The organism is Mucilaginibacter sp. P5_A4 (genome assembly GCF_056400605.1).
Genome location: NZ_JBFUKX010000007.1, coordinates 1 through 55,681, shown reverse-complemented (window position 1 = coordinate 55,681; position 55,681 = coordinate 1). Strand labels below are relative to the sequence as shown.

The window sequence follows — 55,681 nt, the reverse complement described above, 5'->3', positions numbered from 1 at the left end:
TCGTATTTTCCTGCGCTGCGACCCTTAAAAAAAGGCAAAGCAAACCCAGGAAGTTCAAAAAATGCTTCATAAACAATCAATTAAAAACCGTTAAAAAATCATGAAAGGCTAAACGGCCTTGTCCCCTTTACGCCCGCAGACTACGCACTTATCTGAGTCCCCCGAATTCCTTAAAGCCTCAATCGATTCTACCAGGAATACCAAATGGTCAAACAACAAACTTAGCCCGTTATCCTGCGCTTCAGTAGACGGGGTCTCTTCACCCCGGTGGAGCGTATGCCATATGAATGCGTCCCATAATAACTCCTTTACCATCTCTGTTGTGTATAAACAAAAAAATACTCTGACTTTCTGGTCAGGTGTTCGTACAGCAAAATCTTTCAAATCGACAACAATAGCGCTCATAAAAATTGGGCATTTCAATTCCACCCACCCTTAAACAAAGGCAGCTGACATACAATAACAAATGATAAATTGGGATTAAAGGGAACAAACGGCGGCCAAAGCTTAACTATTAACTAAAGGGCCGCTGTTTGTTAAGATCATTCAGGATTCTTGATTATGTTTTGAAGCTGGGTTTTAATTGAATATATTGGTTGCGCAATCAGGATCAGGTGGAATTGTATCGAACGGCTGCGATTGGTCAAAAACGGGATTGACATGTTGCAAATTAAAATCAGAACACGCTCAATGGCATAATCCAAATAACGAGCATGAATTATGCTTGATGAAATTAATTGAGGTTTTGATTTTAGGACGTCGGCAGCTTTCATATTTCCATTAAAAGTAAACGGGTTATAAGCTGAGTACACGGAAAAATATGGCGTGGAACTCAACTTACTGTCTTAGAGGCCCTGAGAAGCCTTGACACGAGTAAGTGAGCCCACGCCAATAGCACGGGCATTTCACTTATCGCCTTGTGTCAATTGAAATTTCTCAGGTTTCTAAGACAAGACATTAAGCGAATGCTTCATAATTTTTTGAAGTAATTCGCAAAAATATTAATACTTATATTATTTTAATTCATAAAACTAAGTTAAATAGTTTTTTTGAAATAACATAGTTATAACTATGTATTTTTTTAAAATTTATGATATTTCTTAGTCTTCGCGATGGAGGAATTATCAGAGATTGAAAAATTCATTATAAAAAGGGTTAAAGAGATAAGAATTGAAAAAAAAATGTCTCAAAAAAACCTTTCTCTTTCTATGGGTTTTTCAGAAGGATTTGTAGGCAATATCGAAAATCCCAATCTTCCTGAAAAATATAATATTAAACATCTTAATCTATTAGCAAAAGCCCTTGGATGTTCGCCTAAGGATTTTATGCCTGAAAAGTCATTTTAGTTTCTGGTAATATTGTCTATATTTTGATGATATAATTGAAAAATGCAAATTAACAATCATTGGTCTAATGCGCACGAAACAGCATGGTCAAGCACGCCGGAATGTCCGGTCATATTGCTGGATAACTTCTATAGGGATTTTGATGCTAACATAAACATTAGGTACACCTCCAAAATGGCCCCGGAATCTTAACCCTAAATCTTTGATGTTCCATAAAATAATCCAATGTTAATTTGATTTCGGCCGATTATGCCAAGATTCTAATTGAAGCAAAAAATGTTTAAAAATCTTTGAACTATCAGTATATTTTATGTGCAAATGATTCCATCCATTTTCTTCCAAAAAAAGTTGGTTTGTCATTGATCTTTCTAGATCAGCATTTTTAGGGTCATCGGCTTTACAATACAAAAGTATATAGGGCTTTCCAGTTAGTTTAAATTGTTGGAATGCATATTGATGTTCGTTAATTATATAGTGACGGGTCTTTTCACCATACAGGCTGATAAACACATCGCATTCCCTGATTGATAATTGTATATTTAAATTCGATATCTCGATAGAAGTAGACGAAGTTAAATGATCATTAGCAGATTTGACTTGCAGGAATATGCCATGCTCCTCAAGTACCTTATTTTCACGATTGATTAACTTTAAAAAGTCTCTTTCCTCTTTTCTCAAATCGTAAGAAGTTGATAAAAATATTTTAACAACTTGCGTAATTTCGGTTCCTAAAATGACTTTGCGCATCAAATCCTCAATCCGAGATTGCGGATTTTCCAAAAAGAAGTTTGCTCCGATTGGATTTAACCCATTTTTAAGTATTGATTTTATAGATTCATTTATTGGCAGAACCGGGACACCCACGATTCCTTTATATTTGATTTTTCGGAAACAAATATGACGCTGGAGATTTTTATTGATCAGCTATTTAAATATTTAGGCACAACCGTCAGGGAAACCGAGCCTTTACGGATTCAAAAGAAATTATTAGTTCTGATTGCAAAGAAAATTACGTCCGCGTCCCAGTTTTTCATTATAAGGAATGCCTATCAATTTATCCATTCTTCAGAGTATTCCAGTTTTTTAGAATTTAATTGAATGTTTTAGTGATGGTTTTAGCGAATCCGAACGGCATAAATGTATTTTCTTTTTTGTAGAACAACGGATCAGCAAAAGGTATGAATATTTTTTTTATGTCTTAATTAATATCATTATATTTGGGATAGTTCCGCTATTTCGTCCTATTATAAGTATTGACTCCTTTTTGAACTACATAATTTTTGTCTGGTTGGTTATTTAACAAAATCAAGAATATGGGTATCTTAAATTTTTTTTTGAGATCTAAAGAGCAACATCTGTTTGACGAAAGAAAGATGGCCGCAAAAAAGAAATACTTTGAAAATCCCTTTGATTTAGATAATTGTATAAATTATGCGTCGCTTCTATTCGAGCCTATAGCCCACAAACTCGAGGCTGATTTACCAGTTACAAAAGACGATGCGAAGGATATGGTAAACGCGTTGGATATTTTAGAATGTATTGAAAAGGTAGCAAATGATCTTCAAAAAGAAAAGATTTATGCCATGACTGCTTTAGCCTCTGTTGTTGCAGGAAAAATGGATGCATTTAATTGGCTTACAAGTCAAGTAGATAAATTGAAGCGGAAAAAATAGGCTCCTGAATCTATATTTCATGCGTTACGACAATAATTTTTGACATCCTGTATTTAAATTTCACCACTAATACATTGTTGCTAATCGAATGTTATTGGATTTTAGATAATTTACTGTAATACAAAAAGAATGTGACAGAAGGACTGCGATACCCCTAACTATAGCCTCAAGAAAATCGTAGCAGTTGATGCTCACTGCGAGCTCACCAAACAATTCTAACTGATTCTTTAAAAATGCTATTAGTTTCCTAAATCAATAATACGAATAAGTATAATACACATAATCTTTGGAAGCAAGCAAATAACAAAGGTATTCTATGAGCCTATGAACAATTAAGTCAATAGTTGAGCGCATTGCACCTAAGTCAAACTATCATTCACTAGAATTTTCCAATAAAATATCTACAGGACCATGGCATACAAGCTATAGTCTTCAGTTTTCCAAATCAATAAAACAGATCGGCCACGTTAAGAAAAAAGCTCAATCTACCTTTGTAAAGGTCTGTAAATCCGAATCGAAGACGAGTTTAAAATCTTCCGTATAACTAGCATGCCCGAACCTTCGCGCATCAATATGTCCCGGCGATATCGGCACTGCGATGTCGGTTTCAGAAGCGGCTATTAATCCCCTTTCCTGCATGTAGGAGCTGAGTTCTCCGGCACCCTGAACATTTCCCTGCAAAATATATGCGTTCCACAATAAAGGATAAAATATATAGCCAAATTCTCCATTTAATAAGTCTTTATTAATCCTTTCGTATACAAGTTCATAACGTGCTAATTGGATGTAAGCATAACACTGGATGAAATAAGACTCTTCCAAGTAATAAGCATTATCAATAGCGATCCCGATCGCCTCAAGCACCTCCTCAAACTGCCGCATCAAAAGACGATAATAGGCTGTGCAGTAATGAAAATGCATTTGTTCGTACAAAAGTTGCCGTAGCTCCTCCAACAGAACCAGAATTTCGGGATAGGAGCGCCTTTCCATGTAGATCTCGATCTGAAACCACCTAGGGCTGACTTGGTCCCTACCATTTATTTGAATCACATTCCGGTAACACTCCAGTGCACGATCCAAATCCCCTAGTCGCCGGTAAATAGTTGCCAAACCAGTCAGATATTGTGGATTGTGACCGAAGGCCTGATATAAATTTCTGGCACTCAAGTAATCCATCAATGCATTTTCATGATCCCCATTTTGACTGCGCATGGCACCTCGGCCATAGTAATAATTACCTACAAAAGGATTCAATGCGATGGCCTGGCTCAGCAATGCGATGGCCTTGGATTTATCTTTTGGATAGATCAATTGCCCTAGATCCCCATAATCTCGGGAAGTAAGACAATCAGCAAATACCGGCTCTTTCAATATAAACTCTTCCCCTGGATCAAAAAAGGAAGTATAATCTAATATTGTGCAGCCAAAATGAGAAACGGCTTCCAAATAGATCTCCAACATATCCAGCCAAGTTGACAATATATTGATAGCTTCCGGTTCCAGTTGCTGACGAATATCCAATTGTCGATTTTTAAGCATATTTTCCAAAGCCGACATAATTCCCGTTTCGTTCCCCACCGTGATAAAATGTTCTAGCCGCGGTATAGCGACGCCTTTAACTCCCTGTAATTCTTCTAAAGAAATATGTGCATCTTCGAGGGTTTTGATCGAAACGCCATTTCTTTTAATTTCATCATATAATACTAGCAATAAGGCATCTTCATAGACTGTTTTTTTATTCAGCTTTTTAGCGATATATTTTACCTCCTGCATAAAGGTGAACAGTGAGAAAATATGATCATCTCGAAAATCGGTCACCCTGGCAATGACTTTGTGCGCTAAACGCATGGACGCATAAATCGGCCTTTCCCCGACATGGTAATACAATGATATAGCCAAATAATAAAAGATCAAGTAAACCCCCGTGCTGCCATCATCCTTGCCGGATTTATCAAACGCCCAGGAAACCCTATTCCTGACTGCCGGACTATATTGAAGCACACTTGCTGTAGCCGATGCATACAATAATCTATACTGGTCATTACTAGCTTTCGCTTCTGTTAACAGCAGCAACACTGATGACCATTCTTTTTTTAAAAAAAACTGCTGCTCAAATAATAAATGATAGTTATCTCCCTGGTTTAAAAACCGAGCAGTAAGGTATTCCTGAATTTGCGGGTATATAAATCTATAACTATCATCGTCTTCATCTGTCAACAAGCCAAGATCCGTACGGAAAGTCTTGATGATATCATCAGGATTGATCCCTCTTTCAGGCATTCGCAAGTTCAAGTGCTTACTGATCAACAAAAATAGACTTTGCCGGTTGATCAGCAGATGGCCGGTACAAAAGGAATGGTAAGCTAGCTCATACAGTATATTATATGCTTCTTCCGAGGACATCCGGTTCCTGAGGAATTCACTATTATAAGAATGGAGCCATTTTTCTACCAGAAAACTTACAAAGGTGCTGAACAGAGCATTTTTTGAGGTCGACAACTTTTTTAGCAGCCGATAGTTAAAAACGAGGAGGGAAAGTAATAAAGGATTACTAGCCACTTGTGGCAATGGTTTTTTCCTGATAACAACATTGGCAATCTCTTGGGAAAGCAATTTGCCACCCATAGCTATCACACGGTCGTCTGCCCAATCCTTAGCTGGATTATCAGTTTGGTTACGCGAACTGAATGTGAAATTATAAAGCTCATCAAGCTTAGCTAAAAAATCATTTTTAGTATCCTCGACGAATGACCGCGATAAAAAATCGTCCACCATTTCCTTGTTAAAAGGAAGCAATTCCAAATGCTTCAGCCCAAAGTCCGAAAACCGGTAATCCTTGCTGCGGCTGGTGAGGATCAGCTTGGTTTGGAACAGCTTTTTAAAATCCTCGATCTGCGTATTAATGAAATATTTTTCATCGTCCCTAACATAAATTTCGTCCAGACCGTCCAAGAGCAGTAAAGCCAAGCCGTTCTTTAAAATAAAACGAGCAAACCCTCTTGGAAAACCATAACTCACTATATCTCGGATCAAATAATCCTGAAGCGTATAGGAGGGGTCCATCTTACAAAAGGCCTTAAAAGCATTTAGGGAAACAAACACCGGTATAGCTTTGATAGCCAACTCGCCCGTCTTCCACAGGATGAACTTTAAAAAAGCCGTCTTGCCGGAGCCAGGTGCACCTTGCAAATACAGTTCCCGGGTTTCGCCTAATAATTTATTTAGCATTACATCAGCCCGATCCAGTTGCATAATGTCACCACTGGTGACATCTTTCAATTGCGGCAGGATATAAAAGTCCTCCAAACGGACAGCAGATTCCATACCCGCAGCTTCAAACACGCCGAATTTGCCCTTCAGCGTCTGAAAATACTGATTAGCAAGATCGACGAATTCCCGATCGTTCAATTCATTGTCATGTTCTGTTTTAAAGACTTCATGACTGGCGACCAGGTACATGACACCGTTGTTGATAAAGTTACCATTAATTTGCCCAACCGTGACCAGTTTCTCAACAGCACCGGAAACCGAAATATTTACATCGGCCATATCCTGTTAACTGACATTGAAATCCCCATTAACCGTATGAACTGTGATCGCCTTGTCGACCTTTTTATGAAAATTTTGAGTAACTGTAAGCTGATTATTTCCAGGCAAGTCTTTTATCAGGGCAATCAGTTCCGCCTTAAAATCGGAATCATTTGCCAATTGCGCCTCCAGGTGCTCCTGCAGTTGCTGTTGTTCCTTAGCCGAAGGATTGATCGCCATGGCCTTGACTTTTTCCTGAATTTCAGGACCTCCCTTTTTTAGAAACAATGCGGCGATCTTTTTTTTCAAAGCATCTGTTGCACCAGATGTCAAACTATCGACAGCACCAGTAGCCATATCTTTGAGGTAAGGTAATGCAGCGCTTAATGCGGATGTAGCGAGAGCGGCGATTTCTATCATGATTTTATGGTTAGATTATTAGGGATTGCTATGTATTAAACTAATTTACAAATGATTAATCTAAATTTACAGCTTTTCTTCAGATAAAAATAAATGTATCACATAACACTCCAGACAAGTTTGGTCTGTCCATCCCCACTTTATAATACCTTGAAAGTTTTCATGTCTAACATTAAACATCTTTTTAAACCAAATAAACTAAAACCCGGATATCTCGTTTACTAAGCATTATCACAAGTTGTGATAACCTCCTTAAGTGCTTGCAATGCTTTATTGAACAATTATGTGTTTGAATCTTTGACTTTATAAATCGAAAAAATTAAATCCAAGATCAACAATCAGGATAAAAATATCGACATAGTATTTCGATACCTAGATGAGTTGATTGACAGAAAGGTAGAACCGCAAGAACGAACACGAATCGGCCATAAACCTGATAACTTATAGACAGAATCATTAGTTTAGTTATATGTGGCGCAATCCATTAGCATCGTAATGGATAATTCCGTCAAATCGCTTGCCGAACTATTTTAAGAAATCTGCTTTTTGTTTAAAAGCAAGGGCGACTACATAACTCGCTTTTTTTTGCGGTAAAAGGTTCAGGCGGCGTCATGGTATTTTCTACTCCGGGGCCGAAATTTAGATTCCTCCATTCCATACCTCCATTCCTTCATTTCTTCCTGTGCCATTAAGCAATCTTCCTAAAAAAGGTAAAAAAATTGGCTCGTCACCTCGCAATACTTTTTATTGGATATCAAGATAATCGAGATGCCCCAGTATTTATTTTTCACACCGCCCTAAATGGTTGTGAAAACCTCTTCTCGATCCTCCCAACCTTTGTTCCAGGCAATCGCAAATACTCGAAAGCTTGTAACGAATGGAATTAAAACAGCTGGTTTCCTTACTCAAAATTACTGCCGGTGAAGGTGCTGAAAAAGCACTCTCGCCGGTAAGCCAATTACCGGGGGGCATCTGCAAATCACAAGCCTACCGAACTTACGGCCGCACGAATGTCGACCGCTGGCTGAGCGAAGGCCTCCTGGAACTTTCCAATCGAAAATTGAACCGGGCCAACCTGGAGGCCATCGCGGCAGCCAGTAACCGGGTATCCTATCTGCCAGTGGCAGATAGATAATTCCGCCTTGGCGGAACCGCTCTTTGACATCAGGGGATGAGGCATTATCCTGTTAGCAACAGGAAATTTGGCGAAGGTGAGATCATATCAAAATACCGAAAGCGCCTTGGCAGCTGAGAGGCCGGTTTGTAGAAACCGACGCAGGTAGTCCCGAACGTATACCAACCGGCAGAAGCGAATTAACCTCGGGCCCGATACCCGCTGCCGGTTCCAATAATTCCAATATGGAAATCTCAACTTTTGATTTACAGGCTCTGGTTCGCGCATCTTCCGAACTGGGAGCGATCATCACACTGGTCAAAACAGGTAAACTAAAGCCTTACCTCAAAAAGAACGAAGCATACCGGTTGTATGGCCGCAGGAATGTCGAACACTGGATAGATGATGCCCTGGTCACTCCACGAAAGGACGGGGACCACTCGGCCTGCTGGCGAATCGACCGTATCGAGATCGAGACCATCGCCAAAGCCAGCCTTTTGCTGCTACACCTCTAATTAAATATACATGAATAACCTCTTAACAGCCAAAGAGATTAAGGATAATCTGTCTTTGGTGAATTTGCTGGCCCGGATGGGCTTTCACCCTAACCGGAAATCCGGCAAGGAGCATTATTACATTAGCATGCTCCGTGACCCTGAACGTACACCCTCCTTTTGTGTTGACGATAATCTGGGCGTTTGGTTCGATGCCGGTATAGGCAAAGGTGGTAACATTATCGACTTTGGTCTCACTTACTGGAAGCACCTTTCTTTTCCCGAAGTACTGGCTAAAATCCAGGAACTTTGCGACGGTACGGTCATCATCAATCCAACTGATAACAATGCCACACGGCGAAGGCATGCAATTAAACTCCCTTATTACAAGGTTGCCGAAATTAAAGAGTTGGGCAACAACCCCGCCATTACCGACTACCTCAATGAAAGGGGCATCTGGGAAACTGCACAAGGCCGCATGAAGGAAGTGTACTATTATGCCGAAGACGAAAAGAAACTGCGTAAAAGCTTTTTCGCAGCCGGGTGGCAAAACGAAACAGGTAGCTGGGAGGTACGCAATAAATATTTCAAGGGTTGCGTTGGCAACAAGGCCATGACCAATATTCTGGGTGATAGTGATCGCTTGGTCATTTTTGAAGGATATATCGATTATCTCAGCTGGCTCACTGAACATGCGCAGGCTACGGCCACGATATTGGTCTTAAATACCATGTCCTTTATCCAGGCGGCGATCAGCATTGCTAATGATTATGAGAACATCGACCTTTATTTCGACCGAGACAAAACCGGTTATGAGGCAGCCCTCCGGTTTAAAGATACATTACCCCGCGCGATCGACCGCTCACATATTTATGATCGTCATAATGATTATAACGACCGCATTAAAGCCGCAATTAAAGCCAGGCAGCAACCTGAAGTAAATATTTTCGAAAATGTATTTTCGAGGTAATAGGGAGGTAACTGCATTGCATCTCCTGCAGCAAGCCGTCCGAACAACGATTTCGCTTATCGAGGTACAAAGTTCCCTTTTGGTTTTTCCCCTTGCAAGATGTGTTCGTGTCCGACAAAAACTCGTTCCTCGTAATTTGTCAGCCACTCACGATCTTGCCCTGGACGCCGGTTCCGTTCAATCGTCACGCGCCGGACAGCCGGCACAGTTCCTCATTCACTCCACCGGCAACCAGGGAGTATCGGGAACTCGCAACTCGTTCGCTCTTATGGCAAAAATACTACGGTCAAAAGGACGGCCGATAAAAGAGCAAGGTAAAAGGATCAGAAAGATAGATGCAAGGTTTACGCAGGATGAATATGACACCATCCTGGAGTTGGAAAAGACACTGGGCATCCGCAAAACGGATTTGGTGCGTACCCGCCTTTTGCAGGATGCCCGGTTGACTATCGTCAATGCCAAGGAGCTGATCGGGTTTTTAGATAGCATCGGGGCAGAAATGGGCAGGTGCGGGAACAACATCAACCAGTTGGCTAAATATGCCAATATCCTGAAGAAAAAGGGCATGCTTTCGCCGATGGTTAGCGAAAGGTTCAACATCCTGTTTGAGCAATACATCACAAATCAAAAACAACTGGAAATTTCTTTACGGCGGATCATCAGGATGGCGGGCAAGTAATTTGTTTGGTGGAAACTTGTTCTTTGCGAACAAATTCGCCGGGAACAAGGTCACAACGCGCAGGTTCAATCAGAATTTGTGCACAAGGAACTTGTTCTCTACGAAATAGTTTGATGAGCACTTGTTCACACTGATTTTATTCGGGCCGAACTTGTTCATAGCGAATTTGATTTGAGAGAACTTATTCGCATTTATTAAAGTTCTGGCCGCACCCGTTCGTAAAGAACATGTTCCCGATGAACAATGAACCTGTTCACACTGCGCCTTTATGATCGTCAAATTTCTTTATACCCGTGGGCCGAACGGTCATTTCCCTGCTGTGGCTTACAATACCGGCAAGATGGACCGGAACAAAGGCGAACTGACGAAGGTGGCGAACTTCGGTCCACTGCAAGGCCTGGAACTTATGCGGCCGCAGGATTACAAGAACTATCTCAAAATGGTATCGGCAACAAACAAGGCCGTTAAAAAGCCGCAATTGCATGTGGCCATTTCAGCCGGGGGCAGGTCATACAATAAACAGGAATTGACCGAAATAGCGACCCAATGGCTGGAAAGGATGGGCTACGACAAACAGCCGTACCTTATCATCTTTCATAAGGATACTTTGAACAACCACGTACACATCGTAAGTACCCGCGTCGATAAGCAAGGCAAAAAGATCCGTGACAGCTATGAACAGATCAAAGGCCAGGAGCAAATGAATATCGTGATGGGGCTTGATGAAAAGCACAATGCAAAGGCTGATGTCGCTAACGCGCTGGTTTACCAATTCGCTACCAAGGCTCAGTTCATGATGATTTTGGAGAGCCGGGGATATACGTTGAAAGAGCAGGACGGCAAATTGCTGGTGATCAAATTCGGTAAAAGACAAGGGGAAGTTAATGTTTCGGCTATCGAGGAACGACTTAAAAATCAGGCACCGGATGAACAAAGGATTATACAGCTAAAGGCCTGGTTTCATAAATATGCGGCGAGATATGATACGGCTATAGCTAAAAAACATGGCGTTTACACGTCTTTGTTCGCGGCCTGTCTGAAAGAAAAGTTCGGCATCGACCTGTTGTTTCATGCTTCCGGCGATAAGCCACCCTATGGATATTCCGTCATCGACCATGCAGGCAAAAATGTTTTCAAAGGCGGTGAGATCATGCCTTTAAAAGAGTTATTAGCGATTCAGCCTACTGGCGGTCATCCCGAAGAAAAACCGGATATCCGTTACGAAGTCAACCCCGAACAGCTGGATTATTATGCTGCGATCTTAAAGGCCGCGCTTTATAACTACCCCGACCTTACACAAGGTTTACAGCACCAGGGGCTGGTTATCATCAGAAACGGCGAAAGCCTGATACTCTATGATTTATCAGCTGGGGCATCTATGGACACGACAGATCTCCTGGATAAAAGGGATCGTCAGGTTCTGGTCGAACACTTCAGCCAGGAACAGGAAACGGATGAGGAAATCTACCGGCAGCACCTGCGAACCCCTGAAATTAATTTGGCATCAGACGTCGATGACGAAGCCATACTCGGTATGAAACGCCGCCGAAAGAAAAAAGCAAGAACTAATCTCCGCTGACAATTAAAACAAATCTTATGGTCATTATTATCGGGAACCAGAAAGGCGGTGCCGGAAAGAGCACGCTCACGCTTTTGCTGGCCAATTATCTCACGCAAAATAAAAAGTGCAAAGTCACCGTGCTGGATATGGATTACCAGCAGTCGATTTCCCAAAAATTCGAGAAAGCTAAAATACTGGAGAACGCTGAGCCTTACGAGGTATTGGCATTTGGGCTGTCAGACTTTCCAATGATGGCGGACACCATCCGGGATAATCCAAAGGACATTGTGCTGATCGACCTGCCGGGCAAATTGGATGATGATGGTTTGATAGGTGTCTTTAAAGCAGCACAAGTAGCGATTTGTCCATTTGCCTATGATGAGTTCAGCTTTGATTCAACGATCCCTTTTGCTTTGGTATTGAAGAAGATTAACCCGCAGGTGCATTTATTATTTGTACCCAACCGCATCAAGGCCAATGTCAAGTACGAGATCAAGGCGGATGTGAATGAACAGCTGAACCAATTAGGCCACGTAACTGAAGCGATTGCCGACCGTATCGATTTTCAGCGCACCAATACTTTCCAGACGCCGCTAAACGTGCAGGCGCTTTTGCTGCCGGTTTTCGACCGGGTTTTTAAAGACTTTATTCAACCTTATTTATGAGCGAGATCAAAACGCTGGCCGACCAGTTAAGGAGTAAGGTGGCCAAACCGGATACGCCGGAAAAGCCGGTAAAAGTGGTTAAACCCAAATCAGCAAAGCCGCCGGACATCCCGGAGATCGTTTCATTGATGCGCGATCTCGATGTCAGTGCCAACAAAACGCTGATCCATGCCCGTGTGGATGCGCAAACTGCGCAAATGATCCATCATCTGAAGATCGCCACCGGCATAGAGGTGACGCGCCTGATCTGCTTTTCTATAAGGCAGCTATTCGAGCAGAACCCCGAACTCAAATCATTAATCAAAGCACACTTAGCCAACTTCGAGCTATGAACCCAAAAATCCTTCGCCAGCAGCGCGACCCGGCCTTCAATGAAATACTGGACCGTATCAGGGCCTATGATAACAGCGACCATAATAGCGTCGTGCATATCCGGCTGGATGAATATACGGTCGTGATCCTGAACCAGCTCAAGCTGGCCACCGGAATCGACATCACCAAAGTAATGGCTTTTGCCATCAGCGAATTGTTGAAACAGCACCCGGAACTGCGGCTGGCAATCGACCAATTCTTAAAACAACTCAAAACATGAACTGGACACATTTTTTACTTTGGCTGGCTGGCGGCTATGGCCTTTATTATTTGATCGTCATCCTGACCGACCTGGCGCGCAGCAAACGGCAGGACGTGGCCAGCGGAAATCCGCATGAACTGACTTTTTCCGAACAGGTCACGCCGGTTCAGCTGACGGCCCAGGCTGTACAGCCGCCAAAATCCCCCAACAAAAATGAAGTGATCGGTTCCGGTGGGGTGCCGATCACCGACCTCTTTCGCCTGGCCAAACAGGAAGCCATCATCTATACACGTTCTGTCAGCTTTTAATATGAAAGCCAATTTATTAACTTTTTGTTGTTGCCTGCTTGCATTGGGCGCAACCGCGCAACCTGGCATTTCGGAAATGCAGCAGGCGCAGCAAAATTTAAGATCGACTTTCTTTTCCGCGATGGACTGTTCGCTGGTGCTTGCCGCCGTGTTTGGCATTATCGGCGCGGTGCGTATTTACCATAACTGGCAAATGGGGCACCCGCGCATCGATGAGCAGGTGGCCGCCTGGTTCTTTGCCGCCTTTTTCATGGTACTGGCAGGTGCCTTCCTGCGCGGCGTGTTTGGCCTGTAAGTTCTTTAATACCCCTCCATAACCCCGGCGGTTCCCTGATAATTCGGGGGCCGCCTTTTTTATTTCATTCAAATTTTAATACCCCTATAATGAACAAAATTAGAAAAATGTGGGCCACAGCCGTGGTCCTTGCCCTGGGCACGGCATCCGCCTTTGCCCAGAACGGTGTTACCGGCCTGAACTCTGCTACCACCTCCTTAAAAACCTATGTCGCCCCGGTGACCAATGTCACGCTGGTCATTGGCGGTATCGTCGGTATTGTCGGCGCTATCCGCGTCTACTCAAAATGGAACAGTGGAGACCAGGACATCAATAAGGAGTTGATGGGTTGGGGAGGAAGTTGTGTTTTCCTTGTGGTTTCAGCAGTTGTGATCAAAGCCTTCTTTGGCCTCACCTAATGGCCAGGCAATTCCAGGTATACAAGGGGCTGCAAAGGCCCCTCGTATACCGTGGGTTTAAAGGCAAGTATATCTATTGGGGTGTCGGCTCTTTGCTGGCCGGCCTGGTACTGGGCGCATTAACAATGGCGCTGGTCAATATGTGGCTGGGCCTGATCGTCCTGATCGCCGCCGTTGCAAGCGGGCTTGTCTTTATCGCCTCCAAACAGAAACAAGGCCTCCATATCAAAGCCCGCCCGACGGGCATATTCATTCACCAGGTCAACTTCAAAAATCTCTCCCGTTATGGCCGGAAAACAAGTCTTTAATATTCCCTATATCGGTATCGACCATTATAATGGTATCGATATTTTAGTCGGTGCAGGCGGCGAATGTTCGGTGGTTATTCAAATCACTAACCCAGTTACCCGCTTCTCGGCTGCCTCTGCGGCTTACGATGAGTTCCACGCGCTGATGATCAACGTGGTCAAGATCATGGGCGATGGGTATTTACTGCAAAAATCAGATGTGATTAGTAAGGAAGAATACCCGCTCAAAGATGGCGGCGAGTATTTGCAGCAGAAATACAATGAACATTTTGCCGGGCGGGAATATATCAAGGTCAATACCTATATCACACTGACCCGCCAGGTACGCAAGGGCGCTTTTTATGTTTTTGATAAAAAGGCGCTGCGGGATTTCAGCCAGCAGTTGGACAAAGTCATGGACATTTTGGTTGCCGCAAAGACGGCACCCGTGATCCTGATAGAGCAGCAGCTCAATTTACTGATCATGCAGTTCCTGGCGATGGATTTTAAGCGGGAGCATATCGTGCTCAACAACTTCGCGCCGAACGATACCGAGATCAAAATGGGTGACCGCGCTATCCGCAATATCCCGCTGATCAATATCGATAACGTGGATCTGCCACCATCGGTAAGTACGCACATCGAAATGAATGAAAAGGAAACCCTGCGGGGTTTCCCGGTGGATTTCCTGTCGTTTTTGTTCCGGGTGCCGGATTTCGAGGTGATCCTGTTTAACCAGGTCATCGATATACCCAGCCAGTTTATGACGCTGAAAAAGCTGGAATTGAAAAAGAAGCGGCACTCCGGCATACCCGACCCGGCCAACGCGTTATGTGTCGAGGACATTGATCTGCTCTTAAATGATGTGGCAAGAGAAAATCAGTTATTGGTCAACTGCCATTTTAATATTGTGCTTGCAGCACAGCAGGACAAGATCCAAAAAGCGGCCAATTTTATCGAAAGCGCGCTTTTTGGTTTGGGCATCATGGCAAGCAAAAACGGCTACAACCAGCTGGAACTTTACCGCTGCGCTTTGCCGGGTAATGCCGTGGAACTGAAAGATTACGACTGGTTCCTGACCACCTGCGATGCAGCCGTTTGTTTCTTTCTGAAAGAGTCGATGCCGCTCGATGAGCCGTCCGATTTTTTGGTACGCTTTACAGATCGGCAGGGCGTACCGGTAGGTATTGACGTAGCCGATCTCCCGATGCGTACCAACCGCATCAATAACCGGAACAAGTTTGTGTTAGGCCCCAGTGGGTCGGGTAAGTCCTTCTTTATGAATAGCCTCATCGAGCAATATATGTTGTTCAATATGGATATGGTCATTGTGGACACCGGCCATTCCTATTCCGGGCTATGCGCTTATTACAAAGGCAAGTACATTACCTATACCGATAAGAAGCCGATCACGATGAACCCCTTCCAGATCACGGTGGAGGAATTCAATATCGAGAAAAAGGATTTCCTGATTACGCTGGTCGGCCTGCTTTGGAAAGGTGCGGACGGTACGTTCAGCCAGGTGGAACGCGATGTGATCAGTAATGTAATTAATGCCTATTACCTGCAATACTTTGAGCAGGAAAAACTGCCGCCAATCTCCAAAAAAGACCAGTTCGCGATCCGCAAAAAAGTGATGGAAGAAATGAAGGGCGGTAGCGGCTTCACGCCATTCGCCGAATTTGAAATTGAAGTGCTGGACAATGATCTGGCTGGTGAGCTGTCGCGTGATGACCAGGCTTTAGTAGACGCCCTCACGCATTCCGGCGATACGCTTACGCCGAACGAAGCCGACCCTTTCCGTGCGGCCTATGATGAAAAGTTTCACCAGGCCGTTAAGGATGAACAGTTGCGCCGCCTGAAAGCCGAGGGCAAGCCGCATATCGAACAGTTAAACTTCAACAGTTTTTATGAATTCGCGCTCTGGAAGATCCCGGAGATCAAGCAGGAAGAACGCATCCCTTTTGATGTGGATGAGTTCCGCTATGTGCTCAAAAAGTTTTATAAGGGCGGCGAATTTGCACAAATCCTGAACGAAGCGACCGACTCATCACTGTTTACCGAACGCTTCATCGTCTATGAAATTGACGCCGTGAAGGAAAATCGGGTTCTCTTTCCAATCGTTACGCTGGCGATCATGGACGTATTCATTCAGAAGATGCGCTTCAGGTCATCTCGCAGAAAGGCTTTGGTAGTCGAAGAGGCATGGAAAGCGATTGCAAGCCCTTTGATGGCTTCGTACCTGCTTTACCTCTACAAAACGGTTAGAAAGTTTTGGGGAGAGGCCATTGTGGTGACACAGGAATTAGGCGACATCATCGGTAACGCGGTAGTTAAAGATAGCATTATCAACAATTCGGACACCATCTGCCTGCTGGATCAAACCAAGTTCAAGGATAATTACGGGGCTATTGCTTCGCTCTTATCGATCAATGAAACTGAGCGCAAAAAGATATTTTCTATTAACCAGTTGGAGAATACCGAGGGACGCGGGCGCTTTAAAGAAGTATATATCCGGCGCGGCGCGGTTGGCGAGGTCTATGGCGTAGAGGTCAGCCTGCACCAGTATTTAACTTTCTCCACGGAGAAGCCGGAGAAATCGGCACTCGAAGTTTACATCGAATATTTTGGCAGGTACCAGCACGCGTTAGACCTTTTTGTCAATGATTTTCACGCCAGTAAACTGTCCCTCGCACAGTTTGTCAGCCATATTAACCAAATCGATCATCCTTTTTTCTATGACATCTATGAAGATAACATTAATGCTCCTTATCCTCCTGCCCGTATTGCTGTGTAAAACCGTTTTCGCACAGGAAGTCGTGGTCGACCCGGTCACTTCGGCAGCTATCGCTGTTAACAGCGCCGTGATCAACGGCCAGTTAAATACCACCAACAACAATTTAAGTTTGATTCAAAAAGGCCAATTGGCGGTAACCGGGCAACTGGTAATTGTCAACGACCTGCAAAACAAAATCTACAAGGGTTTGAGCCAGGTAGCTTCAGTTATTAATAACCTCACCTCCATTAAGGAGATCGCCAGTTGTGGGACAGATATCGTGAACGATGTGGGCCAGGCGATAACCATCGCCAAATCTAATCCAGTCTTATTACTTTTTGCCGAAGAAGGCGCGCGAGAATTTGAGACGCGGGCAGTGACACTGTCTGCTGATGTGAGCGCCTTTGTGCTCAAAGGTGGAAATAATTTAATGGACGCAGGCGAACGGGGTAAGCTGCTGAACCACATCGAGAGCGAAATGCAGATCCTGCGCGGCATCGCTTACGGCATGGGCCGGGCGATGTACTGGGCCAAAATGCGCGGGATATGGGCCTCGCTTAATCCCTGGTCAGAATGGAAAAATATGGATGTCCAGATCGCCAACGATGTATTGAACAACGCCAAATACCTGAAGCAATGAAGAAATTATTCTTTTTTCTGTTTTGCGCTTTTGGCTTTCCGCTTTTCTCTTTCTCCCAGCAAAGCACCCTTGACATTGCCGGCATCCATCAGTTGATAGATCAGTCTAAATCCGAGCACACACAGCAGGTAAAAGCCAGGAACAACCAGGCAACGGTAACTGCCAATGAACAGGCCAATCTAACCCTGCTTACTAAAATGAAGAATATGTACCGCACCTTACAAAACAGGTACAATACTTTGGGCACGGCCATCAATATCGCCGATATCGGCATTTACGCCACGCCGGAGGTAAAGCAGATCGTGAGCTACCAGGCTCAGATCATCAGCCTCGTGGAAAAGAACCCGGCTCTCGCTTTTTTAGGTTACCAGACCGAGATCGAGTTTGTTGAAAAAGCGCAGGGGCTGATCGGCTACGTCACCGGCCTGACTTTATCGCTTGGCGATGTCAACCAGATGAAGGCATCCGACCGGAAACTTTTATTTGATTACGTCCTGATGCAGCTTTCGGAGATTCAGGAACTATCCGGTAAGCTGGTCAATACGCTGACCTATTCCAACCTTAATTCCTTGCTGCGTTCCATCAATCCCTTTCAGAATTATATCGATCAGGACAAAAACGTAGCCGAAAGTATCATCCAAAACGCCAAATATCTTAAACAATGACAAAGCAAATCTTTCTTTTCGTGCTTTTTGCTTTCTGCATTAAGCTATCGGCTTCTGCACAGCAATACGTATTGGACGAAAAATATCTCGTATCAGTAGAGGCCAACCAGGCGGTTAGGATGAGCGCAGAGCAAACCCATAATCAGTATCTCGGAAAAATAAATAATAACATCGAGGACTTGAATACCAACGTGGGTTCGGTAGTCCTGGCGCAAGAAATGATTTATAACGGTTTGTCCAATGTCAACTCCGCTTTAAAGGATGGCTTGGAGGTCAAATACATGGCGACTATTACCGCCGATATGATCAGTTATCTGAACCAGGCCCTGGCTTTAGGCAAGTCCGATCCTTACTTATTGTTATTCGCCACCAATATCGCCAACGAAATGAAGGTGCGGTCAGTGGCGTTGGTCAGCGAGGTATCGACTTATGTGCTGAAATCTGGCAATAATATACTGGCCGATTATAACGGGCGCGACCAGCTATTAAAAAAGGTCACCAATACCTTGCAGATTTTGGACGGTTTGGCCTATGGTGCCTGGCGCGCCATGTATTGGGCCAAACAGCGCGGCATTATCGCCACGATCAACCCCTGGCAGGACTTTATCAATAAGGACAAGTACTTCGTCCAGCAAATTATTACTAACGCTAAATACCTCAAAGAATGAAAAAAATATTAATGCTTTTCGCCTTATGCTTTAGCCTGTTCGCAGCAAAAGCGCAATCCCTCATCAAGGATGATGCGGTGGATAACCAAAGCCAGCGCATGGTGTTCCAGCAATGGGACCAGAACAAGTTCTACCCCAAAAAAGGCTTCCTAAGCCTGAACCCTTACTACTGGCTGGTTTGGGGGTTCTTTGATCCGAATTACCATAAGACGGACATCCGCCCTTTGAGTGCCAACGGTCAGCAAACCCAAAGACTGGCCTTGGTCGCTACGATGAACGGGATCGATAACCGCTATAAGCTGCAATCAGATACGGCCAGGAACACAGCGCTATCGCAAATCGCTTCGCAATCTGGTTTGTTGTCAGATGCCGACCCTTTGTGGCTGCTATACTATAAGCAGCAATTCAATCCTTTATTGAACTATTCACCGGTGTCAATTTTAGGCGGATTATCACCGCAAGTCAGCGGCAAGCTGGTTTCCGAAGGCCTTTACATTTGGTACACGGGTGAACTGGATAAATTAAAGGAAAGGCTGAACGGTGCGCGTTCAACCGATATGGATCGTGGTTCCCGGATCATGGCTTATTACCGGATGCTGAATGAGTACAAGAACCTGTCATCCGTTTGGGCAATCCGTACTTCCACCGCGCAAATGACTTTGGATATGGCAGTCCATCAGCAAGCCCTTCAAAAAGGCACAGTGACTATTCCAAACTGGACACCGAATAGTGATGTGCAGATCGCCAATAAAATTTTGATGAATGCTAAATATTAAAGGCATGAAGAAGAAAATATTATTATACCTGCTGTTTACATTGTGGGGAATGGCAGGTTTTGCCCAAACTGCCACTGTTGATACCATGATCAGCCGTAAGTCGCTACAATATTTGCAGGGCGATGCGGTTTATGAAAGTGGTGTCATGGTATTTTTAAAGGGCCTCAAAAATTCGATCTGGACACATTTCGATTTATTTATTTCTGATGCGCAGGCGCTGGCCGCGATTTTTATGATCGTTTTTTTTGCCATTAAGAGTTACGAAATGATGGTGGGCGATAAGCGTATGGAGATCATGCCGCTGTTACGGCCTTTTGGTTTAGCGATGATCATTATCTGGTGGGGCGGGTTCGTGAAAATGGTTGCTTTCCCCACGGATTTAGTTGCTCAGCAAACCGAGCAAATGTTTGACAGCGTGCAGAGCGATGTAGACGGTTTGCGCTTTACGCGCGCTAACCTGATGCTGCAGGTCGCCAATTCACTCTATACCTTCCAGGCGCAGGCCGATGTTGCCGAAAAGGAAAGCGATACCTGGTACGGGCAGGCCTGGAACACTGTGACCAGTACGGTCAAACAGGGCATTGCCGATGTAGTGTCACCGTTATTGGAATTGAAGAACCGGCTTACTGTCGGGATGCAATTGCTTTTTACGCAACTGTTGGAATTGCTCGGCATCTGGATTCTTAGGATAGCTGTGTACATAATTTTTATGATTCAAATTATCTATTCCTCGATCCTCATTATCCTCGGCCCGTTTTCGGTGGCGGTCAGTATTTTACCTGCTTTCCGAGATAGTTTCAGCACCTGGGTCGCCCGTTTTGTTTCGGTCAATTTGTATTCCGGTATCGCCTACCTCATCATGTATTTATGCGGACTGATGCAGCAATACGCGCTGACTTCCGAGATCAGTAAATACCAGGAACTCGTTGGCAAGACTGGTGCGCCCGCTGATATGGCTAAGCTGGCGGTTTTTGCCGGTAATGGAATTTTATCGTTTGGTACCGTGATCATCGTTTTTGTCATCGGCGCGATCTGTATGTTTACCGTGCCCAGCATTTCTACCTGGATAATTTCTACATCAGGTATCAGCTCGGCAGCCTCCAATTTCGGCCGTGGTGCCAGTACGATGGCCGGTGCCACCCGCATCGTCGGCAGTTTCATCTAACCTTTTTCCAACCTTTTATGATCGTAAAAAATATCGAAGCCAAAATAAGGCTGGCGACCTGGGTAGCTGTGGGCAGTTTTTTGACCTCCATCGTTTTATCGGCTATTTGCTGCTTCTATGCTTACCGCCAGGTCAGCGATGCCCGCAAAAGCATCTACATCCTGAGTAATGGTATTCCATTGCAGGCTGGTCAAACGGATATGCAGGTTAACCGCCCGGCAGAGTACCGCGCAGACATCGACCTGTTCCATGCCCTGTTCTTTTCGCTGACACCGGATGATAAGTATATCGAGTACCAGTTAAAAAAGGCGATGTACCTCGTAGATGAATCGGGCGTTGACCAGTACAATAATTTGAAGGAGAATGGTTTTTTCAACTCCATTCTGTCCTCCAGTTCGGTCATTACGCTGCAAACGGATTCGATCTCATTGGATATGACCAGGCGGTATTTCCGCTATTTCGGGAAGCTGAAGATCGACCGCCGCAGTTCGACGGTCATCCGTTCGCTAATTACCGAAGGATATCTGAAAGATATTCCCCGTAGCGATAATAACCCGCATGGGGTGCTCATTGTGAACTGGAAAACACTTGAAAACAAAGACCTCGAAAATGTTCAGAAGAATACGTTCTAACCGCGATCCCAGGGATACGCTGTATAGTGAATTTAAAAAGGAATTTTCGGTCTACGTGGATAAAGGCAGCCGGTTCAGTCAGGAGTTGGCTGCCAAATATCCACGCTTCCTGTTTGGTTTGATGACCGCGTTATTATTGGCTTCGGCTGTGCTGGCGGTTTGGTTGCATCCTAAAATGGTGCCAACTGAAAAGGCAAAGGCCCAGCCGCAAAGCGAAGTCTTGAACAGCGGTTTTGATCATATCTTGGCAGCAGGTACGGCGTTAAAGACAACTATTCATTTAAGACGGCAGGTAGATAGTATTACCGCTAAACAAGTTTTGAATAAATCTGACAGTATCACCCTGGTGCGCGATCTCGACAGCCTGCAGCACATCCGTCTCACCTTACCCCATTAGCATTATGCAAATCAATTTAAAACAACCCAAATACATCCTGCCGCTGATCCTGCTGCCTTTCCTGTGTTTGTTCTTCTTTGTTTATCACAGCGGCTTTGCCGCCAAAAAGGCAGAAGATAAGCCGGTAAATGGCATCAACACTTCCGTAGGCCAGGTATCCGGCGATGTACAAAAGAAACAGCTGGAAGATAAGCTGGACGCTTACCGCAATACTTATAAAGAAGGCGACGGCATGACCGCCGTTAACCCATTGCCCTCCGAGATAACAAGCAATCCGGCCTTTCAAAGCAGCTATTCAGACAAGGAAAAGAAAATGCTGGACTCGATCAATGAGGCGATGAAAGCCAAGTACGCGCAAAGTCCGACAGGCGCATCGGTGCACAAGCAGCCTGTTAATAATGACCAGGCCATGTTGGCAGCACTGAACGGTTTAAAAAACCCCCGTCCCGCTGAAAACAGCGCAGCCAATGATCAAAAGGTTAAAGACCCAATGGAAACCTTCCGGCAGCAGATGGCCTACCTCGATAGTATGAACAAGGCCAATGATCCGGCAGTTAAAGCCGAGCGGCTGCAATCTGAGGCACGGGCTAAAATGGCCGCGCAAAAAGCAGCCGAACCCAAATTAGCGGTGAAGCTGGCAGATGTCTCACCATCGGAATTTAATACCGTGCTGCCTGAAAAACATCCGGATTTTATTAAAGTGGTGATCGACGAGAACCTAACGGGTTATGCGGGTACGCGTATCCGCCTGCGGCTTTTGGATGATATTGATGCCGGGAATTACCGCATCCCCAAAGGAACCTATTTATATGCGCTGATCACCGGCTTTTCCGGGCAGCGGGTGGAACTGACGGTCAAATCCATTCTTTACGAAAATAAAATATTGCCGGTCAAATTGCAGGTGTACGACCTCGACGGGCTTTCCGGGCTATATGTGCCGGAATCGGCTTTTCGGGATTTTACCAAAGACCTCGGCACCAATACCGTGCAAGGTGTGACTATTGACGGCGGCGGCACCGGCTCGGTGGCCAGTCAGTTTGCGATGAGCACGGCCAGTAAAATGTTTGAATCCACTTCATCTGCCATTGCCGGGCTGATCCGTAAGGATAAGGCCAAGATCAAATACAATTCTTACGTCTATTTAATCGATAACGAAGCGCTCGAAAAAGCGCAGCAACACTACTAACGATGAAACGATTACACCTTTTTCTTGCCGTATTTATGGCAAGCCTGCACAGCTATGCCCAATTAACGCCATTCGCCGAGGGCGTTAAAAAGAATTCCCTGCCGATTGTTTACCTGCCCGAAAACGTATCCGTGCAGTTTATCTCACCGGAGCCGATCCAGTACGTGGACATTTCCGCCAAGTCGGTTATCGGCGACCTGCCGCTAAAAAATGTACTGCGCATCCGCTTAAAAGATTCGGTGAATTCGGCAGATGCGGTGATCACTATTGCGGGTGAAAAATTTATTACCCAATATCATGTGATCAGGGCGGATTCGATCACGGCCAGGGATGCCCGAACGGAAATTGCGATTGACCCTGGCAACACTCATCCGCTGGATATTTCGGGTATCGGGCTTTCGCAAAACCAGTTAAAGCAAATGGCGCTCAACCTCTTTTGTAAACGGCCGGGGCGGGCCATTGAAAAAACGAAGGCATTCGACTTGAAAGCGGAACTATATCATATCTATACAGCCGGGGATTATGTATTTATCGACCTGGGTTACCGGAACAAAACGAACCTGACCTACAATATTGAAGACTTCCGTTTCCACATCGATGATAAAAAGATCACCAAGGCCACTAATGTCCAGTCGGTGGAACTTAAGCCCGAATTCATCCTGTTTACCAACCCGTTTTTTCAAAAGACCTACCGCAACATCGTTGTCCTGAAGAAAATCACCTTCCCCGGAAATAAAGTGCTGCATATCGAATTGAGCGAAAAGCAGATTTCCGGCAGGGTGATCACTTTGAATATCACTTACCAGGACGTACTCGATGCGGATACGATACCCATCTGATGAACCCTTTAAAATTACTGGAGCCGGACGAACGCGAGCGCTACGATTATTTGCTGGAAGTCTTCGAGGAGGAATTTGAGCAAACCCACCTGGCTTTTCATGTCAGCGGCATCCTCATTTATGAGCTGCTGAATTTGCTGGCGGTATGCAAGTACTTGTTTGATGAGTTCGGCTTTCCCGAAAGTGAGGACAGCCGCCTGCTGCGCTACGCTGTTACCGGCACCATTGCCGAATACCTGGAAGGAGATCAGAATAATGGCTTTTAACAGTTCAAAGAAGCTGGCCGGGAATATCGCGGCCCTGCGTATTGCCTTATCCGGCCAGGAAAGCTACAACGATAAAGAAATTGAAGTGCTGAAAAGCTACGCGGGTTTCGGCGGTTTAAAAGCGGTCTTGTTTGGCGCGGGGCCGGTGGGAACCTGGGTGGAGCAAAACGCCTCTGCAAATGACCTGCGCCTGCACCCGATGATGGTGGAGCTGCACGGACTGTTGCAGGAAAAACTATCGCCTGCCGATTACAAGGCGGTCGTTGATGCGGTTAAAAGCAGCAGCGATACCGCATTTTACACACCGGAGTTGCTGCCTGCTGCTTTATATGCGGCCATGAAACAACAGGGCATTATGCCTCATCGTTTGTATGAGCCGAGCAGCGGCGCGGGTATCTTCATCACCGAAGCGCTCAAAGCCTTCCCGGATTTGCAGGAGGTCAACGCGGTCGAAAAGGACATCCTGACCGGCAAGGTGCTGATGGCGCTCGCCTTGACTTTGCCGATAAACAATATCGTTCAGGTTCGTGGTTTTGAGGAAACCGCCCCGGACGAAAAAGGCAAATATGATTTTATTACCAGCAATATTCCGTTTGGTAATTTCAAGGTATTCGATCCGGCCTACCAGGGCAGCGCGGTAACCAACAAGATCCATGATTATTTCTTTGCCAAAGGCCTGGATAAATTAGGTGACGGCGGCCTGCTGGCATTTTTGGTGACGGATGCTTTCTTAAATACGGCCTCCAATACACTGGGACGCAAGCATGTGTTTACTTCGGCAGATTTTATCAGCTTGTCGGTTTTGCCGGATAACCTGATGAAGGATACCGCCAACACGGAAGCGCCGAGTCATTTGCTGCTGGTTCAGAAGAACGACAACAAAGAAGCTTTTACCCCAACCGAATTACTACTGATCGATACCGTCGAGCAGGAAAATAGCTATGGTAAATTTTCCGTCAATGCTTATATCGACCGGCACCCGGAACTGCGTTTGGCCGATACCATAGGGGAAGGCAAAAACCAGTACGGCAAGCCAAGCCAGCGGATTTGGCAGAAAGGCCCGCTGGAGGAAATCAGGCAGCCGCTCATGGAACAGGTAGCCGAAGGCTTAGCTGCAAACTTTGACTTGGACCGCTGGAAAGCCTTACAGCAGCGGTTGGCTGATGAGCAATCGAAAAGCAAAATTGAAAGTAAAACCGTGCCGAACGCACGGTTTTTTACTTTTCTGGATATGCCTGAAGTACAGACCTCAGCAATTTCCGGTCAGGGTCAATTGGGTCTGTTCGACGCCCCGACCCTGAATAACGACCAGGCGCAGGGTTATTTATCTGATCTGGATAAGGCCTTTGTAGATCCGGCAACCGGCAGGCAGATCAGCACTATCCGCACTACCACCAGGCCCGACCATGACAGTATTGTTTTGATTACCGCACAGGCGAAACAATCCGGCCGATACCTCTATAAGTTATTCAGCAATGTCAAGGAATTAAGTTTTTCCAATAAATGGGTCAGCGGCAATACCTTGACTTATGAACTCAAAGCTTTATCTGCAAAACTAAAATATTTCGGCCATGATTTCCGCTACGAAGGCGACCGCAGTTTGGAACCCGCTTTTGAACTGCTGCCTGACAGGCCGGTGCCATTTACCGCCATCAAACCGTTTTACAAGCGGGATACCTTAGTGATCCATGAAGGCAAAGCCGGTCTGACCGGACTGATCCAGAACGCGCAGGCAGATTTCCAGCCTTTTGATCAGCAAACCGACCTCCCTTTTTTTAGGCAATACATTGGTCTGCGCGACAGCTATATGGAACTGTATGCGAAGGAAGCGGAAACTTTACAGGTGCAGCCGCACTTGCGGTCAATACTCAACCGGAACTATGAAAGCTTTACCGGCAAATACGGAGACCTGAATAAGGGAAACAACCGGAATCGGATATTACAGGATGCCGCTTTGGGTTTCGTGGTGCTCTCATCATTGGAGCGCCGGGAAAACGAGGCCTGGACTAAGGCCGATATCTTTTTTGGCCCGGTATTCCCGCAGCAAGAAAACCTGCATACCGATGATCCGACCGAAGCATTGGCACGTAGCCTAAATGATAAGGGTATCGTTGACCTCGACTATATGAGCACCATGACCGGGCTGGATGAGTTCGCGATCATCCGTCAGCTGGACGGCAAAATATTGATGAACCCCATCAACCGCTCATGGGAAACGAATGATAGTTACCTGTCCGGTAATGTGGTGCAAAAATTAGCACTGGCGGAAAGGGCAGCCGGGGCGCATCCCGATGATTTGCAAATTGCACGAAGCCTGGCAGCGATCAGGCGGGTGCAGCCGGAAAAGATACCCTTTGAATTATTAGACTTTAACCTGGGAGAACGCTGGATGCCGGTGAGCTATTACCAGCAATTTGCCAGCGACCTTTTTGGCCTGGACACGCATATCGAATATTTTTCCTCGGCTGATGCTTTTAAGGTCAGCTACAAAAATGGCAATGCCAAAACCGACGAGGAATTTGCGATCATGCCGAAGTCCGGCATCAAAATGAAGGGCGCGGCGCTTTTGGAACATGCGCTGGAAAATACCAGTCCTTATTTCAGCTATAAGGTAGGTTCGGGTGATACAGCGGTCAGGCTGCCGGACAACGAGGCCATCCAGTTAGGACACCAAAAGATCGAATCGATCCGCAGCCGCTTTGAAGAATGGCTGCGCGAATTGCCGGGAAGCGAAAAGAACAAAATAGAAGCGCTGTACAATGAAACTTTCAACTGTTATGTGCTGCGGGAATATGACGGCAGCCATTTAGCTTTTCCGGGGCTTGACCGAAAGGCATTGGGCATCGAAGATTTGTACAGTTCGCAGCGAAATGCCGCCTGGCGCATCATTCAGAATCGGGGCGCGCTGATCGACCATGAAGTTGGGCTGGGCAAAACCCTGACCATGATCGTTGCCGCGCAGGAAATGAAACGTTTGGGCATTGTACAAAAACCTATGATCCTGGCGCTCAAGGCTAACATCGGGCAGATCACCGATACTTACCGGAAGGCCTATCCGCTGGCAAAAATACTGGCACCGGGCGAAAATGATTTTACGCCGGTCAAGCGGCAGGCGCTGTTTCACCAGATCAAAAATAATAATTGGGACTGTATCATCCTGACGCACGACCAGTTTGGGAAGATCCCGCAGTCGCCCGAAGTTCAGCAGGAAATATTAGAGGCCGAGCTGGATAATATTCAGGCCGACCTTGATACCCTCAAATCCCTGGGCGGCGAAGTTTCGCGCTCAATCCTCAAAGGGCTGGAACTGCGCAAGAAGAACCTCGAAGCCAAATTAGAGGGGGTATTATACACGCTCGAAAATATAAAGGATTCCGGCATCGACTTCCTGGAAATGAATATCGACCACCTCTTTGTCGATGAATCTCATAAGTTCAAGAACCTGACCTTTACCACCCGGCATAACCGCGTGGCCGGTTTGGGCAACCAGGATGGCAGCCAAAAAGCTTTGAATATGCTGTTTGCGGTGAGGACTTTACAGCAAAAGTTCGATGCCGACCTTTGTGTAACTTTCTTATCGGGAACACCGATCTCGAACAGCCTGACCGAAATGTATTTGATCTTCAAATACCTGCGGCCAAACGAACTCGAACGGCAAAGCATCAGCAACTTTGATGCCTGGGCAGCGGTATTTGCCAAGAAGACAACCGACTTTGAGTTTTCGGTCACCAACCAGATCACGGCTAAAGAACGCTTTCGTCATTTTATCAAAGTACCAGAACTGGCGCTTTTTTATAACGAAATCACCGATTATAAAACGGCAAAACATATAAACCTCGATAAGCCGGAGCTTTCTGAAACATTAGTAAACATTCACCCGACACCCGACCAGCAGGACTTTATCAAAAAGCTGATGAAGTTTGCAGAAACAGGCGATGCGACCTTGCTCGGTCGTCCGCGCCTTACTGCCGAGGAAGATAATGCCCGGATGCTGATCGCCACCAATTACGCCAAGAAAATGTCGGCGGATATGCGGCTGATCGACCCGGAATATGAAGACCACCCAGATAACAAAGTGAATGTTTGTGCCCGCAAGGTTGCCGAGATCTATCACGAAAGCACACCTCATAAAGGAACCCAACTGATTTTTAGCGACATCGGCACCCCTAAACCGGATGAGTTCAATATTTATGATGCGTTGAAGACCAAACTGGTCAATGATTTTAATATTCCTGCTCACGAAATTTCATTTATCCATGACTGGCCGGACAAGAAACGGCCGGAGATGTTTAGAATGATGAACAACGGCGAGATCAGGATACAGATCGGCAGTACCGAGAAATTAGGTACAGGTACCAATGTGCAGGCCCGCGTTTTAGCGATGCACCATTTTGATACGCCCTGGCGTCCGAGCGACCTGGAGCAGCGCGATGGAAGAGGCGCACGGCAAGGGAACTGGCTGGCGAAAAAGTTCTACGATAATAAGGTGCTTAACTTTATTTATGGCGTTGAGCAATCATTGGATGCCTATAAATTCAATCTGCTCAAAAACAAGCAGACCTTTATTTCGCAGATGAAGAACTGCGAGCTGAATGTGCGTACACTCGATGAGGGCGCGCTTGATGAAAAGAGCGGCATGAACTTCTCAGAATACATCGCCATCCTTTCCGGCGACACCACCCTTTTGGAAAAGGCAAAGGTAGAAAAGAAAGTAGCGCAATTGGAGGGCTGGAAATCGGCCCATTTTCGCGAAGTCGCCCGTAACCGTTACAGCCTGGAAGCTGCCGAGAAAAGACTTGGCGAAATCAAAGGCACGATGGACAGCCTGTTCAAGGACGAAGCCCTGTACAATTCGCAGTTAAAGCATAACAAAGAGGGCAATAAGCTTAATCCTATACAATTGACCGATTTTCCATCTGCGGATGCCGAAGCTTTGGGCAATAAGATCATCGCGCTCTACCGTGGCTGGCAGCCCGGTAAAGGCAGACCCGAGGAAAAACAAATCGGGACATTATACGGGTTTAACCTTTATATCCGCCAGCAGCGGGAGGGTTATGAGGACCAGGGTTTATTCAAATACCGGATGCAAAACCACCTGTTCGCCGAAGGGCCGGGCGGCATTAAATACCAGAGCAACGGTGGGAACCCTAACATAGATAATTCAAAGCTGGCCGCCCGCTATTTTCTGAACGCGATTGATAAGGTGACCGGCTTGCGGGAAAAATATGAAAAAGAGCAAACCGAACTGCTTACAGAGGTTCCGACCTTAACGGAACTCAGTCAAAAGACCTTTGAAAAGGAACAGGAACTGGTTGAACTAAGGGTTGAACTGCGCAGGCTGGAACAAGAGATCGCAGCCAAGATCAGGGAAACGCAAATGAAGTCGGTGCCCGAAGAAGAACAGGCTGAAGAACTCACCGAAGAACAAACCCAAACCGATACTCTCGACCATTCCGAAAACTTGCAGATGATTCGTCGTGCACACCTTTTAGGTGTCAATTACTCTGCAGAAGACTTAACGCGATAATTAGTCCTTTATTTATGGTGCAGTTTGAACATTACCGCAGCCCTCTGCATCGCTATACTTTTTCCGTTAAACCGGTAAGGCAATGGGTGGAAAAGCGCTGCGAGGGCCGGGTGCTCAACCTGTTTGCAGGCCCGACCTTGCTCGATGTGGATGAGATTAGGAACGACCTTGATCCGGTTATGCCTGCCGATTATCATCTCGATGCTTTAGAACTTTTGCGAAGCTGGTCAGGCGACATGTTTAATACGATTTTACTTGACCCTCCCTATGCACTAAGGAAAAGCATGGAGTTGTACAAAGGCAATATTTGCAGCCCGTTCCGGCAACTGAAAGACGAAATACCCCGCCGCCTGTCGCCGGGCGGTATCGTAATCACCTTTGGCTACCACTCCATCGTGATGGGGGCGGGTAGGAAATTTTCACTGGAGCGCATTGCCTTGTTCAGCCACGGCGGCGCGATCCATGATACGATTGCAAGTATCGAACGCTTTAGCCCTTGAATTTTACTGTTTTCAATTTTTGTTATGGAAGAACGGCGCAAGCCCTCCTGACTTCCTTTAAAAACCAAATTATATGGAAGAAACCCACGAGCAGCATAAGCTTCATGGTTTTATGCAATGCCTCATCTATGTGTCCATTGCGCTTGAAGCCGCCATCTTTGTTTATAAGCAAGCCCCGTTCTGGGGCTTTTTTTATGGGCCGATAGAAAAGCTGAGCCATGTGCTTATTTACAGCAACTTGCTGTATAGTAAGCTGGCGACGCTGTTTTTGATCTGTCTGGTCAGCATCGGCACCTTAGCCAAAAAGAAGCAGGAACTTGACCCGAAACTGCATATCCTTTACCCGCTGGCATTAGGACTGCTGCTGTTTTTTGGCGCGGCCTTTTTGTATGGCAGGGATGGTGCATTAGCCTTAGCTTTTACCACCTGGTGGGATTTAGGCTATATGGTTTGCTCGCTTTTGGGTGCTATCCTGATCAGCGTTTCGATGGACAACGTTTCTAAGATGATCCGCTCAGGTTTGGGTAAGGATATCTGGAATGTCGAAGGCGAAAGCTTTATGCAGCCAGTAAAGCCGGTCGTTACTGATTATTCAGTCAACATCCCCATGCAGTTCTATTACAAGAACAAAGTGCGGGCTGGCTGGATCAATATCGTCAATCCCTTTCGGGGTACCATCCTGATCGGTACGCCGGGTTCAGGTAAGTCCTTTGGCATCGTCAATCCCTTTATCCGGCAGATGATCGGCAAGGGTTTTTGTACGGTGGTCTACGATTACAAATATCCCGACTTAGGAAAGATCGCTTATTACCGTTACCTCTTGGCCAAACAACAGGGTAAGTGCAAGGGTTATGATTTTCATGTCATTAATTTGAATGATGTAGAACGCAGCCGCCGTACTAATCCCTGGCGGGCCGATTACCTGCGGTCGCTGGCCGATGCTTCCGAGGGTGCCGAAGGATTGGTTGAAGCGATGAAAAAGGGTGATAAGTCCGGCGGCAGCGACCAATTCTTTACGCAGTCGGCTATCAACTTCCTGGCTGCTTGCATTTACTTCTTTTCTAAACATGTTGGCGGCAAATATTCCAGCTTTCCGCATGTGCTGTCCTTTCTCAATCATTCTTACGAGGATGTTTTCAATACGTTGTTCTCGGAGCCGGAACTGGTTTCCTTGTTATCACCGTTTAAAAGCGCTTACGCCACCAAAGCCTTTCCGCAATTGGAGGGTCAGATCGGTACGCTGAAAATCTTTATTAGCCGCTTAGCCACGAAAGAAACGTTTTGGGTGTTTTCGGGTGATGATTTCAATTTGAAAATATCGGATAAGGCTACTCCGGGCATCGTGGTGCTGGCGAACGACCCCAATACGCAAAACATCAACTCGGCCTGCTATTCGGTAGTGATGAACCGCCTGACCAAGCTGATCAACAGTAAGGGCAATCTGCCATCGGCTTTGATCATTGACGAAATCCCAACTTTATATACTTATAAGATCGAAAACCTGCTGGCAGTTGCTCGTAGTAATAAGGTGGCGATTTTGATGGGTTTACAAGAATTGCCGCAGTTCAATCAACATTACGGGAAAGATACCGCCGCTACCATCACCGCAGTAGTGGGCAATGTGCTGGCCGGTTCGGTCAGGAACAAGGAAACTTTGGACTGGCTGGAACGGCTGTTTGGCAAAAACAAACAGATTGGCGAAAGCCTGTCAATCGACCGTAACAAAACCTCGACCTCCTTACAGGAAAAACTGGAGCCATTGATTCCGGCGGGTAAAATGGCTTCGTTAAATACGGGCGAGATGGTGGGCCTCATCGCGGCCGATGTGCAGGAGGTCTATACGGGTAAGTTTGAAACATCGGCCATTAACTGCAAAGTGAACCTGAGCGTTGCCGAATTAAACGCCGAAGAAGCCGGTTACCGCGACCTGCCCGTCTATTATGATTTCGGGGGGCGCAAGGAGGAAATTCTGCGGGAGAACTTTATGCGCATTAACAGCGAGGTCGATGCCATTGTCGAAAGCTTCCGCAAACCGGTCCTGCAAGTACAGGTGCTGCCCAAAGGCAGCATGAAGCCGATCCCCCAGCCTAAATAATCCAGTCGATCATTTTTAAAACACTTTTCCCATGAACAAACACGACGAACTCTCCGGCACCTTAGTGCTGGTACACCCTCAATTATTGACCGACCCCGCCGAAAAAAAGAACCAGATCGGCATCATTGCCTCTGCGGAAATCGAAAACGATAACGTCATCGTCACCTTTGGCAACGATGGGCAGGCATTGTTTTCAGCCGATGCATTGCTGGTTTTGAAAAAGCCCGCCAGTATTCATTTTGACACCATGCAGGACCATCTGAAAATGAATGCACAGGATTTTAAAGACCTGCTGAGGGTAGGTATGCTGGCCAATTCAAACTTAACGAAGGATCACAGGCAGGCGATTGAAATTTCGCGCGACAATCCTGCGGTGCTGGCCTATAGCATGGCGTCGCTGGAAGAAGAACTGGGATTGAAGCAGAACTATAGCGTGAGCCGCTGAATGACATGAATGATTTAGATTTCTGTAAAATTTCTGGCGCAAACGACAAGCTGCGGGGTGAGGTGGTATTTGTGCATCCTGAACTCTTCGCTGATCCTTTGGGCAAGCGCAACCAGGTCGGCGTGATCAGCGAAGCCGACATCGCCCTTGATAATATTTATGTTGACTTCCGGGATAAGGTCGGGCTTTTTTCCGCCGATGCCTTGTTTACTTTTTTGCCTTCGGATCAAATACAGGATAACCTCGTGAACCTGTTACAGGATAAGACGTCCGGGGAATTCAAGGCATTGCGACGGGTAGAGCTGCTAGTACGCTATGGCGATGTCACCGAAAAAATCAAGGCCATGCATACTGCCCGTGACCACCCGGCGATTCAAATCTTATGTGTCGAAATTTTAAAAGATCAAATTTCCCGCGACATCTCTAATCAATACGGACGGTGATTAAATTATTTTACTGCTGCTTGCTGGCTTTGCCCCTGCGGCACCTGGTATTAACATCAGGCTATGGTTACAGGGTTCATCCCGTCACCGGGCGGTTCTGTTTTCATTCTGGCGTTGACCTCCAGGCCAGGCATGATACCGTTTTTGCGGTGATGCCGGGCCGTATTGCCTTTGTCGGCTATGACTCGGTGACGGGTGTGCATATCCGCCTGGCAAGCGGTGACTTTACTTTGCTGTACGGCCATTTATCGCAGGTTTTTGTCTTAGCGGGGGATTCCGTTAATTCCTGTACCCCATTGGGCATTACGGGTTCATCCGGCCGGGTGACCGGCGAGCATTTACACTTCAGCGTCAGCTATAGACAGGTTCCTGTCAACCCGCTGCATTTTCTGCGGGGCTTAACGAATAATCAATTAACAAATTAAATAAGGAAAAACCATGAGTACACCTTTTAAACCCCTGTCCGAACAGATCACAGGAAAAATGATCGCGGACCTGAAAGCCGGAACTTCTATCTTTCAACGGCCAAACAACAGTACAAACTCGGCATTGCCGTTCAACATCGAAAGTGGGCACCGCTATGCCGGGCCGTCAGCGCTGATCCTTTTAATGCAGAAGCGGGATGACCCGCGCTGGGGCACCTCTAACCAGGCTAACCGTAACCATACGGCGGTTGTCAAAGGCGCGACCGGCACACTGATCCAGTTTATGTCCAATTATGAATACCAGAAAATGGTGGACGGTGAAGGCCAGCCAGTTTTAAAAGAGAACGGCAAGCAGCGCACCGAACGGATCAAGCTGGAGGAACCCAAACAGGTAGATGCCTGGCTCTTCAACGGCGAGCAGATGCGCAATATCGAAAAATGGGAAAAAGAACCTAACATCCTTTCACCCGCTGAACGTGCCCAGGTAATCCTGGACAACAGCAAGGTCGTGATCGAAAATGGAGGCGAGGATATGTTCTATGACCGCCAGCTGGATGCGATCATTATCCCGGAAATGGAGCAGTTTGCCAGCCCGGAACAATATTATGCCGAAGCGCTGCACCAGTTGGCGCACCGCACCAATGCGGTTGAAGCATTGGACCGTCCGCAGGTCGGCAACGATCCGGGCGGCATGATCAGTGAGGAACTGCGCACTAATTTAGTTTCCCTGTTTTTGAGCAAGGAACTGAATTTACCGTATGACCTGAATGACCATGTTGGCTATGTGCAAAGCTGGTCGGCGATTATGAAAGAAGATCCTTCCGAATTGTTTAATGCGACTTCGGATGCGCAAAAGATCGTGGATCATATTTTAGGCTTTGAGCAGCAGATCGAGGAAAAACAGGAAGCTGAACAAACACAGCAGTCGGAGAATGCGAATGAGATCGGCCCAGCAACGGAAACGCAAATCGATACACCAAAGATCGATCCCACCAAACTCACCGAAGGCGAGGTCATCCCCCATAACGGCACCGAGTTTAAAGTGATTAAGGCCCAGAAGAATAACATTTACCAGATGCAGGATTTAGGCAGTGAGCGCAAGTTCAAAATGAGTTCCAAAGATGTACTGTTTAACGAGTTGCTGGATGCCCGGAATAACTCACAGGAAGTTGCTGCCAGCCGGGGTGTTTCCGCTGAAGAAGCTGCTTATCATGCAACCGAGGCCGTTGAACAATTCCTGGATGAACAATACCAGATAGAACGATAAAAGCGATGATCAAACAACAATTCAAAAGGGAGGAACTCCCGATGGAGGAACTTCAAAAATTAGGGCTGGCCGATTGGAATGTCCTGCACATCGATAATGACGACCTGGCGGCTTTGCTGAATGGTCGCCGGACAGATATGCTGCGTTTGGAAAATCTGGAACAACAGGGTTTGCATATCCCGGCGTTAGATGCGAAGCTATCGCTTCGCCGCAATGAAAGCGGCGGTGTGGAACTCTTAGCGCACCCGATCTATAAATTTGCCGAAGGGCCGGAATACCTAACCGATACCGAAATTGAAAGCCTGGAAAAAGGTGAAGCGGTGAATGTGATAAAAACAATTAATGACGGCGAAGGCGATAAACGTGAAGTGCTGGTCGAATTTGATAAGGACACCAATGAGTTTATTACCGTCGATACCGGGAAGATTTTTCCACCGGATGAAATTAACGACATCCCGCTGACGCAGCAGCAAAAGAAAAATTACCGCAGAGGTAAAGAAGTCGAAACCGAAGACGGTACGACCATCCAGTATTCTGCCAAAGACAAACAGGCGATCCGTGCCGACCGTTTGGCTTTGATCGCTTCGGTGCTGATAGACGGCGGTGTTTCTTATGTATTGTTCAAAGGGCTGAATGCTCTGTTTAATAAGCCGCAGCATAAGGAACCCGGCAGGAACTTTCATAAAGCGATGGAGAAGCTTTCCGAAACGGAAGCGAAACAGGCTGCGCCGACAGTTAAGCCGGAAAACGATACCGACGAGGAGATTTCCGAAACGATCAGCCGCTGATGCACGCATACCTGACCCGTTTAGGCGTAAGGTCGGAAGTACAGCGTTTCTTCCGGCCTTTTTATACTTCAGATACTTTGGGTAACCTGGTCTTTACTTACGGCGGGGACGCAGAACATTTTGGATTTGCTTTTCATAGGGTGCCGGTAACGGACACGATTTGGCTGGCAGGTAACCTGCAATTTTCACAAGTCCGCATGGTTATCCTGTCCGCTTCGGCACTCGATGCGGTTTCCTGGCTGAATAAAAAGCTGCCCGCCTTTCCGCAAACCGAAAACTTATTGTTTTTGGCTTTGGGGGCTGGTGTTAGTGACGCGCAGCTTTTGTGGATTAGGGCGCATTTGGAATGTAAAGCCTTTAGGCTGTTGTTTGGGCGGGATGTGTTGGGGCGGATCGCTGATCTAAAGCTGGCGGCTGCCATAAAGGGCTGGCCTTTGTCGGTTTATTTGTCTGAAGGTGAGCAGATGGCTGTTAGCTTTCGTTCCCGCATTTTTTCGTTCAGCCAGGAAAATTTCAGCCTGGCGGTTTTTGAACGGGTGGCAGGGGTGCGTTTTGGTGTTGCCACCGATAAACCTAAAGTACACAATACCTATTTTGACGAGCTGAAGGCGGAAGCCGGGCTTTTGATTTGATTAATCTTTTTAAATTTTTATGGAATCCATTATTGTTGATGAGCCGCAGGTGATTATGATCCGGCCTGCGGCGGTGTTTGCCTTTGTGCATGCGCTGGCTTTTATGCTGTGCAGCCTGGGCTTTTTATTACTGGCCTGGCGCTTTTGGCCGGGGCTGGTCTGGATCAGTTTATTGTCTGCCGTATTTGGGCTTTACCGATTTTGGTTTATCCGCCACATTTGTTATACCATCACGCCGGAAATCATCCGCATCAGGCGGGGGATCTTTTTTAAGCGCACCGACCAGGTTGAGTTATATCGTGTGAAAGATTACATTTTAACGCAGCCGTTTTTATTGCAGGTCTGCGGCCTGATGAACCTGACGCTGAAAAGTACCGACCCGGAAAACCCCATTGTTTGGCTGCGCGGAATTCCGGCCTCCGACCTCGTAGATACCCTGCGCGGATATGTGCAGCAGGCCCGGCTGAACAATAAAATTTACGAGATCAATTAAACTTTTTTGTTGAAATCCGTTCTAATAACTAATTAAATTAGTATCTTTAAGTATAAAACATGAGGGCATTTTGACCCATTTGCCCGAGGTTGCTTAGCAAGGAAATCCGATCATTTTACTGTAATGAAAACGTTTGTTTATTTGGTTTTTACCTGTTTCATTTCTACCGGTGCCTTTATGGGTGCCTTGTATTCCAAAACACCCTTCCTGATGTATGCCGTGGGCTTCGGTATCTGGGCGCTGTTCGTTTGGGGCGTTTATCGCCGCATGAAAAAAAATGATGAGCGCCGGGATATGGAGCGCCAGTTTCAGAACTATATGCGTTACCAAGACCGCAGGCCCGGACGCTGAAAAAGACAATTAACCGACCCGCAGCCCCCAGCGGGTTTTTTGTTGCCCCAAATTTTAGGATATATGCCGAACTGATGCTCGAATAGACATTCATTAAATGATTTTATCATTGGGTTTTCTGATTGCCTCAAACTTTGAATCCTTAACTGATGGACAAATGTTTGTAAAGCTTACCTTAACCAACGAGCATAATATTATCAAATCATTAAGCTTTAAGAAACAATTGTCGGAATGAGATCAAGAGGTTGAAAAACTGCCGGTTGGAAAGTACTGATGCTTTAAAAATTATCAAAAGCCGTGACCATGAAAACAGTTTTTTCTACAGCGACCCGCCGTATTTCAATTCCGATATGGGCCATTATGATGGCTATTCCGAGCAGGATTTCGAGAACTTGCTCTCTTTACTGGCTAAAATAAAAGGTAAACTCCTATTGTCCGCTTACCCGTCCAGCGTTTTAGCGAAGTATGTTAAACAGTATGGCTGGGTAGAACTTGCTATTATTCAGCCAATTGCTGTTAATTCAAAAAACAGAAAGCAGAAGTTAAAAAAAAACGGAGCTGCTGGTTGCCAATTACCCATTTCATTTGGCTCAAAACTACGGCCAGCTATTATTTAAAAACCTCTAAACGAATTACACTATGCCAAACTGGTGCAGTAATATTGTTGAATTTAAAGGCGATGAAAAACAGATCGAGTCTTTGAAAGACCTTTTTGAACACCTTTCCCAAAAAGAAGATGAGACTGATCAAGGCCAGTTACCTGATTTTATTGCCAGTGGAAGGGGTGGTTATTTCTTTGAAATAGCATGGGATAATGATTATCTCAGCTATCAGACAAAATGGTCTCCGAATATCGCCATTGTAACCGAATTGGCGGATAACTATCAGGTCGGTTTTGTACAGAGTTATTCTGAACCGAACATGCGCATCTTCGGCGAAACTAATTATGACGGCAAAACATTGACAGATGTTTCGCTGAGTGATGAGGATTTTGAGCAGATTACTTTTGACGAAGAAAACGAGAAGTACCTGTTCGAGGGCGAAGCTTATGAAAGTGACTACGAAATATGGGAAACGCTGTTAGAACGAAAAAAAGACGGCCCGGAAAATAATCAATATATAAGAAGGTGATTTTTATTTCCTACCTATTGCCTTATGCTTATAAAGCATAAGCTATTGCACCCCGACCTATTAAGGCCGGGGTACTTTGTTGTGCCTTTTATTTGCCTGTAAGTTATTTTATTGCTTAAATTGCCAGCCTATTTTAAGCGAATGATTCTCATTCGCTTATTGTGATAAGGTTTCCTCTAAAAATAAACCCTATTACCAATTTCAGAAATAAAGGATTCCGTGGTTATCTTTCCTTATTATTTAATTAACGAATTTAAAGCGGCGGCAATCAGCATTAGGAGATCATTGTTCAAGTCTTTGGCCTCCTCATTGTTTGAATTTAATAATTTCCAACGATTGGTTGATTCGTCGCGTTCAAACAAAATGCTTCGCCCCAATATATTTACTTCGATCCATGGTACAGCACTATAAGGAAGTATATTTGCTTCAAAATACATTTCCTTTCCTTCATAAAATACAGGTACATATAGCTGCTCTTCCATGGAGCAAATCTATTTATTAGCTGCCTAAATTATACACTTTATATTAATAAAAAAACAGGTACAGGTTCTCTCTATCTCTATATATAAAATCAAGTTTCCTCTGCGTTCTCGAAGAACAAGCCTGGATTCTGAATATGGTATTGGCAACTTAGGTGACAGACTTTTTATTCTAAAACCTTATTCGTCCTTTTATTTTCTTGATTAAACATTGGTTGAAGGCCAAAGTTTAAAGGACTGAATGCGCTTTTTAACAAGAAACGTGATACGCAAAAGGCAGCCGAGGTTAGCCCCGGTTATCTCAAAGCTAAAATGGACATGGATGAATTGAAAGCCAATAAAGACCGTGACATAAATTCCCGTTCTAATAACCAACAACAACGGGGATACACACATTCCGGCCCCCGTCGCTAATGCACCCTTTCCTCACCCGCCTTGGCGTTCCGCCTGAAGTGCAGTCATTTTTCCGGTCATTCTATCGCTATTTAATAAACCCCGACGTAGTCCGGGTGAGCTCAGGCCTGTTTTCAACCAGGTTGGATAGCCTTGAAATGTACCGTGTTAAAGATTACGTGATCCTGCAACCTTTAATTCTTCGGGTATTTAAACTGATGATTTTAACTTTGAAGACAACCGACCCGGAAAATAAGCGCGTCACTTTTACAGGTATACCGGTATCGGACATTATAGACACGATTCGAGATCATGTGCAGAAAGCCCGCTTGGATAATAAAATCGTAGAATTAAATTGAGTAAATTATTTTCCTTTATGCTTGGAAATAACTAATTATTTTAGTAAATTTAGCTATTAGAAGTCATGAAAACTGCCATTTACCTCCTTTTTACATTTTTTATTTCAACCGGTGCCTTAATGGCCGGTTTGAACATGAAACACCCATTACCATGTTTTGTGATCTCCTTTGGCGTTTGGGCAATCTTTATCCGGGGTTATATGAAACGTTCAAAAGTAGCTACGGACAAGCGTAACAACGAGCGGATGTTCCAGGCGCATATGCGCGAATTTTACCGCAATCAACAACGTTATTAGCCATGAGCGAACTATTATCCATACCCGTTAATTTCCAGGGCAATGAATTGGAGTTTGAGGCGCGGTTTTTTGATTATGGTTTTAGTCACCGGGTTGAAGTTAATATCAACGGCATCCCGGTGATATTCGAGCCGGATGAAGAAAGAAATTATAGGGCACTAATCAATGCCCGGCAACTGGAGGCCAATATAAGCACCTTAAATATTGGATTATTACAAGCTATCGCGCGACGGCTGGTGACATTGCCGACAGGTGATAACCAGCTGTAATTAAAATAAGCTCTCTCATTTAATTATCCGGTATGTCCGATCTTCGCCCAAAGCTCAGGCGTGCAGTCACCAACCGTCAATTCCGGGCCTAATGCACTTTCCAAAGTAAACCCGCCATTTTGATTTTTCGGTATAGCAGGGCTACTGCTGAAATAATCATATAATGCCTTGTCCTGTGGTGCCAGTGTATCCCGGTAAGCCCTGTCTTTTTCGGAAAGGGAATCTAAATATTTTTGTTGTTGCTTGTTCATAGCGGTTTAATTTTATTCGTCCTGGAACATATAAGAATAATATGGAAGACCTGGTTGGTAATTATTGGTGCCTAACACATGCACAAAAAAGTGGTCTATGGCATCAAAGTACATTTCTTTCGGTTTCATGAAACCATCGATAGGCTGGTCACAAACCAGGATGGTAAATACATAATTCGACCTGATCTCCCAATCGTCATAGCTGAAACGCAACGCATGCCCATCTACAAAGGGCTGAAATAAAGTAGCCGATAATACCGGGCCACTTTCTGTCTCCGAGGGCTCCCGCTCTTCGATGCCCATACTGAAACTGCCGTCCGAAAGGTAAATGACCTGCTTATCTTCTCCCTCAAAATACCGGAAATCATAAACTATTTTATCCCCTGTAATTTCAGAATTTTCTTCTGCGTAGTCGCTTTCCAGCTGATCAAAGTCCACGATGTTGAGCTGTTCTTTTTTTACCTGCAGCCTGGTCGTACAATAGTATTCAATGGCTTCAACCCAAAGTTTAAATTTCGGTCTTGCATAGGGAAGGTCATTACCCATAATCTGAAAATCATAGTTCATGGTTACCGGAAACAAAGTATCCGGAGAAAGCACATCGTTGATAATAACCCCAATGCTATAATCCGGACATTCAAACACGCTGGTCGAACACAGCTCACGTGCCGCTTTCTTTTCAGGAGGAATTACCCTTAAGGTTATACTGTTTTCAGGCGATACGATCAGGTCATCGCCATCCTGATTAATAATTTCAAAGCTGTTTTCCATAATTAAAAATTAAAATGGATCAGGTAACGCCGGGGCTTCGTTTTGTTGTTCTGCTGTATCTTCATCATCCCAGTTAGCCTCTCCCGGATAAAAATCCGAAAATTCAGGAATGGTGGTCAGGTAGTTTCTGGAATTTGGAAAGGAATACATATAAAATGCGATTGCTTCACGGAACAAAGGTATTTCCGTTTCTTTGGGTGCATTGCTGCTAAGTACCTCAAATACATAGCCTGCCGCGACACTGTTAAAATTGTCGCTATCCCGGTACAGCGAGATCCAATATAACGGGCCGGATTCCTCCACCGCCAGAATGCGGTCCTTCTCCACGCTCATCTTAAAGTTCTGCGATTCCATGCTGATGATATCGCGGTCCGTTCCCCTGTTTAAACTGAAATTACCCATCGCTGTAAATTTGTTACACAAATCTATGCTAAAATTATTAGCAAGTGCAAATATTTTCATCACTTTTTTACACTTGGCCGGATAAAACACATGAAAGTGCCCCCATCTGGGCAATACAAAAATGCCCCTTGCCAATTGAAAGTGACCACGTTGGCCAAAGCAAAGTGACCCCTGTTCGCCAGGTGAATTGCTTAGTGTGTTATTCCATAACCGGATTAGCCATGATCGGAAGCTTCGCGAATTGCAGCACTTCAAGACTCGCAAAACCAAATTCCTGCACCACCTTGCCGTAAATAAGGTAACAACCTGCACCCCGGAATGGATAGGACGGTGTAGTATTCGGGAAGTGCACCGTATCAAAAAAATGGCCTTGATGATCAAGGAAAGTACCAAACCACATATTTTGATTTGTTTTTGTTCTCACTGATTTTTCGCATACATATAAACCAACCATTTTTACCATTTGCCCGATATGATTCACCAAATCAACTGCCTGGATTTCTCCCCGGAAACAGGTTTCCAGCAAATCAAACATGGATAGGCTCAACGAGAAACCCAGTAATTCCAACTCATGATAAGCATTTTCGGGAGCGGTATTGACCAATACTGGTAAGGAATAATTTCGTGCTTCTACGGTAAACAGTTCCGTCTCATTGACCGGCTTTACTTTTGTTGCCATCAATAAATGAACCTCCCAAAGCAGCGCTTTTTTGCTTTTTCCGGTAAACCGTAATGCCCCGACACGGATTAAGATTATTGCCTGTTCCAGGCCGATGCCGGTACGCTTGACAAAATCTTCCAGGTTTTGATACAGGCCGTTTTGCCGCCGTTCTTCTGGAATCTTTTCGATGTAAGTTTCTGTTAAGCCATGGATGCCAAACAGGCCAAGGTAAACATCTATCCCACGAATGTTGACCAGATGGTCACTGTTATTTACGCAGGGTAGATGTACATGAGCTCCGGATTGCTGCAATTCGTGGACATAAAGGGCACGGTTATAAAAACCTCCATAGTTATTCAGTACAGCAACCATAAATTCCCTCGGATAGTAGGTTTTCAGGAAAAGGCTTTGGTAGCTCTCCACCGCGAAGCTGGCCGAGTGCGCCTTGGAAAAACTATAACCCGCGAACGAACTCACCTGCCGCCATACTTCCTTCACCACAGGTTCCGGTCTCCCCAGTTTGATGGCTTCTTCATGGAACCGCTCGACCAGCCGCTCAAACTCCTTTTTTGACCGGTATTTCCCACTCATTCCCCTTCTTAATATATCCGCATCCGTGCCATCCATACCGGCAAAATGTATGCAGATCTTAATCACATCTTCCTGGTAGACCATTACCCCGTAAGTTTCAGCTAATTGCTCTTTCATTACCGGGTGCAGGTATTGCACAGTTTCCGGTGCATGGTGGTATTTGATATAAGCCCCCATCATACCCGAACTGGCCACACCCGGCCGGATGATGGAACTGGCCGCGACAAGCGTCAGGTAATTATCGCAATTCAGCTTACGGATCAGTTGACGCATGGCCGGTGATTCGATATAAAAACAACCTATAGTATGGCCGGAAGCCAGTTTGGCATTGACCACCGGGTCACGCATAAAATTCTTAACCTGGTGGATGTCAATATTTCGCTGCTGGTTTTCTTCAACCAGTTTAACCGCCATTTTGATGTGCCCGATCCCGCGCTGGCTTAGAATATCATATTTGTCAAATCCAATCTTTTCTGCTTCGTACATATCCCATTGTACCGTGGCCATTCCTTTGGGTGGCATATCCAGCGCCGTATAATAGGTGATAGGTTCCTCCGAAATCAGTACCCCACCGGCATGTATAGACCGCTGGTTTGGCATATTCGCCATCAGTTCATAGATCTTCGTGATCTTTTGAAAAGTTTCATTGTTCCGGTTAATAGCCGATCTGGTTTGGTCAGTGAAGCCGTCGATTTCCGATTTAGGCAATCCCATCACTTTTCCAATCTCCCGGATAATACTGCGATCCTTAAAGGTTGACATGGTGCCTAACAGTGCCGTATGCTGACTGCCATACCGCTTAAAAATATAATCCTGCACATCTTCCCGCTCATCCCAGGAGTAGTCGATATCAAAGTCAGGAGGGGAGGTGCGCTGCGCGTTTAAAAATCGTTCGAAATACAGGTTAAGTTCCATCGGATCAACGTCCGTAATGCGCAGGCAATAGGCGACAATACTGTTAGCGCCCGAACCACGCCCCACATGATAAAAGCCTCTTGACATCGAGTAACGAATAATATCCCAGGTGATCAGGAAATAGGCACAGAAGTCCAGTTCATAAATGACTTTCAATTCATGTTTCACTTTTTTCAAAGCTTCCTTGTTACTTTTCCCGTAACGATATTCCATCCCGGACATGGATAGCTTTTCCAGCAGTTCCTTATCGTTCTTTTTATTACCGGTAAAGGTTTTACGGTTGAGGTTGGTGCGGCCTTTCGGATAATTCATTTCGCACCTGTGCATCAGGTTTCGGGTGTTGTCCAGGATAAAAGCATATTTCGAAAACCGCATCTCTAACTCTCCCGGTTTCAGGAACATATCAGTGGGTTTACATTTGTCCTCCGGTTTAACCAGGGTTAACACCGCATTGAGGTCAATACCCCGTAAATATTCATGCAAACGATACTGAATTTTGTCAGCCACAAACACGGGTTGCAGGGCAAGAAGTTTGTCCCGGATCGGGCTTAGATCTTTGCCATATAATAAATTGAGCTGATCGAAACGGATGCCGAGGTATTCGTTCTCCCGAAGGATGCCTTTATAGCCGTAAGTGTAAATAATAAATGCGTCGCTGAATGCCGGTACTATATCAGGTAATTCCTTTTTTTCGAGGTTATGCTCGCTTAAAAAGTCATTCAGTTCCTTCATTCCTTCCTTATTCCGGGCCACGCCAATATACAGCAGGTGTTTCTCCCTGCGGAATTCCATTCCCGCTATAGGTTTAATCCCTTTTTCGCCGCATTCCCGCATAAATTCCATGATGCCCGTCGAATTGTTGATATCGGTAAGCACCATTTGTGTGATGCCGCGTGATGCCGCTTCCTCCACGAGGTCTGGGATAGACATCGTGCCATAGCGCAGGCTATATTGGGAATGTACGTTGAGATACATACATTACAGGTTTAAATTGATACTGGATGCCAGCTTGATAGCCTGGTCACCGAAACGTCTGCGGATCTTATCCATGGCCTGGCAAAGGCTGTATTGTTCTTCCGATTCCGAGTAGAGATCGATTTGCTCAAATCCGCCAACGAGGTTAGAGAATTTTACGCCGATCAGCCTGATCAGCAGCCGCTTTTGATAAAGTTGCCGGAATAATTCCCTGGATTTATTGATAAGTGTACTGTCCAGCGCGGTGTAACCGATCACGCTTTGCTTACTCACATCTTCAAAAGTGGAATAACGGATACGCACGGTAACACAGGCCGTCTGTTTATACTTTTGGCGCAGTTCAAACGCCAGTTCCATGACCATGGCGGTCATCAGGTTAAGGATGGATTCAATATCAATACTGTCATTCTTAAACGTGCAGTCCCTTCCAATACTTTTTTGTTCCTGGTAAGGAACAACCGGGGCTTCATCGATACCCTTTGCTTTTTGCAAAAGATAAATGCCGTTTTTTCCTAAAATACTGGTCATGTATTCCGGGTGAACCTGGGTGAGCGTATGGATTTTTCGGATACCCATATCACTTAATTTCATAAACGTTTTGTCGCCAACGCCAGGTAGCTTGCTGATCGACAGCGGATTTAGAAATGGTTGTACCTCCGGCTGTTCAATGTTAAGTTCCCCATTGGGCTTACATTCGTTGGTCGCCATTTTAGAAACGGTCTTGTTGACCGACAAACCGAAAGAAATCGGTAAGCCCGTTTCCCTGATTACCCTGGCGCGTAACTCATGCGCATATTTCAGGGTGCCGTGAAAACGATCCATCCCGGTCATATCGATATAATGCTCGTCGATGCTGGCCTTCTCGATCAGTGGCACCCTTTCTTTTAATATTTCGGTGATCTCTTTGGACGCAGCCGAATAAACATCCATATTACCTTTGATCCATATTGCATCCGGGCATAACATCCGCGCCATCCTGGAGGACATCGCTGAACGCACTTTGAATTTCCTGGCTTCGTAACTACAGGAAGCTACCACGCCACGGTCAGACGGGCTGCCGATAATAACAGGCTTGCCGGCTAAACTGGGATCTTTTCGAACCTCTACCGATACAAAAAAAGCATCCTGATCCATATGGATGATGTGGCGGCTGGTACTCATGTTATAAAAAGTTAATTCGGACTACAAAGCTATGCTAATATTTTTAGCATTTTAAATTTTAATTTTAGAAATATTTTCCACATTAAATAACAGAACGCTACTCGATATGCATTTTTTAAAAAATGGGGGGGGGTAAGCAGCCGTTGATTTGAAATGCAAACTATTGGCTTATTTTAAGTTGTTTAATTAGTGCTTTTAATTAAATTTAGAGATTATAAACCAGCACTAAGTATATTAGAACATGAATCCTGCGATAGAGAAAACACGATACAACGAAACGGAATTGTCTGAATTTAAAAGCCTGATCCTGGGAAAAATCCAATCAGCAAGAGAAGAATTATTGGACCTGGCGGGTTCCATCAGCAGGCTAAACGCTAACGGCACAGATGATACGGCGAGCTCACATAATACGCTGGAGGATGGTTCTGCTACAGCCGAAAAAGAGTCTATTAACCAATTGGCATCCCGCCAGAAAAAGTTTATAGATCAGCTCGAAGCCGCATTGGTTAGGATCGAAAATAAAACATATGGCATCTGTAGGGAAACAGGTATACTGATCCAAAAAGAACGTTTAATGGCTGTACCGCACACTACATTAAGCATGGCCGCTAAATTAAAGCAGTAGGACTTTATGATGCGATGGCCAATTCCAACGCTGGAAGTTCCGCATATTCAAACGGCTCAGTAGGGTCAAGGGAAGCAAGGAATTCCTTTGCAATAGTGCATGCTGTCATTTTTTCTGCCGGAAACCCGGTTTTAGCTATTTCCATAATGCGCTCATCACTCAGGTCCTCCATCATCCATTCCCAGGCCAGTTCATCTGCTAGTATTGTTGGCATCCTTTTTTTAGAATTGTGAACCTGCTCCATCAGGCGGGTCGCAGGTGCCGTGGTTATCGATAGTGTTTTTACCGTTTCGCCGGTATCTTTATCCGTCCAGTATTGCCAGATACCCGCGAGGTAAAAATATTCCTGGTCTTTTAAACCGATATGGTACGGATATTTATCAGGTGTTTTTAAAGGTAAGCCTGTTTTTTTATGGTTGCGGTAAACATGCCGCCACTCAAAGAAACCGGTGGATAACACCAGGCAACGGCGGTTTCTTGCTGCGTCTGCATACATGGATGGCTTGGTGCCCTGCTCATTCATGAACAGGTTTTCTGCCTTGGCGTTTTGGGTAGTATATCCCGTATGCCATAATCCTTTTGTATCCTTGTAACCTAAGCGGAATTTTTGAACCTGTTCACGGTTTTTGACGAATTCCGGTAAAAACCCCCATTCCATTTGTTCGATCTCGAAGTTATCATGTGCGTCATTTGGCACTAATACGGCAATAGGAACATCGCTAAATCCGCTGATCACCCCTTTATTCAGGAAGTCATAATTTTTGATATCCTTTTCCAGTTGCAACAGCTTTATAAATTCTGCCCTGGAAACCCTTTGCCCGTTATAATAACACATAACTATTTGTTTTTTAAATACGCTTCAATTCTCGCACCAAAAAATTCTGCTTCCTTTTGCCTGCCCTGTGGTATCGATGTCCAAAAAGGCCGGTTACCGCCTAGCGCTTCATAAACAACCAATGGTGGCCGGGGATCAGAAAACACAATATGGAAAACCTCGTCCCCGCCAATCTGGTGGCTGGTCACAGTCATTACAATATCACTCAATTCTATTACAAAGGCGTCGCTGCTGTCCATTGATATATAAAATTAGTAAGAAAAACTTGTAATTACGATGGTGGTCAAAATTGGATTGTCTTTCAGGTAATTTCCTTCGGCTTGGGTCTTGGATCTTCGGTGGTAATCTGCATTTGCGGATAGTCCAGGCGGCGGGCGTACCATAACACGGCAGAGGAAACAATTTCCAGCCCCTCCATGGTCCAGCCTTCTGTTTCAAAGGCCAACCACAGGCCATGATCGTCCCCAACAACATGAATCTCGCCGGGAGCCGGACTAAAACCTTCCGTTTCCCGGTTAAATACATTCACCCGCAGCCCGGTTTCTCCATGAACGATAACATCCCGCCTCGCATCTTCCAGTAAAAAGTAATTATTTTTTTTCATCTGCTTCCCCAGAATGGTCCTTAAAGTACTCCCGCGCCTTTTTCAGGCCGGCTGCGATTGCAATTCCTTCATCGCCACTTTCTTTTAAAATTTCGTTGGCAATTTCCACAGCTTTTTCCCGCAGCTTTTTGGGCTGATTTTTATAGGATGGCGGGTAATCTCCGTTATGCCAGGGCATATCTTCAGTTATTAAATTATTGCTCAATCATATTTTGCTTCGATGGATTGCTTTATGGATACAAATACGTCTTCATCCAGTGGTTTGCCGGATATTTGCATCCAGTCTTCGTTATGCTGTAATTCCGCGATAAGCTGACCATCATAAGCGATCAGGTAGCTATGTCCCGTTGGCGTTACCTCGAAACTGGTTAAGCCACCGTGGTAATATGCCTGAACATAAAAACTTTCGTTTGTTCCGTTTTCTTCATTGCCTGTTAAATCCGAGTCGCCACGATCCAAACCCTGGATATGCGCAGCCAGCTGTTGTTGTTCATCGTCTGTCAGCAAATCACCTTCATATACCCATTCATACGGGTCGTCTTCCTTATGCGCAAATGTGCCCGCATCAATGGTATCGCCGGGATTGTCTTCGGTATTCGCAGCAAACGGGTCATCGTATCTCGATGCCTGGAGATGATAAACCCCAGTATATTTAACAGCGCCATGGTCCTCATAGGATACCGGTTCGATTTCAATATATAATTTGCTGCCGTCTTCCCGATCCAGCACCAATGATGATGTGGTGATCATAATGTTTGATTTATATATAGGACAAACGCCTGTACGACTTTGTTTTATATGAGGGACAATCGTATCTTGTAAAACTGATCAGCATTTTTTAGTTTAAAAACCATAGGCTGTATGAGTGATAATCACACATCTTTTATTAAAGGGGAAAGATACCGGGTGTCCTGCGCGGAGATCCGGCTGGTATGTGACGGCCAGATTCATTTTGTACCTGTCTTTGACCACTTGCATGCAGACCCGCAATTTGGTTTTCCGCATAAGCACTACCATATCGACGGACGATTTTACCTGCATCCCAATATTCAGCATACCTTTCAGGTGAATAACGGGCATACCGCGATGGTGATTACTCCCGGAAAAAGTTCAACTTATGAATTCCTGGCTATCGGATTTCATGACCTGCTATGCGTTGAGACAACAACCGGATTAGTAATACCAACTCATCCGACAAAACAGCAAAAGCCAAAACTTGATCAATATAAAGCATGGTACCAGAATTTCATCGGCCAAAAATGCGAAGGGCGCAAATGCCCTCATTTCGGAACTGAAATGTTGGAAAGGAGCGGCCAACTGGTTTGTCCGATGCATCATTTAACAGCGGATCTCCAAACTCAAATAATTGTCAAAAGGCAGCTTGTTAAGCCAAATATTGAAATTTCGGGTAATCTATAAGTCTATTAGTAATAAAGTCCTGTTGCCTTTGGAACCACTCGTTTGAATCTATATAATTCCGGCCACAATTTCAGGTACCTCTTTTATCGCTTCAATAACTGCCTGAGTAAGTCCTGTTGACATTTCCATTTTATTACTGGGATGATTGACCCAATGTTCGCCTTTTTTGATAAGGCTATACCTGGTATTGTACATTTCAATAGCTACTTCGAGCGGCTTTTTTTCGGTGATGAAAAAATAATAAGTTCTGTTCTGATAATGTGCTTCTAATTTGCCTTCCATTGCTTTTGTCTTGGGAACCTATTGATCAATTTTTAAATTTTCAGGATCGTTGATTACGATTTGTGGCTTATCCTTATACATGGTTACCGTCCCGCTTACGGTGATGTTTTTATCGTTGATCATAGTCGCTAGATCTTTGGCTTTTCCCTTTAACACGACGGTTAGTTGTTGATTGGGGTAAGCGGCACCTAAATTTACCAATACCATACTGCCAATATCTTTTAAACCAAATACTTTACCCTTTAACGTAACTTCCTTTCCGGTGTTAGCAGCTACTTCGGTCAACTTGATAGGGTTGGGCTTTGTTGCTATAGTATTTATGGATGGAGTGGATAGCGGTTTAACATTGGTAATCTTGACATGCTCATTTTGAAATACTTTGTTAAGCTCTCCGGCAAGCCGGATGCCGGCCTGTTCAATGCGCAGGTGAATGATAGCAATGGACTTTTTATAATAAGCGTCATCAATGGTTTCACCTGGTTTGATATCGGCATATAATTCACTGCTGATCTGATAGCTTTCCCACAGCCATTGCATTGGGCTGTCCTGCTGCCATTTTTTAATTTGTACATCAGTTGCCCAATCATATTTTTTGGCCATTTCCGCATTGTTCAGACCCTCGTGATCAATCATTTTGCTATCCCACAAACTGTGCAGGTTGGTGCCGTTATTATCATAGCGAACCTGTATATCATTTCCGCCTTTATCTTCTGCCCGGCTTACATGCATCGGTTGATGTGCGTCGCCCACCAGGTGGATCAGGAATTTTAATGCTTCGTTTTTTTGATCCACATTTAAGGTCTGGTCATTCAGGTTGGCCTCTGCCTTTAGAATCGCAGTATAGATATTGTCCTTATCCTGTTTACCAACTGCCTCCACGAACTGGTCATGTGTTAGATCCAATGGGAGGTTCAAAAAATGCCATGGAATCGTTTTCTCATATTTTTTATCGTCACGAATCTCGTCAGCCCATGAACTGGCATCAGTAATACTTTCACCTTTTAGATAAAAGGCGACTGCCTTTGCCGTATTTGTAGATAAATGCTTTTCTGCAATGGTGGCAACCGTCCGGTGGCCTTTCGCTCCCCAGGAAGCCAGGCCGATAACTAATGTAATCAAGGATACAGGTAGGATGTATTTTCTCATGAGGTAAACATACAAAAGGTGCTTCGCTGTTCAATGCTAATTTTAGTAGTATTTTTAAAAAGCCTGTAAATCAATCTGAATATTTTTGAGGTTACTAATGAGTTTAATCCATTCCTTCATTAAAAAATTCACTTATTGGTATATCTAATGCTTTGATGATTTTAAGCAAACTGACAAAATTCATGCTTTCGCCAAGTTCACATCGACGCAGCAACATCCTGTCGATATTGTTTTTAAAGGCGAATTTTTCGTAATTCCAATTTCCGCCAGACATACGTAAGGTTTTTATCCTGTTACCTACTTTCTTCAATATTTTTTCCGTAGTATCCGTGCCGTCGAGCAGGTTTAATTCGTTTGATATCATGCCGTAAAAGAACATAATAAAGGCGGTTTAAATAACCCCTTATAGGAGGTATCATAAATGTTAGTAAATGACTGTCTTTGTTTTTCTTTGTTTTTTGCCGTTGCCTTCGGCCGGGCTTTCCGGTCCAATCTTTTACAAAGGATTTACCCTGTAATCCCTAACTGGGGAGTTGTTTTATGATCTTATTGAAGCACCATGCCGGAAAATCAGGTTCATTGTTTTCGCCCCGGCTTCACGCTTCACCCAATTTTTCGGCCGCACAGCAAAAATCTGACTGCCGTATGTCCCCAAGCTTCACCCGAATAAGACCGTACGCTACGCTTAACCTGGCTTATTCCGCCCGCTCATCCGGCCGTCAGGCCCTTGCTTTTTCCCTTTATTTGATGACGGTCAACACCGGTTTAAAAATGGAACCAAGCCCTTCGGGTGCTGCGCCCGGTACCAAAACCGGGGTGCAGTTCCATTATTAAACCTCCATTTTATTGTTTTTTGGAATGTCTTTAAATGCTTCCCAATGGCATTTTGTGTTTGATGGCTGATTCATTTGACCTTTGCTTGAGGCAAATTTATACCTCCCCGGCTCTCAAGACCATGCAGATGCCGCTATAAAAAATCTCCACCCTCGCTACTCTTCGGGTAGTATTTTTTCGCGTCAGCCTTGTTCGCCCGCCCCACGCGCAAATATTCTGCCTCTATCAAAGCCAAATGAGGCTTTTGCCGAAATGGCTTAAAAAGAGATTAAAAAAGCAGAATTATGAAATGGTTTAATGAATGTAAAACACTCGATGAGGTCAAAAAGACCTACAAACAACTGGCTAAGGAACATCACCCGGATTTAGGAGGCGATACTGAAACCATGCAGGAGATCAACAAGGAATACGCTTTTGCCAGTGCCAAAGCGATCAAGGGGGAAAACCTGTCTGAAGAAGAAACGGAAAGTCAGATCCTGTCATCGGAGGCCTACAGGGAAGCACTCGAAAAGATCATCCACATTGATGGTATTGTGATTGAACTGGTTGGTTTTTGGATCTGGGTAACCGGTGAAACCTACACGGTAAAGGTGCAGTTAAAAGAGGCCGGTTTTTTCTACGCCTCTAAAAAAGTAGCCTGGTATTTCCGCAGCGAACAATTTAAAGTTGGCAAGGGTGGTAAAAAGACCCTTAATGAGATCCGCAGCAAGTACGGCAGCGAGATTATTAACGACGATAAACCAAAAAAGAACTATATCAAAAACTAATAGCGAGGGGCGCGAACCGCGCAATTATTATGAAAAATGATTTTAACGAAAGAAAAGCAAAACGTATTGAAACAGCCCTGAACAGGGCTGCAAAGAATGAAGCGGAATCAAACCAATTGTACAAAACAGCGCAGTACATGGCTGGGATGATCCCCTTGGGGCAACCCATTTTAGTTGGGCATCATTCAGAAAAAAGGGATCGGAATTTCAGGAACAAGATCCATAACACTTTTGGCAAAGCCTATGAAAAATCAAACAAGGCCGAATATTACGAAGACAAGGCGGAGGCCATCGCCTATAATACGGCCATATTTTCAGATGATCCCGAAGCCCTGCAAAAACTCAAATTCAAATTAAAGGGATTGCAGGAACTACATGAGTTTATGAAAGCGGCTAATAAGTGCATCAAAAAGCAAGACAAAACCGGGTTTTTAGCTTTGCCTTTTGCTACAGAGCAGCTTTGGGTGGAATTATTTACGCCTGATCGGTTCAAGCGCGCCGGGTTTCCCTCATTCAAGCTTACTAACAATAATGCAACGATACGGGCTACGGAAAAACGTATGGAGGAACTGAGCAGGAAAATAACCAAACCAGTTTTTGACGAAGTAATTAACGGTGTTCGCATTTATGAAAATACAGAAGCTAATCGCCTTCAACTCATTTTTGAAGGTAAGCCGGAGGAAAAGATCAGAAAAGAATTAAAAGGTCATGGTTTCCGGTGGTCACCGACCGAAGGGGCATGGCAAAGGCATATCAGCGATTATGCCCTTTATGCCGCCAAACAAATCACCCAAAACATAACCAAATAAAATATTTACCTGTAAAATTTAATGCCATGAGTATTTTAGCTAATGATACTGAGAAAAAAGCTTTAAAAGTTTTAGCCAATACCTTACGTTTTTTTGAAAACACCAACCTGTTATTTATGAGTGCCGAAGATGCCGAAAAAGCGAGGGAGGCGGAAAACATCCTGCGAGGGATCATCGAAACCAATGGATTTACCGCCAATTACAAAAAAGGGAAGGGAACTAAATTAGTTCGTGTTAAGTTTAAAGGCTTAAGCAGCCTTTTTAATCCCGACCAGTTAGATAACTTTTGTAAAGTGTAATTTTTTTCAGGATGATGCAGAGGCATTGGTCGATAACATAAACCTTGTCGGTATTATGGGGAAGGTATTGCCTTTGCAATTTAAAAATGCTTTCCCCCATAATTTTGATGTAATCCTTGCATTATGATGTGGAAATTGATTTTTGAATTGGCAATAGTAAACATTTGATTGAGCAGCACCTGAACAATGTGAATGTTGAGATTATTGTTTACTTACTTCAACAGAACTTCTGTTTAGCATATGTGCCAATTCTTTATTTTATATTTTACATTTCATTTTGGATCATATATGTAGGAACGACCTAATAAATGGCATTAAAAGGATGAAAGCTTTATCAATGCAATGATTAAGTTTGCACAAACAGGGTAAATAGCCAGTATTAGTATTTAATAATTCAATTTTTTATAATGAAGGTAAAAATAACCTTTATCAGTTTTGTTCATTGTGATAGATTTTAAGAGATTCCCAACAACGCGATACCAAGGTAGTAAACGTAAAATTCTTCCGTGGATTTATGATTGTATAAAGGATTTAGAATTTGAAACCGTAATTGATGCCTTCGGGGGCTCTGCTAGTTTTAGTTTTTTGGTAAAAAAAATGGGTAAATCTGTTATTTACAACGATTTGATGAAGTTTAATTACCTGATTGGGAAATCTTTAATTGAAAACCAGTCAGTAGTTGTTACTCCAGAAGAATTGGAATTTGTTTGTAACAATAATTGTGTGGGTAGTGATTATAATTTTATTCAGCAAAATTTCAGCGACATTTATTATTTAGATGAGGAAAATGAATGGTTGGACAATATTATATATAACATAAATAATCTGCCCGGTGACACTAATTTAGTAGAACATAAGAAGGCTATACTTTTCAATGCCTTGTTCCAATCAAGTTTAGTGAAGCGACCATTCAATTTGTTTCATAGAAAAAATCTTAATTTAAGAACCGCTGATGTCAAACGTAATTTTGGAAATAAGGTAACCTGGGAAAAAACTTTTGAAAATCATTTTTTGCGATTTGTAAAAGAAATCAATGAAAGCGTATTTAATAATGATAAGAGGTGTTTAGCTCTAAATAATACAGTATTAGATCTTGAGGTTGACGGTGTAGATTGCGTATATTTGGATCCGCCATACTTTAAATCGAATAGCAAAAATGAAACATCAAATTATTATCAGTGTTACCATTTTTTGGAAGGTATAGCTAATTATTCTAATTGGGGTTTACTGATAAATGATGATTTAGCGAATAAGGGATTCAACAGTAATTCGAGTCAACAGCATTTTAATAAAGTGAGCCTGGAAGAATCTTTTGAAGAGCTTTTTCTGAAATTTCAGAACAAAACAATTATATTATCCTACAAATCAGGTGGGCATCCTTCAATTGAATTTTTGGAGGGGCAACTCAGGAAAATGGGGAAGAGAGTTGTTACAAATACTACCAATCATTCATACGCTCTAAACAAGGATGGAAAAAAAGGAATACCATCAATAGAAGCTTTAATTATTGCTAAATAAATGACATCATCTGAAAGAGTTTGGCCAAAAAAAATTACTGTTGATCGTAAGGTTATACAAACTCTAAGTGGTGCAACATATGATAGTTTTCCAAAGTCACTCAAAGAAATAATTATTAATAGTTATGATGGCTTGGCCTCTGATGTACACATTTCAATTGATACTGATAATGAAACTATAACAATTGAAGATAATGGAATTGGTATGACTGCTTCTGACTTTGATTTCTATATCCGAATAGCTGGTAGTACAAGAAGCAAGGAAAGTGCAGCTTTTAATCAATATTCACGGCCAAAAGTTGGCAAGTTTGGAATCGGTTTTTTGTCTACATTCCCATTTTTCAAAAACTTTTATATAGAAAGTAAAAAGCGAAACTCCTCCGAATATTTATATGCAAATATTCCTTGTTACAAATATTTTGATAAGGAAAATAAATTATCAGACGTAAGTGATATACCTATTTCAGGAGGCGTTAGAATAAACGAAATATCCAGAAATAAGCAATATACTAAAATTGTATTGTCAGGTTTTACTAATTTATCATGGGCTTTTTTCAAAGAGGAGTATTCAATAAAAGGAAAACGTGATACAATTTTAAAAT

Annotated in this window: 66 protein-coding genes and 1 pseudogene (1 of these 67 cut by a window edge); 49 read left to right on the top strand and 18 right to left on the bottom strand. The window is 44.5% G+C overall.

Features of this window, described 5'->3' with window-relative positions; genetic code table 11:
- Positions 1-70: the beginning of a TlpA family protein disulfide reductase gene (locus AC1DQW_RS06735; RefSeq protein WP_477453387.1), read on the bottom strand. The gene continues 908 nt to the left of window position 1, outside the view; 70 of the gene's 978 nt are visible here — the first part of the coding sequence; its start codon is at positions 68-70; the stop codon falls past the left edge of the window.
- A 1,042-nt stretch (positions 71-1,112) separates the two neighbouring features.
- Here AC1DQW_RS06735 and AC1DQW_RS06730 point away from each other — a divergent pair.
- The gene (locus tag AC1DQW_RS06730; protein ID WP_477453386.1) at positions 1,113-1,346 is read left to right on the top strand and encodes a helix-turn-helix domain-containing protein; all 234 of its coding nucleotides are present in this window, start codon (positions 1,113-1,115) and stop codon (positions 1,344-1,346) included.
- 228 nt (positions 1,347-1,574) lie between these two features.
- Here AC1DQW_RS06730 and AC1DQW_RS06725 read toward each other — a convergent pair whose 3' ends face one another.
- Positions 1,575-2,210, bottom strand: coding sequence for a hypothetical protein (locus AC1DQW_RS06725; protein ID WP_477453385.1), 636 nt, complete (start codon positions 2,208-2,210; stop codon positions 1,575-1,577).
- A 449-nt stretch (positions 2,211-2,659) separates the two neighbouring features.
- Between AC1DQW_RS06725 and AC1DQW_RS06720 the strand changes: the two genes are divergently transcribed.
- Positions 2,660-3,019 (top strand): hypothetical protein, encoded by a 360-nt coding sequence (locus AC1DQW_RS06720; RefSeq protein ID WP_477453384.1) that lies wholly within the window; start codon positions 2,660-2,662, stop codon positions 3,017-3,019.
- Positions 3,020-3,499: 480 nt separating this feature from the next.
- Here AC1DQW_RS06720 and AC1DQW_RS06715 read toward each other — a convergent pair whose 3' ends face one another.
- The gene (locus tag AC1DQW_RS06715; protein WP_477453383.1) at positions 3,500-6,568 is read right to left on the bottom strand and encodes an NACHT domain-containing protein; all 3,069 of its coding nucleotides are present in this window, start codon (positions 6,566-6,568) and stop codon (positions 3,500-3,502) included.
- Positions 6,569-6,574: 6 nt separating this feature from the next.
- Positions 6,575-6,967, bottom strand: a complete 393-nt coding sequence (locus AC1DQW_RS06710) for a hypothetical protein (RefSeq protein ID WP_477453382.1) — start codon at positions 6,965-6,967, stop codon at positions 6,575-6,577.
- Between the two features lie 877 nt (positions 6,968-7,844).
- Here AC1DQW_RS06710 and AC1DQW_RS06705 point away from each other — a divergent pair.
- From AC1DQW_RS06705 to AC1DQW_RS06530, 36 genes and pseudogenes are all read left to right on the top strand, one after another.
- Positions 7,845-8,102 carry a hypothetical protein gene (locus AC1DQW_RS06705; protein ID WP_477453381.1) on the top strand — a complete coding sequence of 86 codons (258 nt, stop codon included), beginning with the start codon at positions 7,845-7,847 and terminating at the stop codon, positions 8,100-8,102.
- 224 nt (positions 8,103-8,326) lie between these two features.
- Complete coding sequence (locus AC1DQW_RS06700) at positions 8,327-8,596, top strand: hypothetical protein (RefSeq protein WP_477453380.1); 270 nt, start codon at positions 8,327-8,329, stop codon at positions 8,594-8,596.
- Between the two features lie 10 nt (positions 8,597-8,606).
- Complete coding sequence (locus tag AC1DQW_RS06695; protein ID WP_477453379.1) at positions 8,607-9,545, top strand: toprim domain-containing protein; 939 nt, start codon at positions 8,607-8,609, stop codon at positions 9,543-9,545.
- Positions 9,546-9,681: 136 nt separating this feature from the next.
- Positions 9,682-10,224 carry a plasmid mobilization protein gene (locus AC1DQW_RS06690; protein WP_477453378.1) on the top strand — a complete coding sequence of 181 codons (543 nt, stop codon included), beginning with the start codon at positions 9,682-9,684 and terminating at the stop codon, positions 10,222-10,224.
- Between the two features lie 268 nt (positions 10,225-10,492).
- Complete coding sequence (locus AC1DQW_RS06685; protein WP_477453377.1) at positions 10,493-11,803, top strand: relaxase/mobilization nuclease domain-containing protein; 1,311 nt, start codon at positions 10,493-10,495, stop codon at positions 11,801-11,803.
- 17 nt (positions 11,804-11,820) lie between these two features.
- Positions 11,821-12,450, top strand: a complete 630-nt coding sequence (locus tag AC1DQW_RS06680; RefSeq protein ID WP_477453376.1) for a ParA family protein — start codon at positions 11,821-11,823, stop codon at positions 12,448-12,450.
- Complete coding sequence (locus tag AC1DQW_RS06675; protein ID WP_477453375.1) at positions 12,447-12,782, top strand: hypothetical protein; 336 nt, start codon at positions 12,447-12,449, stop codon at positions 12,780-12,782. The genes AC1DQW_RS06680 and AC1DQW_RS06675 overlap by 4 nt, the downstream gene beginning before the upstream one ends.
- Positions 12,779-13,042 (top strand): hypothetical protein, encoded by a 264-nt coding sequence (locus AC1DQW_RS06670; RefSeq protein ID WP_477453374.1) that lies wholly within the window; start codon positions 12,779-12,781, stop codon positions 13,040-13,042. The genes AC1DQW_RS06675 and AC1DQW_RS06670 overlap by 4 nt, the downstream gene beginning before the upstream one ends.
- Entirely contained in the window at positions 13,039-13,332 is a 294-nt protein-coding gene (locus AC1DQW_RS06665) for a hypothetical protein (protein ID WP_477453373.1), read from the top strand. The genes AC1DQW_RS06670 and AC1DQW_RS06665 overlap by 4 nt, the downstream gene beginning before the upstream one ends.
- 1 nt (position 13,333) lies before the next feature.
- Complete coding sequence (locus tag AC1DQW_RS06660) at positions 13,334-13,627, top strand: DUF4134 family protein (RefSeq protein ID WP_477453372.1); 294 nt, start codon at positions 13,334-13,336, stop codon at positions 13,625-13,627.
- 89 nt (positions 13,628-13,716) lie between these two features.
- On the top strand, positions 13,717-14,025 hold the full coding sequence (locus tag AC1DQW_RS06655) for a DUF4134 domain-containing protein (RefSeq protein ID WP_477453371.1): 309 nt from the start codon (positions 13,717-13,719) through the stop codon (positions 14,023-14,025).
- The gene (locus AC1DQW_RS06650; RefSeq protein ID WP_477453370.1) at positions 14,025-14,333 is read left to right on the top strand and encodes a plasmid transfer protein; all 309 of its coding nucleotides are present in this window, start codon (positions 14,025-14,027) and stop codon (positions 14,331-14,333) included. The genes AC1DQW_RS06655 and AC1DQW_RS06650 overlap by 1 nt, the downstream gene beginning before the upstream one ends.
- A complete protein-coding gene (locus AC1DQW_RS06645; RefSeq protein ID WP_477453369.1) occupies positions 14,311-17,109 on the top strand; it encodes a TraG/VirB4 family ATPase in 2,799 nt (932 codons plus the stop codon). Before AC1DQW_RS06650 ends, AC1DQW_RS06645 begins: the two co-directional genes overlap by 23 nt.
- The gene (locus tag AC1DQW_RS06640) at positions 17,060-17,728 is read left to right on the top strand and encodes a hypothetical protein (RefSeq protein WP_477453368.1); all 669 of its coding nucleotides are present in this window, start codon (positions 17,060-17,062) and stop codon (positions 17,726-17,728) included. Before AC1DQW_RS06645 ends, AC1DQW_RS06640 begins: the two co-directional genes overlap by 50 nt.
- Positions 17,725-18,393, top strand: a complete 669-nt coding sequence (locus AC1DQW_RS06635) for a hypothetical protein (RefSeq protein WP_477453367.1) — start codon at positions 17,725-17,727, stop codon at positions 18,391-18,393. The genes AC1DQW_RS06640 and AC1DQW_RS06635 overlap by 4 nt, the downstream gene beginning before the upstream one ends.
- Positions 18,390-19,061, top strand: a complete 672-nt coding sequence (locus AC1DQW_RS06630; RefSeq protein ID WP_477453366.1) for a hypothetical protein — start codon at positions 18,390-18,392, stop codon at positions 19,059-19,061. The genes AC1DQW_RS06635 and AC1DQW_RS06630 overlap by 4 nt, the downstream gene beginning before the upstream one ends.
- The gene (locus AC1DQW_RS06625) at positions 19,058-19,837 is read left to right on the top strand and encodes a hypothetical protein (protein WP_477453365.1); all 780 of its coding nucleotides are present in this window, start codon (positions 19,058-19,060) and stop codon (positions 19,835-19,837) included. Before AC1DQW_RS06630 ends, AC1DQW_RS06625 begins: the two co-directional genes overlap by 4 nt.
- A gap of 4 nt (positions 19,838-19,841) precedes the next feature.
- Positions 19,842-21,002: a TraJ family protein gene (locus AC1DQW_RS06620; protein ID WP_477453364.1), complete on the top strand. Its 1,161-nt coding sequence runs from the start codon at positions 19,842-19,844 to the stop codon at positions 21,000-21,002.
- 17 nt (positions 21,003-21,019) lie between these two features.
- Positions 21,020-21,634, top strand: coding sequence for a conjugative transposon protein TraK (gene traK, locus AC1DQW_RS06615; protein WP_345955236.1), 615 nt, complete (start codon positions 21,020-21,022; stop codon positions 21,632-21,634).
- A complete protein-coding gene (locus AC1DQW_RS06610; RefSeq protein WP_477453363.1) occupies positions 21,612-22,031 on the top strand; it encodes a hypothetical protein in 420 nt (139 codons plus the stop codon). The genes traK and AC1DQW_RS06610 overlap by 23 nt, the downstream gene beginning before the upstream one ends.
- Before the next feature lie 4 nt (positions 22,032-22,035).
- Complete coding sequence (gene traM, locus AC1DQW_RS06605; RefSeq protein ID WP_477453362.1) at positions 22,036-23,217, top strand: conjugative transposon protein TraM; 1,182 nt, start codon at positions 22,036-22,038, stop codon at positions 23,215-23,217.
- Positions 23,218-23,219: 2 nt separating this feature from the next.
- The gene (locus AC1DQW_RS06600) at positions 23,220-24,056 is read left to right on the top strand and encodes a DUF4138 domain-containing protein (RefSeq protein ID WP_477453361.1); all 837 of its coding nucleotides are present in this window, start codon (positions 23,220-23,222) and stop codon (positions 24,054-24,056) included.
- Complete coding sequence (locus AC1DQW_RS06595; RefSeq protein ID WP_477453360.1) at positions 24,056-24,322, top strand: hypothetical protein; 267 nt, start codon at positions 24,056-24,058, stop codon at positions 24,320-24,322. The genes AC1DQW_RS06600 and AC1DQW_RS06595 overlap by 1 nt, the downstream gene beginning before the upstream one ends.
- Positions 24,312-29,849, top strand: a complete 5,538-nt coding sequence (locus tag AC1DQW_RS06590; protein ID WP_477453359.1) for a DNA methylase — start codon at positions 24,312-24,314, stop codon at positions 29,847-29,849. Before AC1DQW_RS06595 ends, AC1DQW_RS06590 begins: the two co-directional genes overlap by 11 nt.
- Positions 29,850-29,863: 14 nt before the next feature.
- A complete protein-coding gene (locus AC1DQW_RS06585; protein ID WP_477453358.1) occupies positions 29,864-30,349 on the top strand; it encodes a hypothetical protein in 486 nt (161 codons plus the stop codon).
- A 73-nt stretch (positions 30,350-30,422) separates the two neighbouring features.
- Positions 30,423-32,444 carry a type IV secretion system DNA-binding domain-containing protein gene (locus AC1DQW_RS06580; RefSeq protein ID WP_477453357.1) on the top strand — a complete coding sequence of 674 codons (2,022 nt, stop codon included), beginning with the start codon at positions 30,423-30,425 and terminating at the stop codon, positions 32,442-32,444.
- Between the two features lie 31 nt (positions 32,445-32,475).
- The gene (locus AC1DQW_RS06575) at positions 32,476-32,889 is read left to right on the top strand and encodes a hypothetical protein (protein ID WP_477453356.1); all 414 of its coding nucleotides are present in this window, start codon (positions 32,476-32,478) and stop codon (positions 32,887-32,889) included.
- A 5-nt stretch (positions 32,890-32,894) separates the two neighbouring features.
- Positions 32,895-33,332 (top strand): hypothetical protein, encoded by a 438-nt coding sequence (locus AC1DQW_RS06570; RefSeq protein WP_477453355.1) that lies wholly within the window; start codon positions 32,895-32,897, stop codon positions 33,330-33,332.
- A complete protein-coding gene (locus tag AC1DQW_RS06565; RefSeq protein ID WP_477453354.1) occupies positions 33,329-33,757 on the top strand; it encodes a M23 family metallopeptidase in 429 nt (142 codons plus the stop codon). The genes AC1DQW_RS06570 and AC1DQW_RS06565 overlap by 4 nt, the downstream gene beginning before the upstream one ends.
- Positions 33,758-33,770: 13 nt before the next feature.
- Positions 33,771-35,024, top strand: coding sequence for a zincin-like metallopeptidase domain-containing protein (locus AC1DQW_RS06560; protein WP_477453353.1), 1,254 nt, complete (start codon positions 33,771-33,773; stop codon positions 35,022-35,024).
- Between the two features lie 5 nt (positions 35,025-35,029).
- On the top strand, positions 35,030-35,812 hold the full coding sequence (locus AC1DQW_RS06555; protein ID WP_477453352.1) for a DUF4099 domain-containing protein: 783 nt from the start codon (positions 35,030-35,032) through the stop codon (positions 35,810-35,812).
- Positions 35,812-36,444, top strand: a complete 633-nt coding sequence (locus AC1DQW_RS06550) for a hypothetical protein (protein WP_477453351.1) — start codon at positions 35,812-35,814, stop codon at positions 36,442-36,444. The genes AC1DQW_RS06555 and AC1DQW_RS06550 overlap by 1 nt, the downstream gene beginning before the upstream one ends.
- Before the next feature lie 19 nt (positions 36,445-36,463).
- Positions 36,464-36,937, top strand: coding sequence for a PH domain-containing protein (locus tag AC1DQW_RS06545; RefSeq protein ID WP_477453350.1), 474 nt, complete (start codon positions 36,464-36,466; stop codon positions 36,935-36,937).
- A gap of 123 nt (positions 36,938-37,060) precedes the next feature.
- On the top strand, positions 37,061-37,288 hold the full coding sequence (locus AC1DQW_RS06540; protein WP_477453349.1) for a hypothetical protein: 228 nt from the start codon (positions 37,061-37,063) through the stop codon (positions 37,286-37,288).
- Between the two features lie 230 nt (positions 37,289-37,518).
- Positions 37,519-37,905: pseudogene (locus tag AC1DQW_RS06535) on the top strand (DNA adenine methylase); the annotation flags it as partial.
- A 22-nt stretch (positions 37,906-37,927) separates the two neighbouring features.
- Positions 37,928-38,419, top strand: coding sequence for a DUF1281 family ferredoxin-like fold protein (locus AC1DQW_RS06530; RefSeq protein ID WP_477453348.1), 492 nt, complete (start codon positions 37,928-37,930; stop codon positions 38,417-38,419).
- A gap of 236 nt (positions 38,420-38,655) precedes the next feature.
- Here AC1DQW_RS06530 and AC1DQW_RS06525 read toward each other — a convergent pair whose 3' ends face one another.
- Positions 38,656-38,901, bottom strand: coding sequence for a hypothetical protein (locus AC1DQW_RS06525; RefSeq protein ID WP_477453347.1), 246 nt, complete (start codon positions 38,899-38,901; stop codon positions 38,656-38,658).
- 410 nt (positions 38,902-39,311) lie between these two features.
- Between AC1DQW_RS06525 and AC1DQW_RS06520 the strand changes: the two genes are divergently transcribed.
- The 3 genes from AC1DQW_RS06520 to AC1DQW_RS06510 all read left to right on the top strand — a co-directional run bounded on the left by AC1DQW_RS06520 (position 39,312) and on the right by AC1DQW_RS06510 (position 40,215).
- Complete coding sequence (locus AC1DQW_RS06520; protein WP_477453346.1) at positions 39,312-39,650, top strand: PH domain-containing protein; 339 nt, start codon at positions 39,312-39,314, stop codon at positions 39,648-39,650.
- 65 nt (positions 39,651-39,715) lie between these two features.
- Positions 39,716-39,946 (top strand): hypothetical protein, encoded by a 231-nt coding sequence (locus AC1DQW_RS06515; protein WP_477453345.1) that lies wholly within the window; start codon positions 39,716-39,718, stop codon positions 39,944-39,946.
- A gap of 2 nt (positions 39,947-39,948) precedes the next feature.
- The gene (locus AC1DQW_RS06510) at positions 39,949-40,215 is read left to right on the top strand and encodes a hypothetical protein (protein ID WP_477453344.1); all 267 of its coding nucleotides are present in this window, start codon (positions 39,949-39,951) and stop codon (positions 40,213-40,215) included.
- 23 nt (positions 40,216-40,238) lie between these two features.
- On the opposite strand, the gene AC1DQW_RS06505 is transcribed toward AC1DQW_RS06510, so the two are convergent.
- From AC1DQW_RS06505 to dinB, 5 genes are all read right to left on the bottom strand, one after another.
- Entirely contained in the window at positions 40,239-40,466 is a 228-nt protein-coding gene (locus AC1DQW_RS06505) for a hypothetical protein (RefSeq protein ID WP_477453343.1), read from the bottom strand.
- Between the two features lie 12 nt (positions 40,467-40,478).
- Positions 40,479-41,237, bottom strand: coding sequence for a hypothetical protein (locus tag AC1DQW_RS06500; RefSeq protein WP_477453342.1), 759 nt, complete (start codon positions 41,235-41,237; stop codon positions 40,479-40,481).
- 9 nt (positions 41,238-41,246) lie between these two features.
- Positions 41,247-41,699: a hypothetical protein gene (locus AC1DQW_RS06495; RefSeq protein ID WP_477453341.1), complete on the bottom strand. Its 453-nt coding sequence runs from the start codon at positions 41,697-41,699 to the stop codon at positions 41,247-41,249.
- Positions 41,700-41,838: 139 nt separating this feature from the next.
- Positions 41,839-44,781: a DNA polymerase III subunit alpha gene (locus AC1DQW_RS06490; RefSeq protein ID WP_477453340.1), complete on the bottom strand. Its 2,943-nt coding sequence runs from the start codon at positions 44,779-44,781 to the stop codon at positions 41,839-41,841.
- A gap of 3 nt (positions 44,782-44,784) precedes the next feature.
- Positions 44,785-45,942, bottom strand: a complete 1,158-nt coding sequence (gene dinB / locus AC1DQW_RS06485) for a DNA polymerase IV (RefSeq protein ID WP_477453339.1) — start codon at positions 45,940-45,942, stop codon at positions 44,785-44,787.
- 241 nt (positions 45,943-46,183) lie between these two features.
- Between dinB and AC1DQW_RS06480 the strand changes: the two genes are divergently transcribed.
- Entirely contained in the window at positions 46,184-46,567 is a 384-nt protein-coding gene (locus AC1DQW_RS06480) for a TraR/DksA family transcriptional regulator (protein ID WP_477453338.1), read from the top strand.
- 4 nt (positions 46,568-46,571) lie between these two features.
- On the opposite strand, the gene AC1DQW_RS06475 is transcribed toward AC1DQW_RS06480, so the two are convergent.
- The 5 genes from AC1DQW_RS06475 to AC1DQW_RS06455 all read right to left on the bottom strand — a co-directional run bounded on the left by AC1DQW_RS06475 (position 46,572) and on the right by AC1DQW_RS06455 (position 48,756).
- Positions 46,572-47,402 (bottom strand): SOS response-associated peptidase, encoded by an 831-nt coding sequence (locus AC1DQW_RS06475; RefSeq protein WP_477453337.1) that lies wholly within the window; start codon positions 47,400-47,402, stop codon positions 46,572-46,574.
- Positions 47,403-47,404: 2 nt separating this feature from the next.
- Positions 47,405-47,641 (bottom strand): hypothetical protein, encoded by a 237-nt coding sequence (locus tag AC1DQW_RS06470; protein ID WP_477453336.1) that lies wholly within the window; start codon positions 47,639-47,641, stop codon positions 47,405-47,407.
- A gap of 62 nt (positions 47,642-47,703) precedes the next feature.
- The gene (locus AC1DQW_RS06465) at positions 47,704-48,006 is read right to left on the bottom strand and encodes a hypothetical protein (protein WP_477453335.1); all 303 of its coding nucleotides are present in this window, start codon (positions 48,004-48,006) and stop codon (positions 47,704-47,706) included.
- Positions 47,993-48,184 carry a DUF2188 domain-containing protein gene (locus AC1DQW_RS06460; RefSeq protein ID WP_477453334.1) on the bottom strand — a complete coding sequence of 64 codons (192 nt, stop codon included), beginning with the start codon at positions 48,182-48,184 and terminating at the stop codon, positions 47,993-47,995. Before AC1DQW_RS06460 ends, AC1DQW_RS06465 begins: the two co-directional genes overlap by 14 nt.
- 23 nt (positions 48,185-48,207) lie before the next feature.
- Positions 48,208-48,756: a hypothetical protein gene (locus AC1DQW_RS06455; RefSeq protein WP_477453333.1), complete on the bottom strand. Its 549-nt coding sequence runs from the start codon at positions 48,754-48,756 to the stop codon at positions 48,208-48,210.
- Between the two features lie 111 nt (positions 48,757-48,867).
- On the opposite strand from AC1DQW_RS06455, the gene AC1DQW_RS06450 reads away from it, so the two are divergent.
- Entirely contained in the window at positions 48,868-49,425 is a 558-nt protein-coding gene (locus tag AC1DQW_RS06450; protein ID WP_477453332.1) for a hypothetical protein, read from the top strand.
- Between the two features lie 48 nt (positions 49,426-49,473).
- Here AC1DQW_RS06450 and AC1DQW_RS06445 read toward each other — a convergent pair whose 3' ends face one another.
- The 3 genes from AC1DQW_RS06445 to AC1DQW_RS06435 form a co-directional block, all read right to left on the bottom strand.
- Positions 49,474-49,707, bottom strand: a complete 234-nt coding sequence (locus tag AC1DQW_RS06445; protein ID WP_477453331.1) for a hypothetical protein — start codon at positions 49,705-49,707, stop codon at positions 49,474-49,476.
- Between the two features lie 18 nt (positions 49,708-49,725).
- On the bottom strand, positions 49,726-50,853 hold the full coding sequence (locus tag AC1DQW_RS06440; protein WP_477453330.1) for a S1/P1 nuclease: 1,128 nt from the start codon (positions 50,851-50,853) through the stop codon (positions 49,726-49,728).
- Between the two features lie 103 nt (positions 50,854-50,956).
- A complete protein-coding gene (locus AC1DQW_RS06435) occupies positions 50,957-51,217 on the bottom strand; it encodes a helix-turn-helix domain-containing protein (RefSeq protein ID WP_477453329.1) in 261 nt (86 codons plus the stop codon).
- Positions 51,218-51,393: 176 nt separating this feature from the next.
- Here AC1DQW_RS06435 and AC1DQW_RS06430 point away from each other — a divergent pair, with 176 nt between their 5' ends.
- From AC1DQW_RS06430 to AC1DQW_RS06405, 6 genes are all read left to right on the top strand, one after another.
- Positions 51,394-51,687, top strand: coding sequence for a hypothetical protein (locus AC1DQW_RS06430; RefSeq protein WP_477453328.1), 294 nt, complete (start codon positions 51,394-51,396; stop codon positions 51,685-51,687).
- A gap of 284 nt (positions 51,688-51,971) precedes the next feature.
- Complete coding sequence (locus AC1DQW_RS06425) at positions 51,972-52,454, top strand: J domain-containing protein (protein ID WP_477453327.1); 483 nt, start codon at positions 51,972-51,974, stop codon at positions 52,452-52,454.
- Positions 52,455-52,483: 29 nt separating this feature from the next.
- Complete coding sequence (locus AC1DQW_RS06420; RefSeq protein WP_477453326.1) at positions 52,484-53,263, top strand: DUF3560 domain-containing protein; 780 nt, start codon at positions 52,484-52,486, stop codon at positions 53,261-53,263.
- Between the two features lie 26 nt (positions 53,264-53,289).
- Complete coding sequence (locus AC1DQW_RS06415; protein WP_477453325.1) at positions 53,290-53,562, top strand: hypothetical protein; 273 nt, start codon at positions 53,290-53,292, stop codon at positions 53,560-53,562.
- A 444-nt stretch (positions 53,563-54,006) separates the two neighbouring features.
- Positions 54,007-55,080: a DNA adenine methylase gene (locus tag AC1DQW_RS06410; RefSeq protein WP_477453324.1), complete on the top strand. Its 1,074-nt coding sequence runs from the start codon at positions 54,007-54,009 to the stop codon at positions 55,078-55,080.
- A partial coding sequence (locus AC1DQW_RS06405; protein ID WP_477453323.1) for an ATP-binding protein occupies positions 55,081-55,681 on the top strand: 601 nt, incomplete at its 3' end.

What these genes read in the sequence shown, in the direction of transcription:
- AC1DQW_RS06730 (WP_477453386.1), top strand. Translation starts at nt 1,113, where the DNA reads ATGGAGGAATTATCAGAGATTGAAAAATTCATTATAAAAAGGGTTAAA.
- AC1DQW_RS06720 (WP_477453384.1), top strand. Translation starts at nt 2,660, where the DNA reads ATGGGTATCTTAAATTTTTTTTTGAGATCTAAAGAGCAACATCTGTTT.
- AC1DQW_RS06715 (WP_477453383.1), bottom strand. Translation starts at nt 6,568, where the DNA reads ATGGCCGATGTAAATATTTCGGTTTCCGGTGCTGTTGAGAAACTGGTC.
- AC1DQW_RS06710 (WP_477453382.1), bottom strand. Translation starts at nt 6,967, where the DNA reads ATGATAGAAATCGCCGCTCTCGCTACATCCGCATTAAGCGCTGCATTA.
- AC1DQW_RS06705 (WP_477453381.1), top strand. Translation starts at nt 7,845, where the DNA reads ATGGAATTAAAACAGCTGGTTTCCTTACTCAAAATTACTGCCGGTGAA.
- AC1DQW_RS06700 (WP_477453380.1), top strand. Translation starts at nt 8,327, where the DNA reads ATGGAAATCTCAACTTTTGATTTACAGGCTCTGGTTCGCGCATCTTCC.
- AC1DQW_RS06695 (WP_477453379.1), top strand. Translation starts at nt 8,607, where the DNA reads ATGAATAACCTCTTAACAGCCAAAGAGATTAAGGATAATCTGTCTTTG.
- AC1DQW_RS06685 (WP_477453377.1), top strand. Translation starts at nt 10,493, where the DNA reads ATGATCGTCAAATTTCTTTATACCCGTGGGCCGAACGGTCATTTCCCT.
- AC1DQW_RS06680 (WP_477453376.1), top strand. Translation starts at nt 11,821, where the DNA reads ATGGTCATTATTATCGGGAACCAGAAAGGCGGTGCCGGAAAGAGCACG.
- AC1DQW_RS06675 (WP_477453375.1), top strand. Translation starts at nt 12,447, where the DNA reads ATGAGCGAGATCAAAACGCTGGCCGACCAGTTAAGGAGTAAGGTGGCC.
- AC1DQW_RS06670 (WP_477453374.1), top strand. Translation starts at nt 12,779, where the DNA reads ATGAACCCAAAAATCCTTCGCCAGCAGCGCGACCCGGCCTTCAATGAA.
- AC1DQW_RS06665 (WP_477453373.1), top strand. Translation starts at nt 13,039, where the DNA reads ATGAACTGGACACATTTTTTACTTTGGCTGGCTGGCGGCTATGGCCTT.
- AC1DQW_RS06660 (WP_477453372.1), top strand. Translation starts at nt 13,334, where the DNA reads ATGAAAGCCAATTTATTAACTTTTTGTTGTTGCCTGCTTGCATTGGGC.
- AC1DQW_RS06655 (WP_477453371.1), top strand. Translation starts at nt 13,717, where the DNA reads ATGAACAAAATTAGAAAAATGTGGGCCACAGCCGTGGTCCTTGCCCTG.
- AC1DQW_RS06650 (WP_477453370.1), top strand. Translation starts at nt 14,025, where the DNA reads ATGGCCAGGCAATTCCAGGTATACAAGGGGCTGCAAAGGCCCCTCGTA.
- AC1DQW_RS06645 (WP_477453369.1), top strand. Translation starts at nt 14,311, where the DNA reads ATGGCCGGAAAACAAGTCTTTAATATTCCCTATATCGGTATCGACCAT.
- AC1DQW_RS06640 (WP_477453368.1), top strand. Translation starts at nt 17,060, where the DNA reads ATGAAGATAACATTAATGCTCCTTATCCTCCTGCCCGTATTGCTGTGT.
- AC1DQW_RS06635 (WP_477453367.1), top strand. Translation starts at nt 17,725, where the DNA reads ATGAAGAAATTATTCTTTTTTCTGTTTTGCGCTTTTGGCTTTCCGCTT.
- AC1DQW_RS06630 (WP_477453366.1), top strand. Translation starts at nt 18,390, where the DNA reads ATGACAAAGCAAATCTTTCTTTTCGTGCTTTTTGCTTTCTGCATTAAG.
- AC1DQW_RS06625 (WP_477453365.1), top strand. Translation starts at nt 19,058, where the DNA reads ATGAAAAAAATATTAATGCTTTTCGCCTTATGCTTTAGCCTGTTCGCA.
- AC1DQW_RS06620 (WP_477453364.1), top strand. Translation starts at nt 19,842, where the DNA reads ATGAAGAAGAAAATATTATTATACCTGCTGTTTACATTGTGGGGAATG.
- traK (WP_345955236.1), top strand. Translation starts at nt 21,020, where the DNA reads ATGATCGTAAAAAATATCGAAGCCAAAATAAGGCTGGCGACCTGGGTA.
- AC1DQW_RS06610 (WP_477453363.1), top strand. Translation starts at nt 21,612, where the DNA reads ATGTTCAGAAGAATACGTTCTAACCGCGATCCCAGGGATACGCTGTAT.
- traM (WP_477453362.1), top strand. Translation starts at nt 22,036, where the DNA reads ATGCAAATCAATTTAAAACAACCCAAATACATCCTGCCGCTGATCCTG.
- AC1DQW_RS06600 (WP_477453361.1), top strand. Translation starts at nt 23,220, where the DNA reads ATGAAACGATTACACCTTTTTCTTGCCGTATTTATGGCAAGCCTGCAC.
- AC1DQW_RS06595 (WP_477453360.1), top strand. Translation starts at nt 24,056, where the DNA reads ATGAACCCTTTAAAATTACTGGAGCCGGACGAACGCGAGCGCTACGAT.
- AC1DQW_RS06590 (WP_477453359.1), top strand. Translation starts at nt 24,312, where the DNA reads ATGGCTTTTAACAGTTCAAAGAAGCTGGCCGGGAATATCGCGGCCCTG.
- AC1DQW_RS06585 (WP_477453358.1), top strand. Translation starts at nt 29,864, where the DNA reads ATGGTGCAGTTTGAACATTACCGCAGCCCTCTGCATCGCTATACTTTT.
- AC1DQW_RS06580 (WP_477453357.1), top strand. Translation starts at nt 30,423, where the DNA reads ATGGAAGAAACCCACGAGCAGCATAAGCTTCATGGTTTTATGCAATGC.
- AC1DQW_RS06575 (WP_477453356.1), top strand. Translation starts at nt 32,476, where the DNA reads ATGAACAAACACGACGAACTCTCCGGCACCTTAGTGCTGGTACACCCT.
- AC1DQW_RS06570 (WP_477453355.1), top strand. Translation starts at nt 32,895, where the DNA reads ATGAATGATTTAGATTTCTGTAAAATTTCTGGCGCAAACGACAAGCTG.
- AC1DQW_RS06560 (WP_477453353.1), top strand. Translation starts at nt 33,771, where the DNA reads ATGAGTACACCTTTTAAACCCCTGTCCGAACAGATCACAGGAAAAATG.
- AC1DQW_RS06555 (WP_477453352.1), top strand. Translation starts at nt 35,030, where the DNA reads ATGATCAAACAACAATTCAAAAGGGAGGAACTCCCGATGGAGGAACTT.
- AC1DQW_RS06550 (WP_477453351.1), top strand. Translation starts at nt 35,812, where the DNA reads ATGCACGCATACCTGACCCGTTTAGGCGTAAGGTCGGAAGTACAGCGT.
- AC1DQW_RS06545 (WP_477453350.1), top strand. Translation starts at nt 36,464, where the DNA reads ATGGAATCCATTATTGTTGATGAGCCGCAGGTGATTATGATCCGGCCT.
- AC1DQW_RS06540 (WP_477453349.1), top strand. Translation starts at nt 37,061, where the DNA reads ATGAAAACGTTTGTTTATTTGGTTTTTACCTGTTTCATTTCTACCGGT.
- AC1DQW_RS06530 (WP_477453348.1), top strand. Translation starts at nt 37,928, where the DNA reads ATGCCAAACTGGTGCAGTAATATTGTTGAATTTAAAGGCGATGAAAAA.
- AC1DQW_RS06525 (WP_477453347.1), bottom strand. Translation starts at nt 38,901, where the DNA reads ATGGAAGAGCAGCTATATGTACCTGTATTTTATGAAGGAAAGGAAATG.
- AC1DQW_RS06520 (WP_477453346.1), top strand. Translation starts at nt 39,312, where the DNA reads ATGCACCCTTTCCTCACCCGCCTTGGCGTTCCGCCTGAAGTGCAGTCA.
- AC1DQW_RS06515 (WP_477453345.1), top strand. Translation starts at nt 39,716, where the DNA reads ATGAAAACTGCCATTTACCTCCTTTTTACATTTTTTATTTCAACCGGT.
- AC1DQW_RS06510 (WP_477453344.1), top strand. Translation starts at nt 39,949, where the DNA reads ATGAGCGAACTATTATCCATACCCGTTAATTTCCAGGGCAATGAATTG.
- AC1DQW_RS06505 (WP_477453343.1), bottom strand. Translation starts at nt 40,466, where the DNA reads ATGAACAAGCAACAACAAAAATATTTAGATTCCCTTTCCGAAAAAGAC.
- AC1DQW_RS06500 (WP_477453342.1), bottom strand. Translation starts at nt 41,237, where the DNA reads ATGGAAAACAGCTTTGAAATTATTAATCAGGATGGCGATGACCTGATC.
- AC1DQW_RS06495 (WP_477453341.1), bottom strand. Translation starts at nt 41,699, where the DNA reads ATGAAAATATTTGCACTTGCTAATAATTTTAGCATAGATTTGTGTAAC.
- AC1DQW_RS06490 (WP_477453340.1), bottom strand. Translation starts at nt 44,781, where the DNA reads ATGTATCTCAACGTACATTCCCAATATAGCCTGCGCTATGGCACGATG.
- dinB (WP_477453339.1), bottom strand. Translation starts at nt 45,942, where the DNA reads ATGAGTACCAGCCGCCACATCATCCATATGGATCAGGATGCTTTTTTT.
- AC1DQW_RS06480 (WP_477453338.1), top strand. Translation starts at nt 46,184, where the DNA reads ATGAATCCTGCGATAGAGAAAACACGATACAACGAAACGGAATTGTCT.
- AC1DQW_RS06475 (WP_477453337.1), bottom strand. Translation starts at nt 47,402, where the DNA reads ATGTGTTATTATAACGGGCAAAGGGTTTCCAGGGCAGAATTTATAAAG.
- AC1DQW_RS06470 (WP_477453336.1), bottom strand. Translation starts at nt 47,641, where the DNA reads ATGGACAGCAGCGACGCCTTTGTAATAGAATTGAGTGATATTGTAATG.
- AC1DQW_RS06465 (WP_477453335.1), bottom strand. Translation starts at nt 48,006, where the DNA reads ATGAAAAAAAATAATTACTTTTTACTGGAAGATGCGAGGCGGGATGTT.
- AC1DQW_RS06460 (WP_477453334.1), bottom strand. Translation starts at nt 48,184, where the DNA reads ATGCCCTGGCATAACGGAGATTACCCGCCATCCTATAAAAATCAGCCC.
- AC1DQW_RS06455 (WP_477453333.1), bottom strand. Translation starts at nt 48,756, where the DNA reads ATGATCACCACATCATCATTGGTGCTGGATCGGGAAGACGGCAGCAAA.
- AC1DQW_RS06450 (WP_477453332.1), top strand. Translation starts at nt 48,868, where the DNA reads ATGAGTGATAATCACACATCTTTTATTAAAGGGGAAAGATACCGGGTG.
- AC1DQW_RS06445 (WP_477453331.1), bottom strand. Translation starts at nt 49,707, where the DNA reads ATGGAAGGCAAATTAGAAGCACATTATCAGAACAGAACTTATTATTTT.
- AC1DQW_RS06440 (WP_477453330.1), bottom strand. Translation starts at nt 50,853, where the DNA reads ATGAGAAAATACATCCTACCTGTATCCTTGATTACATTAGTTATCGGC.
- AC1DQW_RS06435 (WP_477453329.1), bottom strand. Translation starts at nt 51,217, where the DNA reads ATGATATCAAACGAATTAAACCTGCTCGACGGCACGGATACTACGGAA.
- AC1DQW_RS06430 (WP_477453328.1), top strand. Translation starts at nt 51,394, where the DNA reads ATGATCTTATTGAAGCACCATGCCGGAAAATCAGGTTCATTGTTTTCG.
- AC1DQW_RS06425 (WP_477453327.1), top strand. Translation starts at nt 51,972, where the DNA reads ATGAAATGGTTTAATGAATGTAAAACACTCGATGAGGTCAAAAAGACC.
- AC1DQW_RS06420 (WP_477453326.1), top strand. Translation starts at nt 52,484, where the DNA reads ATGAAAAATGATTTTAACGAAAGAAAAGCAAAACGTATTGAAACAGCC.
- AC1DQW_RS06415 (WP_477453325.1), top strand. Translation starts at nt 53,290, where the DNA reads ATGAGTATTTTAGCTAATGATACTGAGAAAAAAGCTTTAAAAGTTTTA.